The following is a 52,190-nucleotide window of genomic DNA, read 5'->3' as shown; positions in this document are numbered from 1 at the left end:
TTCATTGCCGATCGAGGTCTCGCCGACATCGACTGCGCTGCCGGACGCTTCCAACTCCTTGCGGGTAGTGCCGATGCCGACGCCATTGCCGGTGGTGAACTTGCCGTTCTCGCGCCCGTCCAGATCCCAGCCGGCGAACTTGCCGTCGTCGAAATAGAGCGACAGGCCGTTGCGGAAGGCGGCATAGCCCAGCGCGCCGGCGCCGCAATCCTGGTTGACGGCTTCCTCGATCGGGCTGCCCAGCGCGGCGCTGATCATCTTCACCGCTTCCGCCTTGGCCATGCCGAATCCGACATGGCGCGAAGAGCCATTGGGCAAGACCAGGGTCAGTTCGTCCGGCGCGAGATTGAGGCCCACCCCGGCCGCTTCCTCGCTGGCATTGGCGATATTCACCTCGGGCGGCGCGGAGGGGACGATGATCTCGGCCTCGTTCGCCGCGGCGTTGTTGGCGACGGGCTTCTCCGCCTCGGGCGAGCAGGCGGCGAGCAGCCCCAGCGCGGTGAGCGCGGCCGGCAGCAGCTTGATCGTCATCGTCATTCCCCCATCCCGATACAGGGCCATTGTCCCATTATCGCCGGTCGCCCGCAATGATTTCAGGCAAGCGCGGCGACGGGTTCGCGGCGAAAACAGCCGAGTTGATGATCGTTGACCAGCCCGACTGCCTGCATCCAGGCATAGACGATCGTCGGGCCGACGAACTTGAAGCCGCGGCGCTTCAATTCCTTCGAGATCTCTTCGGACAATGGCGTGGTCGCGACGAAGCCGTGGCCGGGGCGCTGGATCGGCTTGCCGTCCACGAACGCCCAGCAGAACGCGGCGAAATCCTCGCCGCGATCGCGCATCTCGCACCAGATCTGCGCGCCCCGGATCGTCGCCTCGATCTTGGCGCGGGCGCGGACGATGCCGGGATTGGCCATCAACCGCTCGACATCCCCGGGCCCGAAGGCTGCGACCTTCACCGGATCGAAGCCGGCAAAGGCTTCGCGGAATGCCTCACGCTTGCGCAGGATGACGATCCAGGCGAGCCCGGCCTGGAAACCTTCCAGCATCAGCGTTTCCCACAGCTCGCGGGAATCGCGGACGGGCACGCCCCATTCGGCATCGTGATAAATGCGATTGAGCGGATCGCCGGCCGCCCAGGCGCAGCGCTGCGGTTCGTCGGTCATTGGCTTCCCCTGATTGTCTCTCCGATTCGCACCTCGCCGAGCCCGAGCCAGCCGGCCATGCGCGCCAGCTCGACCGCCAGCCGCTCGAGCGTGTCGGCCGGCGCGTCCGGCTCCAGCGTGATCCGATGGGCGAGCAGCCGCCCGGCCTGACGATCGGCCTTGAGGTCGACGCGCGCGGTCAACGCCTCGTCCTGCAGGAAGGGCAGCACGAAATAGCCGTGCGTGCGCTTGTCGGCAGGGACGTAGATCTCGATCCGGTAGCGGAAGCCGAACAGCCTTTCGGTACGGCTTCGTTCCCAGATCAGCGGATCGAAGGGCGCGAGCAGCGCATCGCCGCGCACCCGGCGGGGCAGTTTCGCATCGCGGTGGAGCCAGGCCTTCTGGCTCCAGCCCTGCACCGCCACCGGGACCAGCACGCCTTCCTCCTCCAGCTCTGGGATGGCGTGGTTCGCTTCCTCGGGCTTCAAGCGGAAATAGTCGCGCAGATCGGTCGCGGTGGCGACGCCGAGCGCGCGGGCGCTGCGCTCGATCAGCGCGCGCTGGGCGGTGGCGGCATCGGGCGTAGGCAGATCGAAGACGGCGCGGGGGATCACCCGCTCGCTCAGGTCATAGACGCGCTCGAAACTGCCGCGCCGCGTCGCCGTGGTGATCTGGCCGGACCAGAACAGCCATTCGAGCGCGAGCTTGGCTTCGCTCCACTCCCACCAGCCGCTCTTGCTGCTGCCATTCTCGAAATCGGAAGCGGCCAGCGGCCCTTCCGCGGCGATGCGGTCGAGCACCGCCTTCGCCTCATGATTGCGCTCCTGCGCGAACAGGCGGAGATGACGCCAGCCGATCTCGCCGCGCTCGGCCCGGGCCATGCGCCAGCGGAAATGGGGGTGAAGGTCGATCGGCAGCAGCGAGGCTTCGTGCGCCCAATATTCGAACAGCCGGCGGCTGCGCTTCGGGCCCCAGGCATCGCGCTCGAGCAGCATGCGATCATAGCTGCCGAGCCGGGAGAAGGCGGGCAGATAATGCATCCGCGCCAGCACGTTGACGCTGTCGATCTGGTGGAGCCCCAGCCGCTCGACCGTGCGGCGGAGGTGCGGCGCGCCCACCGTTTCCGGATGGCGCGCGCCGAAACCCTGGGCCGCGAGGAAGATGCGACGCGCCTGCTTCAACGATAGGCTCGTCACTATTCCCCCTCCAGGCACTCGCGGAACATAACGAGTACCTTAGCGGGTTTTTATTCCCACTCAATCGTGCCGGGCGGCTTCGACGTATAGTCGTAGGTTACCCGGTTCACGCCGCGCACTTCGTTGACGATGCGGGTCGAGACGCGGGGCAGGAAGCCGGCAGGGAACTCGAAGGCCTCGGCGGTCATGCCGTCGATCGAAGTGACCGCACGCAGCGCCAGCACCGAATCATAGGTGCGGCCATCGCCCATCACGCCGACCGACCGGACCGGCGTCAGCACCGCGAAGGCCTGCCAGATCGTGTCGTAGAGACCGGCGTTGCGGATCTCCTCGAGATAGATCGCGTCGGCCTTGCGCAGGATGTCGCAGCGCTCCTTGGTGACTTCGCCCGGGATGCGGATGGCGAGGCCCGGCCCCGGAAAGGGGTGACGGCCGACGAACGCCTGGGGCAGGCCCAGCTCGCGGCCGAGCGCACGGACTTCGTCCTTGAACAGCTCGCGCAGCGGCTCGACGAGCTTCATGTTCATCCGCTCGGGCAGGCCGCCGACATTGTGGTGGCTCTTGATCGTCACCGACGGGCCGCCGGTGAAGCTGACGCTCTCGATCACGTCCGGATAGAGCGTGCCCTGGGCAAGGAAATCGGCGCCGCCGATCTTCTTCGCCTCTTCCTCGAACACGTCGATGAAGGTCTTGCCGATGAACTTGCGCTTGGCCTCGGGATCGGTGACCCCGGCCAGGCCGTTCAGGAACAGCGCCTCGGCGTCCACATGGACGAGCGGGATATTGTAGCTGTTGCGGAACAGGCTGACGACCTGCTCGGCCTCGCCCGAGCGCATCAGGCCGTGATCGACGAACACGCAGGTCAGCTGGTCGCCGATCGCCTCGTGGATCAGCACCGCGGCAACCGCGCTGTCGACACCGCCCGACAGGCCGCAGATCACCTTGCCGCTGCCGACCTGGGCGCGGATCTCGTTGATCTTGGTCTGGCGGAACTCGGCCATCGTCCAGTCGCCGGTCAGGCCGCAGACATGGCGGACGAAGTTGGCGAGCAGCTTGGCGCCGTCGGGCGTGTGGACCACTTCGGGGTGGAACTGCATCGCATAGTAGCGACGGTCGTCATCGGCGATCACCGCGAAGGGCGCGCCCGAGCTGTGGGCGACCGGGCGGAAGCCGGGGGCGAGGTTGGTCACCTTGTCGCCATGGCTCATCCACACCTGGTGGGTCTCGCCTTCGTGCCACATGCCGTCGAACAGCACGCAGCCATCGTCGATGTCGATGAAGGCACGGCCGAACTCGCCGCTGTCGCCCAGCTGCACCGTGCCGCCGAGCTGGTGCATCATCACCTGCTGGCCGTAGCAGATACCGAGCACCGGCAGGCCGGAGTCGAAGATCTCCTGCGGCACGCGCGGGCTGCCGTCTTCGAGCACCGAGGCCGGCGATCCCGAGAGGATGATGCCCTTGGGCTTCATCCGGGCGAACGCCTCTCCGGCGGTGGTGAAGGGAGCGATCTCGCTATAGACCCCCGCCTCGCGCACGCGGCGCGCGATCAGCTGGGTTACCTGGCTGCCGAAATCGACGATGAGGATGGAATCTGCATGCTGGTCCATGCCCAGCGCGCTTAGCCAGAAGCAGCGCCGGGGGGAAGGCCGGGCGCGAGATTATTCTTCGCGCCCTCCCCCGTTCCGCTTCAGAGCGACTGCAGCCCCTCGATCGTCACGATCGGATCGCTGCCCCGGCGCAGCGCGCAGCGGAAGCCGTGGCTCTGCTTCGTGGTGTCGCGGTAGCTGGCGGCGAGCTCGACCTGACCCTTGATCACCCAGCTCTTGCCGTTCCACACCGTGCTGGTGACGTTCGAGACGCGGGCGAGCCGGGCATAGCGCTCGCCAAGGCTCTCGGCTTCCATCGCGCAGCGATCCGCCGCGGCGTCTTCGTCGTACAGCCCGTCGAAGCGCGCCGAATCGGGTGCCGGCATCTCGGCGATGGGACCGCTGCCCGGCTGGGGTGCCTCGCCATAGCGGCTGTCGGCGACGGGGCCGGTATCGATCGGCACGCGATCCTCGGGGGGAGGCGCGTCCTCGAGCGCCTCGACCGGGCGCGGCTTCTTCTTGCCGCTGGAGACGAGCGCGAGCAGGCCGCCGACCACGAGCCCGCCGACGATCGCGTCGCCGACATCGAACTTGTCCTCGTGATGCTTGCGCTCGGGGCGCCAGCGCTGGGCCTGGGCGGGCATCGCCATGCCGACGATCGCAACCACGGCGATCGCGCCGCCTCCGAGCTTCAGAACACCCATCGCCGCCTCCGTTACTTTTGTGGAACGAAATCTAAATCCACCAATCTGTCAGGTGGCTGAATGACATCAATTAGGACGCGGGTGGCGCAACACGACCAACCTGGTGATTTCAACATGCAGCGAGCCACCCGAGACTTGCCAGACCCTGGCTTCGACATCGTCCTTGCCGACGAACCTGTAGCAGGTCGCCCCTTCCTCCGTCGCGCAATTCCACATGCTTTCGAGCGGGCGCGCGACGAATGCCGACAATGCTTCGACGCAGGAGCCGGTGGCAGTATCGCAGCGGGGGAGTTTCCCGGCCTGCGCTTCGGCTGCCGCACGCCGGAGCAGGGCATGGCCTTCGCGTGCCGCCTCCTCGCTCACCGCGCGGAAGAAGCGCGGATCGTCCTGCCCAAGCTTCGCGCAGGGGCCGTTCCATTTGTCGTCGAACACGTCTCCCCGCTCTTCCGGCAGCAAGGAGAGCACCAGGAACCGCTTGCTGCTCTCCAGACCATAGGCACGCATTGGCGTGACCGCGTCGGCATCGCGCAGCAGGCCCTGCGTCGGCGCCAGCTTCATCACCACCACATCCATACGACAGAGGCCGGAAGTGCCGAACGCACCGGCGGGATAGGGTGTGGTGACGAGGCGCTCGCCCGTGAGCGGCTGGGTTGGCTGCGTCGGGCTGCGGCGATCGGCCTTGCGGAAGAGGCCCCATAGCTGGTCCCGCAACTGCGCGTCGGTGATCGAGGGATCCTGCTGCCGGACTTTTGCCTTGGAGATAGTCTGCTGGGCACTTGCCGGCACCGGCAACATCAGCGCTGCCAGCACCAACATCGCATAGGCCCGAATACGCATCACCCCTCCCGAACACCGGCTCTGCCCAGACATAGGAGCCGTGCCCATCGGGCGATATCGAATGTTCGGCATTCGCGCCGAATTGGATGCGAACGCGGCGCCATCCCAAAGTCAGGAGGGCGCCGCGTGCCGGTTACCTGCTCTTGATCTCCAGCCCGGTCCACTTGGCCGTGAAGGCATAGAGGTCGGAAGCTTCCTCGATGATCTTGTCGGTCGGCTTGCCGGCGCCGTGGCCGGCGCGCGTCTCGATGCGCACGAGATGCGGCTTGTCACCGATATCCGCATGCTGGATCGCGGCCGTGTACTTGAACGTGTGCCCCGGCACGACGCGGTCGTCGGTATCCGCCGTGGTCGCCAGGATCGCCGGATAGGCTACGCCCGACTTAACATTGTGGTACGGCGAATAGGCATAGAGCGTCTTGAAATCGGCTTCCTTCGACGGATAGCCATAATCATCGACCCAGTAGCGCCCGGCCGTGAACCGGTCGAAGCGCAGCATGTCCATCACGCCCACCGCCGGCAGTGCCGCGGCGAACAGGTCGGGGCGCTGGTTGACCACCGCGCCCACCAGAAGCCCACCGTTCGAGCCGCCCTGGATCGCCAGCTGGTTCTTGCCGGTGATGCCTTCCTTGATGAGATACTCGCCCGCGCCGATGAAATCGTCGAACACGTTCTGCTTGTTCGCCAGGCGCCCGCCGTCATGCCACGCCTTGCCATACTCGCCGCCGCCACGGATGTTGGCGAGGACGAACACGCCGCCCTGCTCCATCCAGGCGATCCGCGAGGCGGAGAAGCTGGGCGTGTACGAGACGTTGAAGCCGCCATAACCCCAGAGCAGGGTAGGCGCCGGGCCGGTGGTGGTCTTCTTGCGGACGATGAACATCGGCACCTTGGTGCCGTCCTTCGACGCGAAGAAGCGCTGCTCTACCTTATAGTCCTCCGGCTTGAACAGCAGCTTGGGCTGGGCCCAGGGCGTGCTGGCGCCGGTCGCCATGTCGTAGCGGTAAATGGTGGTCGGCTCGTTGAAGCTCGTGAAGGCGTAGAAAGTCTCGGGATCGTCCGGCTCGCCGCCAAAGCCCGATGCGGTGCCGACGCCCGGCAGCTTGACCGCGCCCAGCGCCTTGCCGTCCAGGGTGAAACGGCGCACTTCGGTCTTGGCGTCGACCAGATAGCTGGTGACCAGCTTGCCACCGACGATCGCGGCGCCTTCCAGCGTCGCCTTGTCCTCGGGGACCAGATCGGTGGTGGCGAGGTCGGCGGAAGCCACGTCCATCGTCACGATCTTGTGCTTCGGGGCGCCCTTGTTGGTAACCCAGTAGAACTTGCTGCCGATATTGCCGGCCAGACCCCAGCTGTTCTCCAGCGCGGGGATCAGCACCCGCGGCTTCATCGCCGGATCCTTCAGGTCGATCAGCGAGATCCGGTACCGATCATCGGTGCCCTCGCTGGTGGTGACCACCATCCAGCGGCCGTCATCGGTTACCTGGGCATAGTGGCTCCACTTGGGATGGTCCGGCGTCTCGTAGACCAGCCTGTCCTCGCTCTCGGCCGTGCCGAGCTTGTGGAAATAGACCTTGTGGTTCTCGTTCAGCGCCTGGAACTTGGCATCGGCGGCCACATCCGGATAGCGCGAATAATAGAAGCCGCTGCCGTCCTTCGCCCAGGAGGCGCTCAGCGTGAACTTCATGCCATGGACGGTGTCGGGCAGTTCCTTGCCGGTGGCGACATCGAGCACCTTGGCGAAGCGCCAGTCGGTGCCGCCGTCCTGCACGGCGTAGAGCAGATACTTGCCATCGTCCGAAGGCGCCCATTCGGAAAGTGCCGTGGCGCCATCCTTCGACCAGCCATTGGGATCGATCAGCACGCGGCCCTGGCCATCCAGCGTATCGCGCACGAACAGCACCGCCTGGTTCTGCAGGCCGCTATTGTGCATGTAGAAATAGCGGCCGCCCTTCTTCTGCGGCGCGCCGAACCGCTCATAGTCGAACAGCTGCTTGATCCGCGCCTTGAACCAGTCGCGCCCGGGCAGCGTGGCGAGATAGGCGCCCGTCACCTTGTTCTCGGCATCGACCCATGCGGCGACTTCCTTGTCGTTGCGCACGTCATTCTCGAGCCAGCGATACGGATCGGCGACCTTCACCCCGAACTGTTCCTCCACCACATCGACGCGGCGGGTTTCGGGATAGGCAGGCTTGGTCACTTTGGTCTCCGGCTGGGTCTGGGCGAATGCGGGGGTGGCAAGGAGCAACGGCAGGATGAGAGCGCGGCGCAAGGGAACCTCCGATTGGGGGGAATGCGTCCTAGGCTAACGCCCCGCCGCGATCGCTCAAGCGAAACCGACCACCGACGTCTCCGAAACGGCCCAGATCAGCGCGCCCAGCACCGGCGCGAGCGCCATGCCGGCCGAAAGCCAGGCGCTCATGTTGGATTGGGAATGGTTCCTGTTCATTCCCCGGATATGGGGATCGGAACGCCTGCGGAAGGAGTGCAGGAAAACTTGTGGGGCTGAAACGAAAAGGGCGGCCGCACTTGGTGCGACCGCCCTTCCCTATCTCGATATCGAGGCCGATCAGGCGACGGCGTCGAAGTCGTCGTCGACGAGGACCGGACCCGAGTCCTGGCCCTTGGCCGAGACGTCGCGGTCGACGAACTCGATGATCGCCATCGGCGACGCGTCCGAAGCGCGCGGGCCGGTCTTGATGATGCGGGTGTAGCCGCCGTTGCGGTCGGCATAGCGCGACGCCAGGACGTCGAACAGCTTCACCAGCTGCGCATCGTCGAGCAGGCGGGCATGCGCCAGACGACGGTTCGACAGGCCACCCTTCTTGGCGAGGGTGATCAGCTTTTCGACGTAGGGGCGCAGTTCCTTCGCCTTGGCGAGGGTGGTGGTGATCTGCTCGTGCTTGATCAGAGCGGCGCTCTGGTTGCGGAACAGGGCCGCACGATGGGCCGAGGTACGCTGCAGCTTACGGCCGCCAACGCGATGACGCATTGTCTTCTTCCTTCAGTTCGTCTGGGGGCCGTTTCAGGTACCCCAAGCCAGGCGGTGCTAATCGGGCCACCGCCCAAAACCCGTGTGCGAATTTCGCGAAGGGGCGCCCAAAGCGGATTCGGGGCCGAGAGTCAAGGGCGGGGACGAAACTCCGCCCGCAAAAGGCCGTCGCTAGCTCGTCGACTTCGCCGCTCCGACCGGTGCCAGCACCTTAATCTCATATACCCGGTCAATGTAGAGATAGAAGAAGAACATAGAGGCGACGAGAACGAACAGCCCAATGATCGACGAGCTGATCTCGACCCCGTCGAAGCCGAATTTCAGCCTGCTCATTCCAGCCGGGGCCACGGGATTCTCCCCGGAAACTCCGCCAGCTTCGGAGGTACCTCCCCCATCATTGCCGGTTCCAGTCGGCCCGCTCTTTCGGAATTGCAGATAACTCATATAGATACCGCTCAGGACGGTCAGCATCACGAAGATGCCGATGACGATATCGGTCACGCTCTGCTTGTAGAACGAAAACATGCGGTGCTGGTCTTCCTTGACCGCCTGGTCGATCTGCGCCCGGCGATACCGCAAATCCTCCGCATAGAGCGCTGTCGTGATGCGAGCGCGCTCTGCATCCTCCTTCGATACCACTGGCGGCGGTTCGCCCTCTTGCGCACGCACCGGCATCGTGGCGGTACACGATATCGCCAACGCCAGCGCAGGCCCGAGCCACTTCACTCCCGTCAAGGCCGCCTTGGCCTGCAGACTTGTCGATCCGGTAGCCATTCCCCTCCCCTTGCAGCACAAGCGCCAGGCGTGCTCGAATTGCGCAGATCGGCCTGGGTTCCCTGCCCGACCTGCGTGCAGCCGCTGCACGCCAGCAGAAACGGGATGAGCGTTCGGCGCATCACTTTCTGCGGAGCGTCAGGGAGTAGCGCCGGACCTTGCACGTAGCGGTGACGGGATCCCATTCACGGCCCTGCGCCGCACAAAGGCCGGCTGCGGACAATGTCGGCCGCGGCAACGCCGGCAGCGGCGCAGAGCCCTGGGTCCCACCGCCGATGGTGCTGGCGTTGCAGCCCACGCAATTGGGCAGATTCCGCAGACCACGTACAAGATCACCGGGAAGAGCCCGCCCCGTCTCGCCCCGCACCTGCGCAGCCGCGGCACCACTGGACGCCAGCAAGGTGATTGCTGCAATCAGGCGAATGCCCTGACCGAACACGGCTCAGCCCTCCCCCATATTCAGGCACGCATTTCTATCAGAAGCCATGCGCCCGGAACAGCGCCGGGGCGGAGATCCAACGATAATGAAGCAAATAGCAAAAAGGGCCGCCACAAGGGCGACCCTTTCCGATGTCTATTCAGGAAGTAACGGGCCTTAGCCCATGATTTCCTGCTCGAGCTTCTTGGCCATCTCTTCGATGTTCTCAGGCGGCCAGCCCGGGATTTCCATGCCGAGACGGAGACCCATCGACGACAGGACTTCCTTGATCTCGTTGAGCGACTTGCGGCCGAAGTTCGGCGTGCGCAGCATCTCGGCTTCGGTCTTCTGGACCAGATCGCCGATATAGATGATGTTGTCGTTCTTGAGGCAGTTGGCCGAGCGGACCGAAAGCTCCAGCTCGTCGACCTTCTTCAGCAGGTAACGGTTGATCTGCGACGCGTCGCCCGAACCGGTGTCCGCAGCGCCGCCGGCAGCCGGAGCGGCCATGCCGATCGGAGCCGAGCGGGTGATCGCCGAATCGTCGAAGTGGACGAACAGCGCCAGCTGGTCCTGGAGGATGCGCGCGGCATAGGCCACGGCGTCTTCCGGGGTGATCGTGCCATCGGTCTCGATCGACAGCGTGAGCTTGTCGTAGTCGAGCTCCTGGCCGACGCGGGTGTTCTCGACCTTGTACGAAACCTGGCGAACCGGGCTGTACAGCGCGTCGATCGGGATCAGGCCGATCGGAGCATCCGCCGGACGGTTCGACGCGGCGGGGACATAGCCCTTACCGGTGTCGGCGGTCAGCTCCATGTTGAGCGTCGCGCCGTCGTCGAGGTGGCAGATGACGAGATCGGGGTTCATCACCTCGATGTCGCCCGAGACGGCGATGTCGCCGGCCTTCACCTCAGCCGGGCCGGTGGCCGAAAGCTGGAGGCGCTTCGGGCCTTCGCCCTGCATCTTGAGCGCGATCTGCTTCACGTTGAGGACGATGTCCGTCACGTCCTCGCGCACGCCTGCCAGCGAGCTGAACTCGTGGAGGACGTTCTCGATCTTGATCGAGGTGACCGCGGCACCCTGCAGCGAAGAGAGCAGCACGCGGCGCAGCGCGTTGCCGAGCGTCAGGCCGAAACCACGCTCCAGCGGCTCCGCTACGAAGGTCGACTTGCGCTTGGGATCGCCACCGGGCTTCTTCTCGAGGCCGTTGGGCTTCTTGAGTTCCTGCCAGTTCTTAGCGTTGACCGACACGGGCTTTCCTCATGTTGGGCAGGCTGGGGTGTGCCTGCCAGAAATATACTGCAAAGGCCGCGGGCCCACCCCTGGGCCCACGGCGAACGCAGGGTTGCCGCTTAGACGCGACGACGCTTCGACGGACGAACGCCGTTGTGCGGGATCGGCGTCACGTCACGGATCGACGTGATCTGGAAGCCGACCGCCTGCAGCGCACGAAGCGCCGACTCACGGCCCGAACCCGGACCCTTCACTTCCACCTCGAGGGTGCGCACGCCGTGCTCGGCAGCCTTGCGGCCTGCGTCCTCGGCGGCGACCTGGGCAGCGTACGGGGTCGACTTGCGCGAGCCCTTGAAGCCCATCATGCCGGCCGACGACCACGAGATGGCGTTGCCCTGAGCATCCGTGATGGTGATCATGGTGTTGTTGAAGCTGGCGTTCACATGGGCGACGCCGGCGGTGATGTTCTTGCGTTCGCGACGGCGAATGCGCTGCGGTTCACGTGCCATTGTTAGAGCCCTCCCTTACTTCTTCTTGCCGGCGATCGGCTTGGCCTTGCCCTTGCGGGTGCGCGCATTGGTGTGCGTGCGCTGGCCACGGACCGGGAGGCCCTTACGATGACGGAGGCCGCGATAGCAGGCCAGGTCCATCAGACGCTTGATGTTCATCGCGGTCTGGCGACGCAGATCGCCTTCCACGGTGTAGCCGGCGTCGATCGCTTCGCGGATCTGCAGCACTTCCTGGTCCGAAAGGTCCTGGACGCGGCGCTCGGCGGCGATGTTCAGCTTGGCGGTGATCTCCTTGGCCTTGGCCGCGCCAATGCCGTGGATATACTGCAGCGCGATAACGACGCGCTTGTTGGTCGGGATGTTTACACCCGCAATACGTGCCATGGAATTTGTTCTCCCAGCTCCACGGGGTGCCGCATGGCAGCTCACACCCCATCTCGTAGCGTTTACTCCCGAAATGCAGTGGCACGACGAACACGCCTAGGCGCCGCCGTGATACCGATCTTTCGGAAGATGCGCGACATATGCGTCCGCCCACGCTGAGTCAAGCGCTGCGGGAAAGGCTTTCGCCGGAACGCGGTTCATACACCATCCCGCCCCCCTCGCCAAGCAGTCCACTCGATCCCCTCCGGGCCGGTATATTCAACCGGGCGGTTGAACGATTCATTGAATCTCTTGATACTCCACGCATACGCGCAAAGCGCCGCCCCTCTCCTTCCAGAGAGCAGGCGAAATCCTATTTTGCAAGGCGAAGAATCCTCCCCTCCCTTCCAGGGAGGGGGGTCAGGACTCACACCGCGGCGAGCCGATATCCCGCCCCGCGCACCGTGTGGAGGATCGGCGGCTCGCTCTCCTCGAGCTTGCGGCGCAGGCGGCCGATATGGACGTCGACGACGTTCGAGCCCGGATCGAAACGGCAGTTCCACACATGCTCGAGCATCATCGTGCGGGTGACGACCTCGCCGGCGTGGCGGGCGAGATACTCGAGCAGGTGGAATTCGCGCGCGACCAGCGGCACCGGGCGACCGGCGCGGACCACGGTACGACTGAGCAGATCGATATCGAGATCGCCGACGATGATCCGCGTCGCCTTGGCATCCGATTCGGCACGATCGGCGCGGCGCAGCAGCGCGGCGATGCGCGCGCGCAGCTCGGCAAAGGAAAAGGGCTTGGCCAGATAATCGTCGGCGCCGGCGGCCAGGCCGCCGACCTTGTCGTCGACCGTGCCGAGCGCGGAGAGCATGATTGCCGGAGTGCGCAGGCCCTGGCGGCGCAGCGCATCGAGCATTGCCAGCCCGTCGATGCCGGGAAGCATGCGATCGAAGATCCAGAGATCGAAACGCCCCTGCCCGGCGCGGGCAAGGCCGGCATGGCCATCGACGCAGATTTCGATTTCGAAACCAGCCTCGCCGAGGCCCTTGGCAATCAGCTCGGCAGCGGCCGCATCATCCTCGACGATCAGGATCTGGTGGGTCACTTCCATCCTCCGCACCCCCGCAAAGGGCTGCCGGCAAGAGGGTGGCCGGCGAACAAGGGGGTGTCCGCCGGCCGAGACGTCGATGCCAGGGCAGCATCGGCGACTTCAATACGCAGCACGATTTCCGAAAGCTCTTCCCGGCAGGCCCTGGTCCGACAGGGGCAATCGCCGGAGCGGAGCCGCGGCGAAGATCACGGGACGGATCCGCCGGGCCGGGAAGAGCAACCGGGGAAACCGTGTGCGGTTACCTCTGATGCGTGGTCGGCGGGGGCTGCCGGCCATGGGCTCCTGATAGCCGCCGACCCCGCCTCCGGCGGTGACCGGGGCATGACAAAACCGTAATGTTGGGGATCTCGGGAGCACACATGACCAAAGCTGATCCCCGGCGAAGGCCGGCGCCGAGTTGCAATGTCGCTCGAGAGGTTCGCGCGACTCACCGGTCGCGCCGAGACTGGCCCCCGGCCTTCGCCGGGGATCAGCAAGTCGCTTGCACGCCGGGCACCCTATTTTTCCGCCGCAGCCTTCAGCCCGGCGACCTGACCCGCGAGGACGCCGTCCACCGGCGCGGCGATCCGGCCAAGCCCGGGCGCACCGGCCACGGCGTAGGTGAAGACGACCGCCGTCGACTTGCCGTCCGCCCCGGGCGTCAGCGTCACCGTCATCACCGCGCTGGCCGGCATTGCCTGGAGCGGACCGAGACCGCCGCTCAGACGCAGCATCTCGCCGGGCGCCGCATAGACGACCCGCATATGCTCGACCCCACCGCCCTTGGGCAGCTTCTCGCACCAGCAGCCGCCGGGGCGCGGATCGAGCGACAGGTTCGCGGCGCTGCCCGACCAGGTGTGATCCTTGTTCCACCAGAGTGATGGCGCGACCAGCGTCGCCCAGACCTTGGCGGCGGGCGCGGCGACCGTAAGCTTCTCGGTGACGGTGAAGCTGGTTTCGGTGGACGCCGTGACTTCGGCGGCAGCGGGCGACGCAGCAACGAGTGCCAGGGCGACGAGCGAATGAGCCTTCATGTTCCCCTCCCACGATGTGGCGGGGCGATCATAGCGCGCAGAGCAGTATTCCAGAAGCTGCGGCGACACGGCGCGGAATCCCGGTTTCGACCCGGTCCGCAAGCGTTCGCGCCAGCGAGAGATAATGCAGCGTGCCGTCCAGATACGCCTGGAAGCTGGCCATCGGCACATGCTGCGCATCGACGAACCGGCGCAGCGCATAGGGGTTCGCCCCCGGCGCGTTGAGCCCTTCGGAAACCAGCGTGGCCGACCGGACCCCGCTGGCCGCGAGCAGGGCGGGCGCCGAAGGGTGAAAAGTGCCGCTGGGATAGCAGAAATGCTCGGCGGCCGCCCCGCCGGTGGCGGCGCCCAACGCGGCGCGGTTCGCCTCGATCTCGGGCACCAGCTGCCCGATACGCCCGGCGACATCGATATGGCGGTGGGTGTGGAGCTGGATGTCGAGCCCGCGGGCATGCGCGTCGGCCAGCGCGTCCTGTCCCATCAGGTGGAACTGGCGGCAGGCGAGCCAAGCCTCCCCTACCCCCAGCGCCCGGCCAAAGGCACGCAGCGCATCGAGCCGATCGGCCTCGGGCAGCGCCTCGATCCGACGGATCGTCGCGGCACGGTTCTGGTCCGTCCGGCCCGAGGCGGCGACCAGATAGTCGACCGCGACATTCACCACCGGCAGGTCGCGCTCGGCATACCAGGTAGTGGCGTAGAGCGTTGCCGGCAGGCGGTGCGCCTCGAGCACCGGCAGCATGTGACTGTGGGTGGAGGCCCAGCCATCGTCGATCGTGAGGACCACCGCGCCGGGCGGCAAGCGATTGGCCGCAAGCCGCTCGACCGCCTCGCCGAGCGGCAACACCGGGCGCCCCGAGCGGGCGAGCCGGGCCATGCGATCGGCGAACAGCGCGGGCGTCATGAACAGGCAATTGCCATGCGGGGCGCCGGGAGCCAGCCACAGGCCGTGATAGCAGAGGATGCGCAGCTGCGACGCGGTGGCGCGGCGGGCGAGCGCGGACAGTCCGGCAAGGCCGGCGAGCTTCAATGCGGCGCGCTTGGGCATGATTACGATCCCCCACCCGGCGGGCCGCCGGAGCAGGGGAAGCGTGTCACTGCAGGTTTAAGCAGGGGTTAGGGCAACAATATATTACAATGGGTTGGACTTCAGTTCCCCGGCGAAGGCCGGGGCCCAGTTGCAATGTCGGCCGAGAGCTCCGACCGCCCTAACCAACTGCGCCGAGACTGGGCCCCGGCCTTCGCCGGGGAACTGCCAGTAGTTAGGCCGAAACGGAAAAAGGCCGGGCATCATGCCCGGCCTTTTCCAATTCCCGGCCCCTCACACGGAGGGGTACTCAGGCCTTGGCGTCGAGGATCGCGTCGATCTGCGCGCCGACCTCGGCGATGTCGGCCATGCCGTCGACCTTCCGCACCAGGCCCTTGGCCTCGTAGAAGGGCAGGATCGGCGCGGTCTTGGCGCGATACTCGGCCATGCGGGTGCGCACGGTCTCGGCATTGTCGTCCGGACGGCGCTTGAACTCGTGATGACCGCACACGTCGCAAGTGCCCTCGACCTTGGGCAGCTTGAACTTGTCGTGATAGCCCTCACCGCAGTTCGCGCAGGTGAAGCGCCCCTCGACACGCTCGACCAGCGCATCCTCGTTCACTTCGAGCTCGATCACGAAATCGAGCTTGCGGCCACGCTCCGAAAGCAGCGCGTCGAGCGATTCCGCCTGGGCGGCGGTGCGCGGATAGCCATCGAAGATCGCGCCGTTCAGCGTGTCTTCCATGTCGAGGCGCTCGCCGATGATCCCCGAGACGATCGCGTCCGACACCAGTTCGCCGGCATCCATCACGGCCTTGGCCTGGAGCCCGACGGGCGAACCCGCCTTGACCGCGGCGCGCAGCATGTCCCCAGTGGAAAGCTGCACCATGCCGCGCTCTTGCTCGAGCCGCTTCGCCTGGGTGCCCTTGCCGGCTCCCGGCGGGCCCAACAGGATGATATTCACTAAGCCTATCCCCTCAGTATCGGCCAGTATGGGTCGCGCTTAACGCGCGCGACCCTTGAGCTTCGCCTTCTTGATCAGATCGCCATACTGGTGCGCCAGCAGGTGCGACTGGATCTGCGTCACCGTGTCCATCGTCACGTTGACGACGATGAGCAGGCTGGTGCCGCCCATCAGGAACGGAATGCTCATCGACGAGAACACCGCTTCAGGAACGAGGCAGATGATCGTCAGATAGGCAGCGCCGATCACGGTGATGCGGGTGAGCACGTAATCGAAGTACAGCTCGGTGTTCTTGCCGGGGCGGATGCCCGGGATGAACCCGCCATAGCGCTTCAGGTTCTCGGCGGTCTCCTCCGGATTGAACACCACGGCGGTGTAGAAGAAGGAGAAGAAGACGATGCCGAGGCCGTAGAGCGTCATGTACACCGGCGAGCCGTGGCGCAGCCAGGTGTTCAGGTTGATGATCAGGTCGCTCCACCAGTTCTCGCCCGCGGTCATGTTGCCGGCGAACTGGGTGACGGTCAGCGGCAGCAGCAGCAGCGACGAGGCGAAGATCGGCGGGATCACGCCGGCGGTGTTCAGCTTGAGCGGCAGGTGGCTGCGCTCGGCCTGGACGCCGCGCGCGGTCTGGCGCTTCGGATACTGGATCAGGATGCGGCGCTGGGCACGCTCCATGAAGCAGATGAACAGCACCAGCGCGGCAACGCCGACGATGATGAAGATCAGGCGCAGCGGATCGATCGAGCCGGTGCGGCCGCTCTCGAACAGCTGGACAAGCGTGGTGGGCAGGCGGGCAACGATGCCGGCCATGATGATCAGCGAGATGCCGTTGCCGATGCCACGATTGGTGATCTGCTCACCGATCCACATCAGGAACATGGTGCCGCCGATCAGCGAGACCACCGCGCCGATGCGGAAGATGAAGCCCGGTTCGACGACCGGCTGCAGCCCCTGGCTTGCACCGAAGGTCTCGAGGCCGACGGCGATGAAATAGCCCTGCACCGCGGTCAGCGCCACCGTGCCGTAGCGGGTGTACTGGTTGAGGCGCTTGCGGCCGCTCTCGCCTTCCTTCTTGATCGCGTTGAGCTGCGGCGACAGCGACGTCGCCAGCTGCACCACGATCGAGGCGGTGATGTAGGGCATCACGCCGAGCGCGACGATCGACATGCGGTTGAGCGCGCCGCCGGTGAAGTTGTTGAAGAAGTCGAGCACGCCGCCCTGGGTCTGCTGCGCGAGCAGGTTGAGCTGGGTGGGGTCGACGCCCGGCAGGGGCACGTAGCTCAGCATGCGGAAGACGATCAGCGCGCCGAGGGTGAACCACAGACGCTTCTTGAGATCGGTCGCCTTGGCGAACTTCGCCAGGTTGATGCTGGAAGCAAGTTGATCGGAGGCGGAGGCCATAATGTATTAGGTCCCGGAAACAGAAACGGCGGATGAGCGTTTCCGCCCTCCGCCGCTCATATAGGGTGTCCAACCCTTTGGGCAATCTGTCCCTGCCCACAGGCTGGGGACAAGTTGCGGAACGGCGTATGCTGGGCCCCGGCGCGACGGCCGGGGAGCAGCAGTTTTACGCCTTGGCGGCAGCCTTCTTGGCTTCCTTGTCCGCGGCGCGCGTCTTCTGCACGACGCGATACTTGGCCTTGGCCTTCTCGGCGGCCGGCACGATCTCGGGGATCGTCACGGTGCCACCGGCCTTCTGGACCGCCTCGATCGCGCCCTTCGACGCGCCGGCAACGGTGAAGTTCAGCTTGGCCTTGAGCTCGCCCTTGCCGAGCAGGCGCACGCCGTCCTTGCCGCCACGGGTCAGGCCCGCCGCGTTCAGCTCGGCCTGGGTCAGGTCGGTCGCGGTCAGCTTGCCCGAGTCGATCGCCTTCTGGATCGCGCCCAGGTTCACCTCGGCATAGTCCTTGGCGAAGATATTGTTGAAGCCGCGCTTCGGGATGCGCATGTGGAGCGGCATCTGACCGCCCTCGAACCCGTTGATCGAGACACCCTCACGGCTTTTCTGACCCTTGACGCCGCGGCCGCCGGTCTTGCCCTTGCCCGAGCCGATGCCGCGGCCGACGCGGATCTTGCGGTGGCGGGCGCCCTGGTTGTCGGTGAGTTCGTTAAGCTTCATGATATGCACTCGCTTTCGCTTTTGTCGCGCGTTGAAAGGAAGCGGGGCCCATAGCGGCGCAGGCCGGACTTGTCACCCCTGTTTTCACCGGACTAGCCAGCATCGGGGCCGGGCCGTAGGAAATCGGGCTTGCCGCCCATCCGGCCGGCAGATCACGGTGCAGGCGATGAAGAGTTTCTGGGCCATTTTGCGTCAGCCCGCCGCACGGATCGTGGTGGCGGCCGCCCTGTCCTTCGTCATCATCTCGTGGATCGCGGTCATCTGGCAGATTCGCGAGGACGCGGCCACCGCCATCCAGTCCGCCTCCCGGGAGAATCGCAGCCGCGTCGTCGCATTCGAGCAATATGTTCGGCGCACGCTCGAACTGGCGGACCTGGCCACCGAGTATCTCGGCGAGCGCTATGGCGGCCGGATCGACCAGGGCGACAGCACCCGGCCCAACCTGATCACCCTGCCCAGCTATTTCCGCCCGATGATCACCGGCGCGGAGATCGCCGATCGCGACGGCAATATCCGCTTCACCACCAAGCCTACCGGCCCGATCAACGTGAAGGACAAGCGGGTGTTTCGCGAGTTGCTGGCGGCCCCAGGCATCGCCCGCGCGATCTCCAATCCCAGCGAAGCGCTCAATTCCAAGGGGGCCGTGCTGCTGATCGCCCGTTCGTGGCGCGATGCGAAGGGGGCGTTCGCCGGCGCCGTGGCGGTCGATATCCCGACGGACCGGTTCGTCGATTTCAACGCCGGCCTGCGCTACCGGCCCGACGACCTGATCTCGATCATCTCGCTGCGCGGCATGACGCTGGCACGCCGTGAGGGCGAAACCGTCAGCTGGGGCCAGGACCTCAAGGGCAAGGAGGTGATGCGGCAGCAGATGGCCCACCCCGATGGCGAATATTGGGGTCCAAGCGCGATCGACGGCAAGCGCCGGCTGTTCAGCCACCAGCGGCTGGCCAGCTACCCGATCTTCGTCACCTCGGGCATTGGCGAGCATGATATCCTCGGCCCGGCACAGCAGCGCGCCCGCTGGTTCCTGGTGCTGGTCAGCGCGCTGACCCTGGTCGTCGGGGCGCTGCTCGCGCTCTATTTCCGCCACGTCCTCAAGCAGCAGCAGGCGCGACGCCGTTTCGACGTGATCCGCGACGAGTTCGCCCACAGCGCGCGGGTCTCGTCGCTGAGCGAGATGGCCGGCGGGCTGGCGCATGAGCTCAACCAGCCCCTGGCCGCCGCATCGAACTTCCTCTCGGTCGGCGAGCTGATGCTGAAGGGCGACGGCAGCCGCGAGGCGGCGCTGCTCCAGGTCCGCCAGGCACGCAGCCAGATCACCCGCGCCGGGGACATCATCCGCCGCATCCGCGACTATCTGGCCAAGGGCAGCGCCGACCTGCGCATCGAAGCGATCGACGATGTGATCAACGATGCCATCGAGCTGGCACGCGGGGCCAAGGTCGCCCCTTCGGCGCGGATCACCTACTCCAGCGCCCAGCCCGCCGCGCGGGCGCTGATCGACCGGGTCCAGATCCAGCAGGTCCTGGTCAACCTGATCCGCAATGCCGAGGAAGCCATGGCCTCGCTTCCGCCCGAGCAGCGCGCGATCCGGATCAGCTGCGCGGTCGCCTCGGACGAATTCCTGCGCATCTGCGTGGAGGATACCGGCCCCGGCATCCCCGACGCGGTGTTCGGCAAGTTCAACATGCCTTTCATCTCGACCAAGGCCGACAAGGGCCTGGGCATCGGCCTGTCGATCTGCCGCAGCATCATCGAAGTGCATGGCGGCGAGTTCAAGGCGGAGAACCTGACCCGCGGCGCGATGATCTGCTTCACGGTACCGAGGGATCCGACGCTGATGGCGGTTGCCTGAGGCCTAATCATGCCCCGCGTAAGAGGGCACTCAGGCAAAGCATGAACCCAAAGGCAGCGACCAGGGTCGAGGCCAAGATCACGCGCGCCGGAACATTGCCCCTGATCGCACGATGCCCGAGGGCAACGGTGCCCGCGATCAGTAACAGGGGAACAACCAGCAGCGCGACCACGCCCTGGTCCAATACCGCACGGACGTAGAGGCCGTAGCTGAACAACTCGCGCATCCCCGCTGCGAGGAAGATCAGCCACAACAGGCTTCCCAGAGCCGCCAGCAGAAAGGGCTTCATCCGACAACCCTAACCCGCCCCTCCGAGGCGGCAAGCCGTGCCCTTGGGCACACAAAGGAAAAGGGGCGGTAGTTGCCTACCGCCCCTTCCCGATTTTGCTGCGAGATGCGCGAAGGGCTTAGCCCTCGAGCACCTTCACCATGTGCGGCAGCTTGCGGATCATGCCACGGACTTCCGGGCTGTCCTCGAGCTCGCTGACCTTGTGCATCTTGTTGAGGCCCAGGCCGATCAGCGTCGCGCGCTGATCCTTGGTGCGGCGGATCGGCGAACCGATCTGCTGGATCTTGATCTTCGCCATGATCGATTACTCCGCGATAGCCGCAGCGTCCGCCTCGGCGGTCTGCGAACCGCCGCGGCCGAGCAGGTCGGCGATCTTCTTGCCGCGGCGCTGCGCAACGCTCTTCGGCGAGGTCTGCTCGCCGAGCGCTTCGAAGGTGGCGCGGATCATGTTGTAGGGATTCGAAGTGCCGACCGACTTGGTCACCACATCGGCAACACCCAGCGATTCGAACACGGCGCGCATCGGACCGCCGGCGATGATGCCGGTACCCTGCGGCGCCGAGCGCACATAGACGCGGCCGGCACCGAAGTGGCCAGCACCGTCATGGTGCAGCGTGCGGCCTTCCTTGAGCGGAACGCGCAGCATCTTCTTCTTCGCCGAAGCGGTCGCCTTCGAGATGGCTTCCGGCACTTCGCGCGCCTTGCCATGACCGAAGCCGACACGGCCCTTGCCGTCGCCCACGACGACCAGCGCCGCGAAGCCGAAGCGCTTGCCGCCCTTGACGGTCTTCGAGACGCGGTTGATGTGAACCAGCTTCTCGATCAGCTCCTCGCCACCGTCCTCGGCGTTCTGGCCACGACGGTCGTCGCGACGACCGCGGTTGCCGTCACGACCGCCACGGCCACGATCACCACCGCCACCGGGGCCGCCACGGCCACGGCCGCGGCCACGGCCCTGCTGCTCCTGGGGAGCACCGGCACCGGCGTCCTGGGCTTCGAAGCCCGCGCCCTCTGCGGGCGCCTGGTTGTTTTCGTCAGCCATTCTCAGAACTCCAGCCCGCTCTCACGAGCGGCATCGGCCAGCGCCTTGACGCGGCCATGATAGAGGAAGCCACCACGGTCGAACACGACCTGGGTGATGCCGGCTGCCTTGGCAGCCTCGGCAACACGCTTGCCGACGTCCTGCGCGGCCTCGATGGTCGCGCCGGTCTTGCCGCGCACGTCCTTGTCGAGGGTGGAGGCAGCCGCGACGGTCTTGCCGGCGGCATCGTCGATCACCTGGGCATAGATATGCTTGCCCGAGCGATGGATCGAAAGACGCGGACGACCACCGGCACGCGCACGAAGCGCAGTACGGTTGCGGCGACGACGCTTCGCGAAAAGCGAGAGACCCTTGGTGCTGATCACTTCTTCTTCCCTTCCTTACGGAAGATGAACTCGCCGTCGTACTTGATGCCCTTGCCCTTGTACGGCTCAGGCTTCCGCCAGCGGCGAATCTCGGCCGCAATCTGGCCGACCTTCTGCTTGTCGATGCCCGAGATCTCGACCGTGGTCTGGTCCGGGGTCTTGATCTCGATGCCTTCCGGCACGTCGATGTTCACGTCGTGCGAATAGCCGAGCTGGAGCTTGAGCACCTTGCCCTGCGCAGCCGCACGGTAACCGACGCCGGTGATCAGCAGCTTCTTCGAGAAGCCGGTGGTCACGCCGGTGACGAGGTTCTGCACCAGGGTACGCTGCATGCCCCAGAAGGCACGGGCGCGCTTGGTGTCGTTCGCCGGCTGCACCGAGATGCCGCCTTCGACGAGCTCATAGCTGATCAGATCAGCCTTCGGGATCGACAGAGTGCCCTTGGGGCCCTTCACCGAGACCTGGTCGCCGTCCAGCGTGGCGGTGACGCCAGCGGGGATGGTGACCGGCTTCTTACCGATGCGGCTCATTAGAACACCTCCGCCAGCACTTCGCCGCCGACATTCTGCTCGCGCGCTTCCGCGTCCGAGAGAACGCCGCGAGGCGTCGAGACGATCGTGATGCCCAGGCCGTTGCGAACGCGGGGAAGCTCCTGGCTGCCCGAGTAGACGCGGCGGCCCGGCTTCGAGATGCGCGCGACGTGCTTGATCGCCGGCTGGCCCTCGAAATACTTCAGCTCGATGCGGATGCCCGCTGCGGGGCCCATCTGCTCTTCGCTGTAGCCACGGATGTAGCCTTCGCGCTGGAGCACATCGAGAACGCGCGCACGCAGCTTGCTCGCCGGCGTAAGGACAGAGTCCTTGCGGGCGCGCTGGCCGTTGCGGATGCGGGTGAGCATATCACCCAGGGGATCGGTCACTGCCATCTTCGTGATCCTTACCAGCTCGACTTGGTAACGCCGGGGATGAGGCCCTTGTTGGCCAGATCACGCAGCATCACACGAGCGAGACGGAACTTGCGGTAGTAACCGCGGGGGCGACCGGTGAGCTCGCACCGGTTGCGAATGCGGGTCGGGTTGCCGTTGCGCGGCAGCTCGGCCATCTTGAGACGCGCGATGAGACGCTCGGTCTCATCGAGGCTCTCGTCATTCGCGATCGCCTTCAGCTTCGCATACTTGCCGGCGTACTTCTTCACCAGCAGCTTGCGACGCTCGTTCTTATTCACGGAACTCAGTTTCGCCATGACTTAAGTTCTCTTTCCTTTACGCGGCCTTGGCTTCGCCGTCCGCATCCTGCGGGAACGGGAAACCGAAGAGACGGAGAAGCTCGCGAGCTTCCTCGTCGGTCTTCGCGGTGGTGGTCACGATCACGTCCATGCCGCGGATCTTGTCGACCTTATCGTAGCTGATTTCCGGGAAGATCAGCTGCTCCTTGAGACCGCAGGCATAGTTGCCACGGCCGTCGAACGACTTCGGGTTGAGGCCACGGAAGTCGCGAACGCGCGGCAGCGCGATCGTGATGAAGCGGTCGAGGAACTCGTACATGCGCTCGCGGCGAAGGGTGACCTTCGCGCCGATCGGCATGCCCTCGCGCAGCTTGAACTGCGCGATCGACTTCTTCGCCTTGGTGATCACCGGCTTCTGGCCCGCGATCAGCTCCATTTCAGAAGCGGCCTGATCGACCTTCTTCTTGTCCTGGGTGGCTTCGCCGACGCCCATGTTGAGCACGATCTTCTCGATCTTCGGCACTTCCATGACGTTCTTGTAACCGAACTTCTCGGTCATCGCCTTGGCGATGGTCTCGTCATAGAGCTTGCGCATGCGCGGCGTGTAGGAATCAGCCATTGATGACCTCCCCGGTCTTGACGGCGACGCGAACCTTCTTGCCGTCACGCTCCTCGAAGCGGACGCGCGTCGGCTTGCCGTCCTTGGTCACGTGCGCGACCTTGGAGACCGCCAGCGGCGCTTCCGAACGCTCCAGGCCACCCTGCGGGTTGGTCTGGCTCGGCTTGCGGTGACGCACGGCGACGTTCACGCCCGACACGACAACCTTGCCCTCCTTGGGGAGAGCCTTGACGACTTCGCCGGTACGGCCCTTGTCCTTGCCGGACAGTACGACGACCTGGTCGCCCTTCTTGATCTTGGCAGCAGCCATCACAGCACCTCGGGGGCGAGCGAAATGATCTTCATGAAGCCCTTCGAGCGCAGCTCGCGGACCACCGGGCCAAAGATACGGGTGCCGATCGGCTCCTCGTTCTTGTTGACCAGGACGGCAGCATTGCCGTCGAAGCGAATGACCGAGCCATCGGCGCGGCGGACGTCCTTGGCGGTGCGGACGATGACGGCGCGGTGCACGTCACCCTTCTTCACCTTACCGCGGGGAGCAGCTTCCTTGATGCTGACGACGATGACGTCGCCCACGGAGGCGAAGCGACGCTTCGATCCGCCCAGCACCTTGATGCACTGCACCCGCTTCGCGCCGCTGTTGTCAGCGACGTCGAGATTGGACTGCATCTGGATCATCGATCCGGTTCCTTCTCGTTTGGCCTTCCGGGACCTGCCCGGGGGTTCCAGTTAAAAAGATTAGGCGGCGGCGTCCGACTTGGTCGGGGTCGCGTGGGTGTTCACCCGCTCGATCACCTTCCAGGTCTTCAGCTTGGAGATCGGCGCAGTCTCTTCGATGCGCACGGTCTCGCCGGCCTTGTACTCGTTGCCCTCGTCATGGGCATGATACTTCTTCGAGCGACGGATGATCTTGCCGTAGAGCGGGTGCTTCACCTTACGCTCCACGAGCACGACGACCGTCTTGTCGCCCTTGTCGGAAACCACGTTCCCGGTCAGCACGCGCTTCGGCATGGTCTCGTTCCTTACTTCGCAGCCGAGCGCGAGCGCTCGTTCTGCAGCGTCTTGATGCGGGCGATGTCACGACGGACCTCGCGAACGCGGCTCGGCTTCTCGAGCTGGCTGGTCGCGGCCTGGAAGCGGAGGTTGAACGCCTCGCGCTTCAGGTTGCCGAGCTCTTCGCTCAGCTGGTCTTCGGTCTTCGCACGAAGATCGGTAGCCTTGGTCATTCTATCAACCCTCCAGGTGCGAGGTATCGCCGAGGCGAGCCACGACCTTGACCTTGATCGGCAGCTTCATCGCCGCGCGCTCGAAAGCTTCAGCAGCGAGCGGACCCGGCACGCCGTCCAGCTCGAACAGGATGCGGCCCGGCTTGACGCGGGCGACCCAGAACTCCGGCGAACCCTTGCCCGAGCCCATGCGGACTTCGGCGGGCTTGGACGACACGGGGACGTCCGGGAAGATGCGGATCCAGAGACGGCCCTGGCGCTTGATGTGACGGGTGATCGCGCGGCGAGCCGCTTCGATCTGGCGGGCGGTGATCCGCTCCGGCTCCATCGCCTTCAGGCCATACGACCCGAAGTTCAGCGCAGTGCCACCCTTGGCGTCGCCATGGATGCGGCCCTTGAAGGCCTTGCGGAACTTGGTGCGCTTCGGTTGCAGCATTGTTCTGTCCTACCCTTAGCGACGGTGGTCGTCGCGCGCCGGGCGAACGCCCGTCGTCTGCGACTCCAGGTTGAGGCGATCGGTCGCCATCGGATCGTGGCCGAGGATCTCGCCCTTGAAGATCCACACCTTCACGCCGCAGACGCCATAGGCGGTGTGCGCTTCGGCAGTGGCGTGATCGATGTTCGCGCGCAGCGTGTGCAGCGGAACGCGACCTTCGCGATACCATTCCGAACGGGCGATCTCGGCGCCGCCGAGACGGCCACCGCAGTTGATCCGGATGCCTTCGGCACCGAGGCGCATGGCCGACTGCACCGCACGCTTCATGGCGCGGCGGAAGGCGATACGACGCTCGAGCTGGTCAGCGATGCCCTGGGCGACGAGCTTGGCGTCGACTTCCGGCTTGCGGATCTCGACGATGTTCAGGCTCACGTCGCTCGAGGTCATCGAGGACAGCGTCTTGCGCAGCTTCTCGATGTCCGAGCCCTTCTTGCCGATGATGACACCGGGACGGGCAGCGTAGATCGAAACGCGGCACAGCTTGGCCGGACGCTCGATCACCACCTTCGAGATTGCGGCCTGGGGCAGCGTCTCGAGGATGTACTTGCGGATCTTGAGGTCCTCCATGAGAAGGCGGCCGTAATCGGCGCCTTCGGCGAACCAGCGGCTGTCCCAGGTACGGTTGACCTGGAGGCGGAGGCCGATCGGGTTGCTCTTGTGACCCATTATGCTTCTTCCTGCTCGCGGACGACGATGCGAAGACGGCTGAACGGCTTCAGGATGCGGGTGGACTTGCCACGGCCGCGGGTCGCGAAGCGCTTCATCGTGATCGACTTGCCGACCGAAGCCTCGGCGACGACGAGCGCGTCGACGTCGAGGTTATGGTTGTTTTCCGCGTTGGCGATCGCCGAGGCGAGAACCTTGCGGGCGTCCACTGCCATCGCCTTGGTCGAGAACTGAAGGATGTTCAGCGCGTCCTCGGCCTTCTTGCCGCGGATGAGACCGGCGACGAGGTTCAGCTTCTGGGCCGAACCGCGGATCTGCGTGGCGACGGCAAGGGCTTCCTTGTCACCGACCTTGCGGGGAGCCTGGGGCTTCGACATTAGCGCTTACCCTTCTTGTCGGCGGCGTGGCCCGGGAAGTACCGGGTCGGCGCGAACTCGCCGAGCTTCATGCCAACCATGTCCTCGTTGACCGAGACCGGCACGAACTTGCGGCCATTGTAGACGTTGAACGTCAGGCCGACGAAATCCGGCAGGATCGTCGAGCGGCGCGACCAGGTCTTGATCGGACCGGCGCGGGTGCCCTGCTCCTGCGCGGTCTGCGCCTTCTTGAGCAGGTGGAGGTCCACGAACGGACCCTTCCAAACGGAGCGAGCCATGGGTTAGCCCTTCTTCTTCGCGTGACGGCTGCGGATGATCATCTTGTCCGTCGCCTTGTTGTGGCGGGTGCGCGCACCCTTGGTCGGCTTGCCCCACGGGGTGACCGGATGACGGCCGCCCGAGGTCCGGCCTTCACCACCGCCGTGCGGGTGGTCGACCGGGTTCTTCGCAACACCGCGGGTCAGCGGGCGGATGCCCTTCCAGCGGTTACGGCCAGCCTTGCCGAGGTTGGTGTTCTGGTTGTCCGGGTTGGACACCGCACCAACGGTCGCCATGCAGTTGCCGTGGATGTAGCGCTGCTCGCCCGAGTTCAGGCGAACGATGACCATGCCGCGGTCACGACCGACGACCTGGACATAGGTGCCTGCCGAACGGGCGATCTGGCCACCCTTGCCCGGCTTCATCTCCACGTTGTGGACGATGGTGCCGACCGGCATCTGGCCCAGCTCCATGGCGTTGCCCGGCTTCACGTCGGTCTTCTTGCCGGCGATCACCTTGTCGCCAACGGCGAGGCGCTGCGGCGCGATGATGTAGGCGACGCGATCCTTGCCGGCTTCGTCGGCGCCGTAGTTCACGAGCGCGATGAAGGCGGTGCGGTTCGGGTCATACTCGATCCGCTCGACAGTGCCCTCGACGTCCCACAGGCGGCGCTTGAAATCGATGATACGATAGCGCTGCTTGTGGCCGCCCGCGATGCCGCGCGAGGTCACATGGCCCTTGTTGTTGCGGCCGCCGGTCTTGGTCTTGCCCTCGGTCAGAGCCTTGACCGGACGACCCTTGTACAGGGCCGAACGGTCGATCAGGATCAGGCCGCGGACGCCAGGCGACGTCGGATTGTAATTCTTGAGTGCCATTACGAATTGACCCCCGAGGTCACGTCGATCTGCTCACCGTCGGCGAGGGTCACGATAGCCTTCTTGATGTCCGAGCGCTGGTAGGGCGCACCCTTCCACTTCTTGGTCTTGCCCTTCTGGACGATCGTGTTGACGCCAGTCACCTTGACCTTCCAGATCGCCTCGACGGCGGCCTTGATCTCGGGCTTGGTGGCGTCGCCGGCGACCTTGAACACAACGGCGTTGTGCTCGGAGACCAGGGTCGACTTCTCGGTGATGTGCGGCGCGACAATCACGTCATAGTGACGGTTGTCGATCGCGGCTGCCTGCTTCTTAGCCATTGAAGCGCGCCTCCAGCTTCTCGACGGCAGCGCGGGTCAGGACCAGCGTGTCGTGCTTCAGGATGTCATAGACGTTGGCGCCGACCGCCGGGAGGACGTTGACGCCCACCAGGTTGCGGGCGGCGAGGAAGCCGTTGCCGGCCTCGCCGTCGATCACCAGCGCGGTCTTGCCGGTGCCGAGCTTGGCGAACTGCGCCTTGAGCTCTGCGGTCTTGGCGGTGCCGAAGGCGTCGAGGACGACCAGCGAACCTGCCTTGGCATGGCTGCTGAGCGCCATCTTCAGACCGAGCGCGCGGATCTTCTTGTTCAGCGACGGATTGAAGTCGCGAACGCGGGCGCCGTGCGCCTTACCACCGCCGATGAACACCGGAGCGCGGCGATCGCCGTGACGGGCGGTACCGCCGCCCTTCTGGCGACCGAACTTCTTGCCCGAGCGGGCGACGTCAGCACGCTCGCGAGTGCCGCGCGCGGTGGCGCGACGCTTCTCGAGCTGCCAGGTGACGACGCGGTGCAGGATGTCGGCGCGCGGCTCGACACCGAAAACGGTGTCGTTGAGCTCGATGTCGCCCGATGCCTTGGCGTCGAGGGTTTGAACCTTGACCTTCACTTAGCCCTCCTGGCCTTCGGTCGCCTCAGGAGCCTCGGTCACTTCGGCCGGAGTCTCCGCGGGGGCGGTGTCGTTGTTGTTGGCGACCGACTTGATGCCGGCCGGGAACGGCGCTTCGGCAGGACGGGCGACCTTGACGGCGTCCTTGACGAACAGCCAGCCACCCTTCGAGCCAGGGACCGAGCCCTTGACGAAGATCAGGCCGCGCTCGACGTCGGTGCCGACGATCTCGAGATTCTGCTGGGTGCGGAACTTGTCACCCATGTGGCCAGCCATCTTCTTGTTCTTGAAGACCTTGCCCGGATCCTGGCGCTGACCGGTCGAACCGAGCGAGCGGTGCGAGACCGAGACGCCGTGGGTGGCGCGCAGACCGCCGAAGCCCCAACGCTTCATGCCGCCGGCGAAGCCCTTGCCCTGGGTCTTGCCCTGGATGTCGACGAACTGGCCGGCGACATAGTGGTCGGCCGAGATCTCGGCGCCCACTTCGAGCAGGCCGTCCGCGTCGACGCGGAACTCATGGACGACAGCCTTGGGCTCGACTTCGGCCTTGCCGAAGTGGCCGCGCTGCGGCTTGGCGACATTCTTGCTCTTCGCCGTGCCGGCGCCGAGCTGGACGGCAGTGTAACCGTCACGATCCTTTTCGCGGACGGAGACGACCTGAACGCCTTCGAGGGCCAGGACGGTGACGGGCACGTGGCGGCCGTCGTCCTGGAACAGGCGGGTCATCCCCAACTTCTTCGCGATCACGCCAGTGCGCATGACCAGTTGCTCCTATGCATAGGCACCCGAGGGGGAATTCCCACGGGTGCGTGCTTCAGCCCGAAAATATGATGCGAGCCCCCGTCCGGGCTGAACCCCCTCCCGAAGGAAGAGGCGACGGGGGACGCAGGCCCGGTTCTCCGAAGAGGCCGGCGGTATCCCTATCGCGATGCGAGTGCGCCCGTGGCGCCCTCCGGTTCCTTGCGTTGGATCAGATCGACCCGGTGGAGGAACCTGGCGAATCCCCCTCAGGGGAATCGCGAATCTCGTGTGGAGGCGCGCCTTTACGTCAGCAGCGCTTCCCTGTCCACCCCCTCACCTGCATTCCTGCGAAGGATGCGGCGGGACGTGAAAAGACCCCCGCTTTCGCAGGGGTCTCTGACTGGCTCAGGCCAGCTTGATCTCGACGTCGACGCCGGCGGCGAGGTCGAGCTTCATCAGCGCGTCCACGGTCTGCGGGGTCGGCTGCACGATGTCGAGCATGCGCTTGTAGGTGCGCACTTCGAACTGCTCGCGCGACTTCTTGTCGATGTGCGGGCCACGGTTGACCGTGAACTTCTCGATCTTCGTCGGAAGCGGGATCGGGCCACGGATGAGAGCGCCGGTACGGCGGGCAGTGTCGGCGATGTCGCCGGTCGCCTGGTCGAGCACTCGATGATCGAACGCCTTCAGGCGAATACGGATATTCTGCGTTTCCATGTCCCTACCAATGCGAAAGAGCGGGCCCCGCTGAACGAGGCTCTTGCTGTATGTGTGAACCGAAGGCGCGGCCCCTACAGGCAGAGGCGATTCGGGTCAAGGGGCGCGGCGGATTTTGATCGCCTGCGATGCCCCGCCCTCGCCGGCCAGGCCCGCGTCATGCCCCGGTAACGCAGCTCGGCAACAAGCCCGGATGGGCGCGCGTGCCCTGCGCCTTTGTGTCGTAGGGGAAAGAGATGCTTAGGGGAACCTCTGCCGTCACGCTGGCAGCCCTGCTGCTCGCTTCGTGCAACACCAGCCCATCGGCGATCACCGCTACCGGCTCCGCCACCGTATTCCCGTTCACCAGGGCCGTCGGCGAGGCGTTCGTCAAGAAGGACAAGAAGCAGCCGATGCCGGAGATCGCCGCGGTGGGCACCGGCGAGGGCGCGCGGGCCTTCTGCAAGCCGGTGAACGGCAAGGCGCCCGACCTGCTCGACGCGTCGCGCCGCATGACCCGCGTCGAATTCAACGCCTGCAACGCGGCCGGCGCCGGCGACATCCTCGAGATCCGGATCGGCCTCGACGGCCTCGCGCTGGCGGGGTCGGTGCAGGGGCCGAAGCTGAAGCTGACCAGCCAGGACATCTATCTGGCGCTTGCGGCCAATCCGCGCGGCAAGCCCAATACCGCCAGGACCTGGCACGATGTGAATGCCACGCTGCCCGCCATTCCGATCCTGGTACTGGGCCACCCGAAGGGCAGCGGCACGCGCGAGATGTTCGAGGCATTGATCCTGCGCGTCGGCTGCCTGGCGGCGATGCCCCAGGCGAGCGAGCTGCTGAAGAGCCCCGACCCTTCGCAGTTCGACGTCGCCTGCCAGCGCGTGCGCACCGATGGCGCCTATGTCGAGAAGGGCGAGGACGACGCCGAGATCGTCTCCGCGCTCAAGCAGAACCCGAAGGCCCTCGGCCTGTTCGGCTATGCCCGGCTGGAGCAGAACGCCGCCGCGCTGCGCGGCGTGCCGATCGACGGGATCACACCGGGCGCCAAGACCATCTCCGGCGGCCAGTACCCCGGCGCCCGCACGTTGTTCCTCTATGTCCGCAAGGCGCGCCTCAAGGAACTGCCGGCACTCAAGGACTTCCTGAAGCTCTATCTGCAGATGGCGGCGCCGGGCGGCCCGCTGACCGCGATCGGTCTGGTCGCCCTGCCCGACGGCACGCGGAAGAAGGCAGCCGAAGCGCTGGAGAACGAGTATCCGCTGGAGGCTAGCGAGCTCTCCTGAGGCAGGTTGGTGCGCCCCTTCCTGCGCGGGAGGGGTGCACAAAGGGCCGGTATGCAGGAGGCAACCTACGCGGAGCGCCCCACCCTTTCTGCTCCGTCATCCCTGCGAAGGCGGGGATGACGCCGGACCGTAGCATCAGCTCGCCGGCGTCTCGCCATCCAACCTCCAGTTCCCCGGCGAAGGCCAGGGCCCAGCTGCAATGTCGATCGTGAGGCTCCCGCGCCATCGATAGTGCGCCGATCCTGGGGCCCGGCCTTCGCCGGGGAACTGCCGGGCTTAAGGCACCCACCAGCCTTTCCTTGCACGCGATATCCAAACGAAAAGGCCCGGCCTCCTTTCGGAGACCGGGCCCTTCGAACTCTACCCTAAAGGGTGAAGCTTACTTCTGGATCTCGGCAACGACGCCTGCACCCACGGTGCGGCCGCCTTCGCGGATCGTGAAGCGCTGGCCGACGTCCATAGCGATCGGAGCGATCAGCTTGATGCCGAGAGCGACGTTGTCGCCCGGCATCACCATCTCGGTGCCTTCCGGCAGCTCGATCGTGCCGGTCACGTCCGTGGTACGGAAGTAGAACTGCGGACGATAGTTGGCGAAGAACGGCGTGTGACGGCCACCTTCGTCCTTCGACAGCACGTACACTTCCGACTTGAAGTCGGTGTGCGGCTTGATCGAACCCGGCTTGGCCAGAACCTGGCCACGCTCGACTTCGTCACGGCCGACGCCGCGGATCAGCGCGCCGATGTTGTCGCCTGCACGACCTTCGTCGAGCAGCTTGCGGAACATTTCCACGCCGGTGACGGTGGTCTTGCGGACCGACTCCTGGATGCCGACGATCTCGACTTCCTCACCAACCTTGACGATGCCGGTCTCGACGCGACCGGTCACCACGGTGCCGCGGCCCGAGATCGAGAACACGTCTTCGATCGGCATCATGAACGGCTGATCGACCGGACGCTCCGGCTGCGGGATCGACTCGTCGACGGCGGCCATGAGAGCCAGGATCGCGTCCTTGCCGAGCTTGTCGTCCGAGCCCGAGAGAGCGGCGGTAGCCGAACCACGGATGATCGGAATGTTGTCGCCGTCGAACTCACGACGCGACAGCTCTTCGCGGATTTCCATCTCGACGAGCTCGAGGATTTCCTCGTCCTCGACCAGGTCGACCTTGTTCAGGAAGACGACCATGGTCGGCACGCCGACCTGGCGAGCGAGCAGGATGTGCTCCTTGGTCTGCGGCATCGGGCCGTCGGTGGCGGCGACCACGAGGATCGCACCGTCCATCTGCGCGGCGCCGGTGATCATGTTCTTCACATAGTCGGCGTGGCCCGGGCAATCGACGTGCGCATAGTGACGCTTGTCGGTCTCGTACTCGACGTGCGCGGTCGAGATGGTGATGCCGCGCTCGCGCTCTTCCGGAGCCTTGTCGATGTTGGCGAAGTCGACGGCGGCGTTACCCGCAACGTTCTCTGCCAGGACCTTGGTGATAGCGGCCGTCAGCGAGGTCTTGCCGTGGTCGACGTGACCGATGGTGCCGATGTTGAGGTGCGGCTTGTTCCGCTCAAACTTTGCCTTCGCCATTGTTTTCCTACCTTCTGATCTCTGATTCCGCGCCGCCAGGGGATTCGCCGGAAGGCGGCCCCATAGCGGCTGTTTTCAAGTTACGCCAGCCCAAGCGCTAAGCGCGTCAGGCGAGCTTCGCCTTCACTTCGTCTGCCACGTTCGGCGGCACTTCGTCATAGTGCGAGAACTGCATCGAGTACTGCGCACGACCCTGGGTGAACGAGCGGAGCTGGTTCACGTAACCGAACATGTTCGCCAGCGGCACCATGGCATCGACGGTCTGCGCGTTGCCGCGGCTGTCGGTGCCCTGGATCTGACCACGGCGGCTGTTGATGTCGCCGATGACGTCGCCGAGATAGTCCTCGGGGGTCACGACTTCCACCTTCATCACCGGCTCGAGCAGCTTGATGCCGGACTTCTGGGCCGCTTCGCGCATTGCGGCGCGGGCGGTGATTTCGAAGGCCAGCGCCGACGAGTCGACGTCGTGGTACGCACCGTCATAGAGCAGCACTTCGAAGTCGATGATCGGGAAGCCGACCAGCGAACCCGTCTCGGCGGTCTCGCGGAAGCCCTTCTCGATCGCCGGGATATACTCCTTCGGGATGTTGCCGCCCTTGACTTCGTCCTTGAAGACGAAGCCCGAACCGCGCTCGCCCGGAGTCAGCTTGACCTTGACGCGGCCGAACTGACCGGTGCCGCCCGACTGCTTCTTGTGCGTGTAGTCGATGTCCACCGGCTTCGCGAGATACTCGCGATACGCCACCTGCGGCGCGCCGACATTCGCCTCGACCTTGAACTCGCGCTTCATGCGGTCGACCAGGATCTCGAGATGGAGCTCGCCCATGCCCTTGATGATGGTCTGGCCCGACTCGTGGTCGGTCGAAACGCGGAACGAGGGATCCTCGGCGGCCAGACGGTTCAGGGCGAGGCCCATCTTCTCCTGGTCGGCCTTGGTCTTCGGCTCCACCGACAGCTCGATAACCGGCTCCGGGAACTCCATGCGCTCCAGGATGATCGGGTTCGCGGTGTCGCACAGCGTATCGCCGGTCGTGGTCTCCTTGAGGCCCGCGATCGCGACGATGTCGCCAGCGCGTGCTTCATCGATGTCCTCACGCGAGTTCGCGTGCATCAGGAGCATACGGCCGATCTTCTCCTTCTTGTCCTTCACCGAGTTCAGATACTGACCCTTGGTGAGGGTGCCCGAGTAGATGCGGGCGAAGGTGAGCGAGCCGACGAACGGATCGTTCATGATCTTGAACGCGAGCAGCGAAAGCGGCGCGGTGTCCGAGGCCGGACGCGAATCCGGGGTCTCGCCGTCGAGCTTCACGCCCTGCACGTCGGGAATGTCCAGCGGCGAAGGCAGATAGTCGACAACGGCGTCGAGCAGGGGCTGCACGCCCTTGTTCTTGAACGCCGAACCGCAGACGATCGGCACGAACGACATGGCAAGCGTACCCTTGCGGATCAGCTTCTTCAGGTCGGCGACCGAAGGCTCGTTGCCCTCGAGATACGCTTCCATCAGGGCGTCGTCCTGCTCGACGGCCATCTCGATCAGGTCGCTGCGATACTTGGCGGCCTTTTCCTTCAGGTCATCGGGGATGTCCTGATATTCGAACTTCGCGCCCAGGCTCTCTTCGAGCCAGATGATCGCGCGGTTCTCGACCAGGTCCACCAGGCCCTTGAAGCCGCCCTCGATGCCGATCGGCAGATAAAGCACGGCCGGACGCGCGCCCAGGCGCTCGACGATCGAGTCGACGCAGAAATAGAAGTTCGCACCGGTGCGATCGAGCTTGTTGACGAAGCACATGCGCGGCACGCCGTACTTGTCGGCCTGGCGCCACACGGTTTCCGACTGCGGCTCAACGCCGGCAACGCCGTCGAAGCACGCCACGGCACCGTCGAGCACGCGGAGCGAACGCTCGACTTCGATGGTGAAGTCGACGTGGCCCGGGGTGTCGATGATGTTGATCAGGTGCTCTTCACCCTTGCCCTCTTCCGCGCGCCACTTGCAGGTGGTCGCAGCCGAGGTGATCGTGATGCCACGCTCCTGCTCCTGCTCCATCCAGTCCATCGTCGCGGTGCCTTCGTGCACTTCGCCGATCTTGTAGGACTTGCCGGTGTAGTAGAGGATGCGCTCGGTCGTCGTCGTCTTGCCGGCGTCGATGTGCGCCATGATGCCGATATTGCGGTAACGCTCGAGCGGATGGCTGCGGGCCATGACCTGGTTTCCTTAAGGATGTGGGGAGCCGGACGATCCAGCTCCCCGATATGTAGGAACGAAAATTTCCAACGCCAGACGTGCCGGCGCTGGAGAAAGACTTACCAGCGGTAGTGGCTGAAGGCGCGGTTCGCCTCGGCCATACGGTGGGTGTCTTCGCGCTTCTTCACCGCGTTGCCGCGGTTGTTCGAGGCGTCCAGCAGCTCGCCCGAAAGGCGTGCCGACATGGTGTTCTCGCTGCGATTGCGGGCCGAGGTGATCAGCCAGCGGATCGCGAGGGCCTGCGCACGCTCCGGACGAACTTCAACCGGCACCTGGTAGGTCGCACCGCCGACGCGGCGGCTGCGGACTTCGATGCCCGGCTTGATGTTGTTCAGCGCGTCATGGAACACGCCGATCGGATCGCGCTTGGCGCGAGTCTCGACGGTTTCCAGGGCCGAATAGACGATGCCCTCGGCAACGGACTTCTTACCGTCCAGCATGACCGAGTTCATGAACTTCGAGAGAACGATATCACCGAACTTGGGATCCGGCAGGATTTCGCGCTTCTCTGGGCGACGACGACGAGCCATCTTGAATTTCCTTCTAAAACTTCAGCCGATCCGGAACCTGTCCGGGGCTTACTATGGCTGTGATTACTTGGGACGCTTGGCGCCGTACTTCGAACGCGACTGGCGACGATCCTTGACGCCCTGCGTATCGAGCACGCCGCGCAGGACGTGGTAGCGCACGCCGGGAAGATCGCGGACACGGCCGCCGCGGATCAGAACAACCGAGTGCTCCTGAAGGTTGTGACCTTCGCCCGGGATGTAGCTGATGACTTCGCGCTGGTTGGTCAGGCGGACCTTGGCAACCTTGCGGAGCGCCGAGTTCGGCTTCTTCGGGGTCGTCGTATAGACGCGGGTGCAGACGCCGCGCTTCTGCGGGTTCTGCTCCATCGCAGGGACCTTCGACTTGGTCTTCTGCAGTTCGCGGCCCTTGCGGACCAGCTGGTTAATCGTCGGCATGAAGCCCTTCACCTTATGTTACCGGCCGTGGCCGGCGGTTACTTTGCTGGAACCCTGTGTTTGAGAATACGAAAAGGCCCCGGGTGTACTCGACCCCCCGGGCCATTGCGTCTCCAGCAACGTTCAGCTCTTGCCCCGCAAGGAATCGCGACCGGACGTGCCGGTCCCTTGTGGGACGGGGGCGCCTATAGCGATGGGGGGCTGACGGGTCAACTGAGTCGGCCGGCGGGATAACAGAGCGTCAACCAGTGCCGGGCTAGAGCCCAGAAGATGGTTCGTTACGCATCCCGATTCAACCCCTTGGTGGCAGCTCTTGCCGCGCTGATCGCGACTCTGCTGCTCGGCGGGGTCGGGCCGGTGCTGTCGGGCCCTGCCTCGCTGCTTTCCTGGGAGCTGTTCGGGCTGGCGATCACCGGGGGAACCGGGTTCCTGGCCTGGCATCTGGCACAGCTGACCGCCCTGCCCCCGGGCTCGCGGGTGAAGGCCGCCCTGCCCGCCACGCTGCTGCCGCTGGTCGTGCTGCCGCAGGTTGGCGCCGCCGCGCTGCTGGTGCCCGCCGCGCTCGGCTTCGCATTGCTGCCTCGCGAGCGATTCGCCGGGCCGCTGGCGCTTGCGGGAACGCTCGCGGCCCTGGGCGCGGGGCCCATCCCGCAGCTCGTCGCCGGCGTAACGATGCTCGGCGCAGCGTGGCTTTGCCGCGCCCGTTGCCCGGCCGCGAACGACAATCCCTCTCTGGAACGCTCGCCGCGCTTTCGCCCCCGCTTTTGGCCGATGTCGGCTTCCCTGCGTTATGCTAGAGGTATCGCAAGGGATTCGGGTTCCGAATTTGGGGAGTAGCGTGGATGTTCAACAGCAATAATCGTGGTCGCGATCGGGATGAGCGTCCGGCAATGCCGCCGGCCCCGCCGCAGCAGAGCAGCGGAAACGGCAAGCGCGGCATGTTCTCGGTAATCGGTCCGGACGTGACGGTGACCGGCAATGTCTCCGCCACCGCCGACCTGCATATCGACGGCCGCATCGAGGGCGATGTCCATTGCGGCAGCCTGGCCCAGGGCGCCGAGAGCCAGATCTTCGGCAACGTCACTGCCGAGACCGCCCGCCTTGCCGGCGCGATCGAAGGCACGGTGCGCGTGCGCCAGCTCACCATCGAGCGTTCGGCCAAGATCACCGGCGATGTCGAATATGAGAACATCACGATCGAGAATGGCGGCCATATCGACGGTCGCCTGAAGCATATGAGCACCGTCCAGGCAGCGGCTCCGGCAGCGCCGGCGGGGCCCCGCCCGGTCGAGGCTGCGCCCTCGCCCTTCGCGGCGGCGGCGAACGAATAAGCCCACCGGCTTTTCGCGGGACATAAGGGGCGCGCTTCCCGGGGGGAGCGCGCCCCTTTCGCGTTCTAGAGCCCGCGTATCTTGTCGAGATGCTGCTGGACGACCGGCGCGATCTCGGCGGCGAAGGCCTTGAGCTGCGGCACCGTGCCGTTCTTCGCATAGTCCTGCACCGCCGCCAGCGTCTTCTCGTGCGCGACGACCTGCTGCGCCTTGTAGGCAGTGTCGAAATCCGCGCCGGTGGTGTCGCGCAGCGTGGCGAGATTGGCTTCCTGCTCGGCGCTGAGCTTCGCGTTCGGCACGATCGCCGGCGTCGCCTTCGCCCCGGCGGCCTTGAGCTTAGCGGTGGACCCGGTGTGGGCGGTGACCATCATCCCGCCGAAATCCTTGAGCGCCTGCGTGCTCGCCTTCTGCGCCGCAAGCTTGCCCGCCGCGACTTCATAGGCATCGCTGGCACCGGCGGTGTCGGCGAAGGTCTGACCGGTCATCACCGCAGCGCCGCTTGCCTCGTTGAGCGTACCGGTGGCGGCATTGGCATCGATGCTGTTCTCGGGGATGATCGTGTCGGTCGCGACGATATTGTCCACCGTGGTCACCGGTTCGCTGCCGCCACAGGCGCCCAACGCGAACGCCGGCCCCAGGCCGAGCGCGAAGAAGTATCTGTTCATGCAGGCATCCTCCTGTTCTTTTGGAGGAAAGTAACGCGGGCCTGAGGGCGCCGTTCCGGCTAGGACGGCGCAATGCGGCGAATCGACACAGGAGCAGGGGAATGACCGACTGGACCCAGGCACACGAGGGGGGATGCCGTTGTGGCCAGCTGCGCTTCCAAGTGACGGCCGCCCCCTTCCTCACCAGCGCCTGCCACTGCACCGGCTGCCAGAAGATGACCGGCAGCGCCTTCTCGCTCACCCTGACCGTGCCGGCGGACGCCTTTGAAGTAACGCGGGGCGTGCCGGTGATCGGCGGCCTGCACGGCCCGGTCGCGCATCACTTCCATTGCGACCATTGCAAGAGCTGGGTGTTCACCCGCGCCGAGGGTGTCGACTGGTTCGTCAATGTCCGCACGACGATGCTCGACACGCCGGACGACGCGCGGCCGTTCCTCGAGACCTGGACCGACGAGAAGCTCCCCTGGGTCGAGACCGGCGCGAAGCGCAGCTATGCAGGCAACCCGGACTGGAATGACTGGGATGCGCTGACGAAGGAGTATGCGGCGGGGCTGTAGCGCCCCGTGCTCGCGCCATGTCAGACCTTGTAGTTCCGCCGCGAAAGCCGGGGCCCGGGGTAACGAGCGAGACGGAAGAGAAACCCTGGGCCCCGGCTTTCGCCGGGGAGCAGCTACATCAGCCACCACCAGGCAGCCTCACCCCAGCTTGAGCATCGCCGTTGCCGCCGAAGTCAGGTCCGCCCGCTCCCGCATAGACTGCTCGATCGCCAGCCCGGTCCGCGCGACCTTGCCCGAATAGGCGGTGCGCCCGTTGACGATCACCTTCACCGGGCGATCGAGATTGAGCAGATGGTCGGACAGGCGCAGCGTCGTGCCCGCCGGCACGGTGCCGGTGAGCGTGATGGTCTGGCCCTCGACGGACGCGGTGATCGTGTCGCCGGCCTTGGCCGCCGCCGCATCGGGAATGTGCAGCCAGTAGAAGCGGTCATGCGTGACATCGTCCTGCAGCCACACGATGCGCTTCGGCCAGGGATCGCGGGTGAAGCCGGCCATCCAGGGCAGCGCCTCGGCGTCCTTGCGGTTCATCCAGTGCGGCAGCCCCGGATAGATGCGCGACATATGGACATAGCCGGCCGGATCGGCGGCATGCAGCCGGTCGAGCTCGGCGGTCTTGTCGGCGGCGATCTTGTTGCGGTCATAGGCGGCATCGGCGCCGCCCATGAAGATCGCGAAGGGCAGGTTGCGCAGGCCGAGCACCGAGGATTCATTCGGGTGGCCCGCCATCATCGCGGCGGCGGCGAAGCGGTCCGCCATCCGCGGGGCAAGCTGCCACACGCCGTCGCCGCCCGCCGAATAGCCCATCAGATAGACGCGGTTGGGATCGACGCCGTTGATCGCGACCTGCGCGTCGATCAGCTGCTGGAACAGCGGATCGATATGCCCTTCGTGCCAGAGGTTCCAGGTATCGGTCGGCGCGCGCGGGGCAAGATAGATGCCCTCGGCCGGCTCATAGAGGCGGATCTGGTTGCGCCATTGCTGGTCGTTCACCGCCGGCTCGGCATTGCCGCCGCCATGCATCGAGATCCACAGGCTGCGCTTGCCCGGCGCGGCATTGCCGAAGGTCTTGCTTTCCCATTTCAGCGTCTTGTCACCGATGGTGATCTGCTTGGCGGCAACCGCTTCGGCGGCACTGGCCGAGACGGCGCGCATGCGCTCGGCACCCAGCAGGGCAAGCGCCCGATCGGCATCGACACGGTTCAGCGGACGGGCCAGCGCGGGATCGTTCAGCGAGCGCTCGACTTCCGGCTTCGCCAGCCAGGCCTCGATGCCCGCGACCGGCGCTGCCGCGGGGAAATTGCGCGCCACGACCGGCGCCATGGGAACAACGAGCGCTGGGGTCAGCGCAGTGGCGGCGAGGAGGATGCGGATCGCGATGCTGGACATGCCGCCACCCTAATCGCGGGACAGCACATGTCTATACCATAAATATGACCACGTTAGTACCAAAGCACGTGGCTTGCGCGCGCCCTATTGCTCGATCGGCCTATTCCTTCATGGGGTCGTGCCCCCAGTTCATCAGCGAATAGCGCCAGCGCGAGGTGGGGATGCGATAATCCTCATGCGGGCCCTGGGCGCGGTGGCGGGCGACGAAGCCGATCACCTTGCGCATATGGGCATAGTCGCCGCCGTCGAGGTCTTCCTTGTCGGTCCGCAGGATACCGACGATGCGCCGCCCCGAAGCATGGCCGATGCTCTCCGCGCCATCGCGCTTCTGACCAACCTTTCGACTCTCCGCCGTCTCGAGCCATTCCTCTATTTCGGCCGGGGCCATGTTCACCACTTCATGGAATTTGCGCCACACTGTCTCGTGGTCGTCGCGTTCTGCCAACCCGCTTCTCCGTTATCGTCATGTTACCCATGCGTAACGGTTAGCCCTATCGCGGAGTTTCCTCGGGCGGGGATTTTATCCAGCCGCATCGGTGTAAGTTTCCCCCACTGGCGGCAGCATAAGCCGCGCCGCAAGCCCGCTCCCGCCGACCAGCAGCATCACAGCCAGCGCAATGCCCAGCCCGCGTCGCGGCAGCCCGGCACCCGCCACCAGTGCGATCGCCAGCCCGGTCGCGAGCATCGCCCAGAGGTGATAGCGATAATCGGCCGCGACGCTGATCACCAGGAAGGCGAGCTCGGTCAGCACCGCGGACAGGGCCAGCGTCGTGGCCAGCCGGCTGCGCGCATCGTCGCGGCGCCAGGCCAGCGCGACCACCGCCAGCGCCCCCACCAGCCAGAGGATCGGCGCGCCGAGCGGGCTTTCGGCCAGCCCGCCCGCCAGCCGCTGGAAGGGCTCGATCCGCGGGGAAGGCGAACCGAGGCCCAGCGTGTTCGGCTCGCTGCCCGCCTGCGGCTCGGCGAGCGGGTAGCGCCACGGCACCAGCCAGCGCATCGTCGCGTTCCAATGCGCCAGCCGATGCGCGGCATAGGCCAGCGGGTGGCGGGCGATCGTGCCGACCCAGACGCCGGTCAGCTTGCCGCCCGGCGCCGCCCGTGCCAGCCCGTCCGCGACGAAATCGCAGCGATCGCCCAGCGGATCCCAGAGCAGCGGCCGGATGCAGCCTTGCGCCTCGGCCCTTTGCCATGTCGATGCCGGCAGCACCGGCACCGCCCCGGCTCCGGCATGATGCGCGATACCCGCCAGGTCGTAGATCGGCAGCGAACGCCCGACATCGCTGGGCTGCGCGCGCAGCAGGCCGTGGTTGACCAGGGGCATCGCGGCCAGCACGGCGATCATCGCCACCAGCATCAGCGCCCCGTGCCGCACCGGCCGCCACGCGCCGGTACCCAGCAGCCCGAAGGCAAGCGGCACCGTGGCGAACACCGCGTTGATCCGCACCAGCGTGGCGTAGAGCAGGAGCAATATGACCAGCGCGGTCGCCCAGCGCGGCATGGGCCGATCCCGCAACTGCCACCAGCAGGCGATCCCGACCGCGGCGAGCAGCGCCCCCGCCATCTGGCCGTCCTTGAGCACCGCGACCTGCCAGCCCGCGATCGGTGGCCAGATGCCGAGCAGCAGCACCGCCCCCGCGGCAATCCGGGCGCCCTGCCGGGCCAGTGCGGCGGCGACCAGCCCGAGCCCGGTCCAGTAGAGCAGCATCTGCAGCAGGAACATCGGCGCCTGGCCGGCCCAGCCCAGTCCGTGGAACAGGGACCAGAGCCGGACCATCGCCGGCGGGTGCCAGTCGTCATAGCGCTCCGAGAGCAGCTGCTGATACTGGTTGAGGCTGTCGAACATCGCGACGCCCGGCCAGAACAGCGCGAGCATGACAAGGCAGAGAAGAAGCGCGGCGAGCGCCGCCCGGATCGCGGGCGACACGCGCATCAAACCAGTGCCCCTAGCTGATCTTGCGGCCGAACACCGGGCGCGGCGCATCCTCGGCGTGCGGGATCTCGGCGCTGCCCTGCCCGGCAGCCTTGCGGGCCAGATAGCGAGCGAGCGCGGCATCGGCGTCGAAGGCCGGCTCCTCCGGCAGATCGATGCCCTTGCCCGGGTTGGGGCCGCGCGGCGTGATGGTCAGCTTGAGCAGGCGGATGACCAGCGGGATGCAGAACAGCAACCCGATCGCGCCGAGCCCGAGCACGGTCGGCCCCAGGCCGGAGGCCAGCGGTCCCTCGCTCCAGCCGCTGAAGCCGGTGAAATAGAAGAGCAGCCCGCCGATATAGACGAGGGGCAGCAGCGAAAGGATCAGCTTGAAGGCACGCATGCCGAATCTCCCACCAGTTCCGGGGAACATGGCAGGAGATCTCCAACAAAGCGTGAAGGCCGCTTAGATGTGCAGCGCGCGGCCGTAGGCGCCGAGGACCGCCTCGTGCATCGTCTCGCTGATCGTCGGGTGCGGGAACACCGTCTCCATCAGCTCGGCCTCGGTGGTCTCCAGCGTCTTGCCGATCGTGTAGCCCTGGATCATCTCGGTCACTTCCGCGCCGATCATGTGCGCACCGAGCAGCTCGCCGGTCTTGGCGTCGAACACCGTCTTCACGAAGCCCTCGGCCTCGCCCAGCGCGATCGCCTTGCCGTTGCCGATGAAGGGGAAGTTGCCGACCTTCACTTCATAGCCGGCTTCCTTGGCCTTCGCCTCGGTAAGGCCGACCGACGCGATCTGCGGGTGGCAATAGGTGCAGCCCGGGATGTTGCGGACGTCCATCGCGTGCGGATGCTTGCCGGCAATCGCCTCGACCGCGATCACGCCCTCATGGCTTGCCTTGTGGGCGAGGAACGGCGGCGCGGTGACGTCGCCGATCGCATAGAGGCCGGCGACATTGGTCTTGCATGCCGCGTCGGTGATGATGTGGCCACGCTCGGTCTTCACGCCCAGCGTCTCGAGGCCGATATTCTCGGTGTTCGGCACGATGCCGACCGCGACGATGACGTGGCTGAATTCCTCGACGGTGACCTTGCCGTCCTTGCCCTTGATCGAAGCCTTCACGCCCGAGCCGGTCACGTCGATCTTCTCGACGCCGGTCGCGGTACGGATGTCCATGCCCTGCTTCTTGAACTGCTTCTCGAGATGCGCGGAGACGTCCTTGTCTTCCACCGGCACGATCCGGTCGAGCATCTCGACGATGGTCACCTTGGCGCCCATGTCGTTGTAGAAGCTGGCGAACTCGACACCGATCGCGCCCGAGCCGATCACGAGCAGCTTGGTCGGCATCTCGGGCGGGGTCATCGCGGTGCGATACGTCCAGATGCGCTTGCCGTCGGCCTTGGCGAACGGAAGATCACGCGCACGAGCACCGGTGGCGACGATGATGTTCTTCGCCTCGATGTCGGTCTTCTTGCCGTCCTCGGCGGTCACGGTCAGCTTGCCCGGCGCGGTCAGCACGCCGGTGCCGAAGTGCACCGCGATCTTGTTCTTCTTCATCAGGTGCGTGACGCCCTGGTTGAGTTGCTTGGCGACGCCGCGCGAGCGCTTCACCACCGCTTCCAGGTCGGCGCTGATCTTCTCGGCGGCCAGCCCGTAATCCTTGGCGTGCTGCATGTAATGGAAGATCTCGGACGAGCGGAGCAGCGCCTTGGTGGGGATGCAGCCCCAGTTGAGGCAGATGCCGCCCAGCAGCTCGCGCTCGACGATCGCCGTCTTGAGGCCCAGCTGCGCGGCGCGGATCGCCGCCACATAACCGCCGGGGCCCGAACCGAGCACGATCACGTCATAGGTGTCAGCCAAGGGAGGAATCCTTCAATTGGGTTTGTGTGGATATAGGGGCCTCAGCCCGCATTTTCATCGAGCGGCCGGGGCCGCTTGTTCGCGTCCACCGCGACGAAGACGAACTGCGCCTGGGTGACCAGGCAGCTCTCTTCCGAATGCCGGGCACGGCGCCAGGACTGGACTTCGATCGTCATCGAGGTGCGGCCGACCTTGACGATCTCGGCATAGACCGAGACTTCGTCGCCGACCGATACCGGCGCGTGGAACTTCATGCCCTCGACCGCGACGGTCACGGCCCGCCCGCGCGAATGGCGCGCGGCGACCAGCCCGGCGGCCAGATCCATCTGGCCCATCAGCCAGCCGCCAAAGATGTCGCCATAGGCATTGGCGTCGGCCGGCATGGTGCTGACGCGAATCGCCGGCTGGGTCTTCGGCTGCTCGGCGCCCTGCTCAACCATCGACGCGCGGCTCCGTGCCCGCCAGCTTCGCCTTGTCGGCCGCGAACGCCTTGCGCACCGGGCCGATGCCCATCAGCACCACCGCGATCATGCAGGCATAGCCGACCAGCCAGATGTCCCCGGTCGCGCGCGGATAGGACCAGGCCGCCGCCGCGGAAATCAACGCCGCGGCGATCAGCCCGATCACGATATGCACCACTTCGATCAGCACGCGCATCGGCGCAGCCCTCCGGTTCAGGCGATCATCCCGAAGGGATTCTCGACCAGCTCCTTGAAGATCTTCATCATCTCGGCACCGTCGGCACCGTCGATGGCGCGGTGATCGAAGCTGCCGGTCGCCGACATCACGGTGGCCACGCCCAGCGCGTCATCGACGATGTACGGACGCTTCTCGCCCGCGCCGATCGCCATGATCATGCCCTGCGGCGGATTGATCACCGCTTCGAACTGCTTGATGCCGAACATGCCCATGTTCGAGAGCGACGCGGTGCCGCCCTGATATTCTTCCGGCTTCAGCTTGCCTTCGCGGGCACGGCCGGCAAGATCCTTCATCTCCGCCGAGATCGCCGAGACCGCCTTGTTGGCGGCGTCGCGGATGATCGGGGTGATGAGGCCGGTCGGAGTCGAGACCGCGACCGACACGTCCGCGCGGCTGTACTTGATCAGCTGCTCGCCGGTGTAGGTGACGTTGCACTTCGGTGCCTGGGCCAGCGCCACGCCGAGCGCCTTGATCAGCAGGTCGTTGACCGACAGCTTCACGCCGCGGGCATCGAGCGCCTTGTTCAGGTCGCCGCGCAGCTTGAGCAGCGCATCGAGGCGGATATCGACCGTGAGGTAGATGTGCGGGACGGTCTGCTTCGACTCGGTGAGACGGCGCGCGATCGTCTTGCGGATGTTCGAGAGCTTCTCGGCCTCGTGCGGGATCGATTCGTCCCACCAGACCGGCTTGTGCTCGGCCGGGGCGGCAGCGGCAGCCGGAGCAGCCGAGGGAGCAGCCGAAGCGGCCGGTGCAGCGGCAGCCGGCGCGGCGCCGGGCTTGGCGCCCTCGACGTCCGCCTTGACGATTCGGCCGTTCGGCCCCGAACCGGCGACACCCGACAGGTCGACGCCCTTCTCGGCGGCGATACGCTTGGCGAGCGGGCTGGCCTTCACGCGGTCGCCCGAAGCGGCCTGGGCCTGGGCGGGAGCCGGAGTCGGCGCGGGCGCGGGCGCGGCGGCCGGAGTCGGAGCGGCGGCAGCGGCTGGAGCCGGGGCAGCTGCCGGGGCCGGCGCAGCCGCGGCGGTCGAGGCGTCCTCGCCCTCACCGGCGATGATCGCGATCACGGTGCCGACCTTCACATTGTCGGTACCCTCGGCGACGAGGATCTTGGCGATCACGCCCTCGTCCACCGCTTCGAATTCCATGGTGGCCTTGTCGGTCTCGATCTCGGCCATGAGGTCGCCGGACTTCACCGTATCGCCCTCCTTCACGAGCCACTTGGCGAGGGTACCCTCTTCCATGGTGGGGGAAAGCGCAGGCATCTTGATTTCGATCGACATGAAGGTTCCCGTCGTTGGAGCCCTGAACAGGTTCGGGCCCTCTTTGCGCCGCCCCCGCCCCGGGTCAAGAGACGCGCTTGCAGGAAATGACGCTACGGGGCACGTAACGCACGACCAAGAGGAACCTTCCATGCGTACCTATCTGGTGGTGATCGACGAGAGCCCGGAGGCGGAAATCGCCCTGCGCTTCGCCGCACGCCGCGCCGTGAAGACGAACGGCAACGTCGAAATTCTCGCGCTGATTCCCAAGCCCGACTTCGTCCAATGGGGCGGCGTGATGGCCACGATCGAGGAAGAAGCCCGCGAACGCGCCGAGGCACTGGTCGCCCGCGCGGCCGGAACCCTGTTCGCCGAATCGGGGCTCCAGCCCTCGATCACGGTGCGCGAAGGCGACGGACCGAAGATCGTCCACGAGATGATCGCCGCCAATCGCGACATCGCCGCGCTGGTGCTCGGTGCCGCGGCGAGTGGCCCGCCGGGACCTATGGTGACGCACTTTTCCGGCTCGGACGCCGGCAAGCTGCCGGTGCCGCTGATGGTGATTCCGGGCGGGCTCGACATGGACGCGATCGACCGGCTGAGTTGAATACTGATCGGAGCGATGCCCTCTAATTCGTCACCCCGGCCTTGCGCCGGGGTCCACCGAGAGGCGAACCACGGACAAGGGGCTCAAGTGCATCCGGTGCGGCGCAGTGGACCCCGGCACAAGGCTGGGGTGACGGGGTGATTGACCACCCCCAAATCCCCCGCCACTCTCCACGGCCATGCGCATCCTCGCCCTCGCTCCGCTCACCCTGATCGCCCTCCCCGCCCAGGCCCAGGAAAAGCCGGACCCGGCAAAACTCAAGGCGTCGGTCGAGAAGCTGGTGAGCTTCGGCACCCGCCACACGCTCTCGGATCCCGACAATCCCACGCGTGGCATCGGCGCCGCCCGGCGCTGGTTCGCCACCGAGCTCGCGCGCCTCGGCGACCAGTGCAATTGCATCGAGGTGGCGAACATCGCCCGTGGCTTCACCGGCGATCGCGCGCCGAACGGCGTTCAGATCGTCGATGTGCTCGGCTTCCAGGCCGGCACCGATCCCAAGCGAGTCGTCATCGTGATGGGCCATATCGACAGCCGCGTCACCGACGTGATGAACGCCACCGCCGACGCGCCCGGCGCCAATGACGACGCCTCGGGCGTCGCGCTGGTGCTGGAGGCCGCACGCATCCTGTCGAAGCAGAAATTCCGCGCGACCATCGTCTATGCCGCGCTCTCCGGCGAGGAACAGGGCCTGTTCGGCGGGCAGCTGCTCGCCGAGACGGCGAAGGAGCGCGGCTGGACGGTCACCGCGGTGCTCAACAACGACATCGTCGGCAACACCGTCGGCACCGACGGCCGCAAGGTCGCGGACCGGGTGCGCGTCTTCTCCGAGACGTTCGGCGAGAATGACGAATCCAAGACACTGAAAGGCCTGCGCGCGGATGGCGGCGAGGATGACGGCCCCTCGCGCGCGCTCGCCAAGGCGGTCGACCAGGTTGCCGGCACCATCCCGGGCGGGCTCGACGCCTTCCTGGTCCGCCGCCCGGACCGGTTCGGGCGCGGCGGCGACCATACGCCGTTCAACAAGCTCGGCTATCCGGCAATCCGCTTCTCGGTAGGCATCGAGAATTACGACGCCCAGCATCAGGACCTCGTCCCCGGCAAGGGCGACACGGTCGACAAGATGGACTTCCCCTATCTCGCCAAGGTCACCGCGGTGAACGTCGCGACGATCCGCCGCCTCGCCGCGGCACCGGCCGCGCCGGACAAGGTGACGATCGGCGGCGCGCTCGCGTCGGATACTTCGGTGAAATGGGCAGCGGTGCCCGGCGCGGTGAAGTACCGCATCCACTGGCGCCGCGCCGATGCGCGTGACTGGACCGACCATCTCGACGTGACCGGCACCGAGGCGAGCCTGAAGGGCGTGATCGTCGACGACAGCTTTGTCGGCGTGTCGTCGATCGGCGCGGACGGGGCGGAGAGCCTGGTGACCTTCGGGGGACGCGGACGCTAAATCCCTTCCCACCGTCACCCTGAACTTGTTTCAGGGTCCAAGGTTGGGCCGGGCGACAGCCTCTTCCATCGAGCGATGTCGCCCGCCGCACCTTGGATGCTGAAACGAGTTCAGCATGACGGAGGTAGAGGTACGGCCTTGCAATGTAGGATTTCGCCTGCTGGGCTGGCGCAGCCGGATCACCGCCCGGCCGCTCTTTGATCCGGCAGGAAGAATAGGATCACGCCCGCGCAACTATGTTGCGAGATGCGGCGCATTCCCGTGGAGAAGGTCAAAATTGCGGGCCCGAAAACCCGCTCTTGGCCTGTACTTCGTGTACTTTGGCGAGTCGCGCCCGATGCGCTGCTGGAGCCTCAGCGGCAGCCGCAGACGCAGCACTTCACCGGCGCGCGGTAGCGCCGCACCGGCGCCTTGCGCACCACACGGCGCGCGGCCGAGCGGACATAGGTCGCGCGGCTCTCGATCACTTCCTCGGTCACCGTGGTGGTGGTCGTGGTCGCGCCCGGGATGACGATCACGGTCGTGCCGACCGGCGCGCCATAATAGGCCGCGCCGGCCTGGTAGCCGCCGCCATAATAGGCCTGGCCCGAGCCGTAATAGCCCTGGACCTGTGCCGCCGGCGGTGCACCGATCGCACCAGCCGGCGGCAGACTCCCCCTGGAGTAACCGTCATAATAATCGTTCGGATCGACGGGCTGGATCGGCTCGCGATAGCCGGCGCCCGTGCTCGAATAGCTGTAGGAACTGGAATAGCTGCCGCCCGAATCGGCCCAGGCGCCGGCGTCATAACCGTCGTCCCAGCCGATGCCGCTCACCGAATCCCAAACGTCGCCGCGGCCGTCGACCAGCACGGCGTCGTCATAATAGCGCACCCAGAAATAGCCGTAGGGCGGCGCGGCCAGGCCCCAGCTCAGATAGTCCGGGATGCGGAAGCCGCTGCCCATCCAGTAATTGGGCAGGTGATGGCCACGGCCCATGCGCCGATAGGCGTTCCAGCCGCCGGGCGCCTGCGCACCGGCATACCAGCGGCCGTCGATCCGGTTGCCCCAGCGATTGCCGGCATGCTGGCTGTTCTTGACCGGGCCCCGCGCCGGCAATGCCATCCAGCGGCCATTCTGCCAGACGCGCGGTCCCGCAGTCGGCACGCCGGGGCCGCCATGCACGACCGGCGGCGTATTCGGCATGTGCGGCGTATTGGGCGAGACGCGCGGGGGCGGCGGCATCGGCACGTTGCGGCCATAGCTGCCGCCGGGTGCCGGGATCGGCCCGCCGCTGCCACCCCAGCTCGGTCCGGGGGACGTCACCTGCGCGGCCGCCGGCAGGGTTGCCAGCAGCGCCGTGGCCATCAGGGCCGGCTTGATCAGGTGACGCATATTGAACTCCTTCGCCATGCCGGAGCCCGCGTTGCTCCCATGGTTGACGAAGAATTAAACCCCGCGCGGGGGCGGCGCCACTTTTGCCTATGCTTAACGGAGTCCCAATCCGGGTCAGCCGACCAGGCGGGGACCGAGAATCCGCATCAGCGCCTCGCAACCCGCCGCGTCGCCGGCATCGAACCGTGCCGGATTGGGGCTGTCGAGGTCGAGCACGCCGATCAGTTCGCCTTGCACGACGATCGGCACCACCAGCTCGGAACGGCTCGCCGCGTCGCAGGCGATATGGCCGGGAAAGGCATGGACATCCTCGACCAGCTGGGTCTCGCGCGTCGTGGCGGCGGCACCGCACACGCCCTTGCCGAACGGAATGCGGATGCAGGCCGCCTTGCCCTGGAACGGCCCGAGCACCAGCTCGTCGTTGACGTTGCGATAGAAGCCCGCCCAGTTGAGGTCGGGCAGATACTGCCAGATCAGCGCCGAGACATTCGCCATGTTGGCGATCGCATCGGGCTCGTCGGCGGTCAGCGAATCGAGCGCCGCGGCGAGGTCGCGGTAGAGCTCGGTCTTGTCGGTGGTTTCAATGTCGAAGGCGTACATGGCGGGCCATATAGCAAGCCCCTCCCCTTCAGGGGAGGGGTTGGGGGTGGGGGATTTCTCGAAGAGACATCGCTTGCGGCACCGCCCCGCCCCAACCCCTCCCCCGAGGAGGAGGGGCTAGAGTTAGTCCAGCCGGACCTTGCCCCGCCCGGCCTTGACCTGGCTCCGCCCCTTCTTCTCGTCCACCCGCCGGGCCTTGGCCGCCTTGCTCGGCTTGGTCTTGATCCGCTTCGCGTCGCGCTCATGCGCCTTCTGGATCAGCTCCAGCACCCGCTCGCGGGCATCGGCGCGATTGGCTTCCTGGGTACGGAACTTGCGGGCGGTGATCACCAGCTCGCCGCCGCTGGTCAGCTTGGTGCCGGCGAGCACCTTGAGCTTCTGATAGGCATAGGGCGCCAGCCCAAGCCGGAACACGTCGATCCGCAGCTGCACCGCGGTCGCCACCTTGTTGACGTTCTGCCCGCCCGGCCCGGTCGAGGCGAGGAACTTCTCTTCGACGATCGCCTCGTCGGGGATCTCAGCCACGGCCGAAGCCGAGATTGTGGAAGCGCACCGGCAGCGGCGCGGTGGCGTGGATATCGTCCTTGCCCTCGCGCGGCACGGTGAGCTCGATCGCATGGAGCATCATCGCCGGCCCGCCCCGGCCATAGACCGGATCGCCAAGCACCGGCACGCCCAGCCCCTCGGCGGCATGCACGCGGATCTGATGGGTGCGGCCGGTCTCGGGATAGAAGGCGACCAGGCTCTTGCCGCCCTTGCGCTCCATCACCTTGTAGCGGGTGATCGAGGGCTTGCCCTTGGGATCGCCGACCATCCGCCAGCCTTCCTCGCGGGTGGAGACCTTGGACAGCGCCAGGTCGATCGTGCCGCTGTCCTCCTTGGGCTCGCCGTCGAGGATGGCGAGATAGCGCTTTGCCACTGCCCCGGCCTCGAAGGCCTGGGAGAAGCGCTTCATCGCCTTGGGGTTGCGGGCGAGCAACAGGCAGCCACTGGTGTCGCGGTCCAGCCGATGGACCGGGACCGGCAGGCGCTGGAAGCCGAAGGTGAGCTGGTCGAGCAGGTCCTCGAGGCTCTCGCTCCGGTCCCGTGGGCGATCTACCGGCAAGCCGGCGGGCTTGTCGATCACCAGAGCTTCGCCATCGATGAAGAGCACGCGATCCTTGAACATCGCCCGCCCATGCCACCGCCAGCGCCGAAGCGCCAGCGGTGGTGCAGGCTTCGATCAGCGCTGGAAGCGGATCGAGCAGACCGACTGGCGGCCCTGGACAGTGGTGCGCCAGTTGCCGGTCCACTCGCCGCGCATGTTACGGGCGGTGTCGCGGCACTTGGTCTCGGCGTCGCGCTGGTTCCAGATCGGGCCGACTTCGATGTCGCGGATCACGCCGCCAGAACCCCAGCCGCCGCCATTGCCGCCGCCCGGACGATCCCAGTTACCGCCACCGCCGCCGGGGCGATCCCAGTTGCCACCGCCCCCCGGGCGACCGCCACCGGGACGGCCCCATCCGCCTTCACCCCAGCCGCCACTGTCGCCCCAGCCATTGGAGCGGCGCGGATCGAGATCGGTGATGCGATAGAGCAGGCGCGGGCCGCCGGAGCGCGGAATGCCCGAGATCACGCCACCGCGCAGGTCGAGCCGGACGCGGGCGCCGCGCGAGGGATCGTAGAGGTTGACCGCGTCGCGGTTGCGGTTGGTCTCGTCGAAGCGGTGGATCAGCGTGCCGTCATCGGCGAACTCGACCCAGCGGCCAGGACGCGTCTCGACAAAGGCGCCGCCGCCGCTGTGGCGGACACGGCCGACATTGTTGCCGTCAACCCGCTGCATCGCGGCGGGCGCGGCCGGCTTGGACGCCGGAGCAGCCGATGCGGCGGTGCCGGCCAGCAACGCGGCGGACAAGGCGAGGCAGGAAATTCTTGCGAGCATGGTTCATTCTCCCCTGGCTGCAACTTAGGGTCGATATTTGACCCGATCGAGACAGCTGCGCAACGATTCAGAAATGCGCTTGGTTGCGTGACCCTTTTCGCTTGAACGGCGTTTGAACGACGATGCCCTTTTCCGGCAGCGTCGTGAGGTTGCTTATGCGTCTTTCGGCCCTGATCCTGCTCTCGCTCGCGCCCCTGGCGGCGCACGCCGAGGAAGACGTGGCGGCGCCGCCAGCCACCGCATCGGCAACCCGGCTGTTCAACCATCTTCCCTATGGCGAGCTGGAAGCCGGGGCGCTGCTGCCCGTCCCCAGCCTGCCGGGATGCATGATGGCGCGCGATGCGGTGTTCGATGTCGAGCGGCTGCTTTCCGCCGCTCGCACCGAAGGGATAGAGCTTGGCGCGATCTCGTGCTTCCGTTCGATCCAGCACCAGCGCCGGGTGTTCTGCGCCGGCGCGGGCAATTGCGACGCTGTGGCGGCGCTGCGGGCGCGCTTCGTCGCCCCGCCGGGCTATAGCGAGCATGCCACCGGCTACGCGATCGACTTCGTCCAGAGGGGCGGCGATTGCCGGGCGGTCGAGCAATGCTTTGCGCTTACGCCGGGCGGGCAATGGCTGATGCGCCGCGCGCCCGAATTCGGCTTCGAGCTATCCTTTCCGGCCGGCAACAAGCAGGGCGTGGGCTGGGAGCCCTGGCACTGGCGCTGGGTCGGCGCATCCGCCGCCCGCGCCCGCTTCGCACCGGCCCGGGCGAGCTTTCCCGCTTTGCCCGCCGTGCCGCGCGCAGATACGAAAACGGGGGGGGGGGCCATAGTGCCGCCGCCCGGCCGCGGAAACCCGCCCCG

General features: G+C 66.1%; 65 protein-coding genes (1 of these 65 running past the window's edge). 8 read left to right on the top strand and 57 right to left on the bottom strand.

Translation table 11 applies throughout. The features are described 5' to 3' along the window. The 18 genes from AAHM44_RS11895 to rplO form a co-directional block, all read right to left on the bottom strand. Positions 1-537: the 5' portion of a hypothetical protein gene (locus AAHM44_RS11895; protein ID WP_269574442.1), read on the bottom strand. Its footprint begins 96 nt before the window's first position; 537 of the gene's 633 nt are visible here — the first part of the coding sequence; the start codon lies at positions 535-537; its stop codon lies beyond the left edge, outside the window. Positions 538-593: 56 nt separating this feature from the next. Continuing rightward, positions 594-1,166: a DNA-3-methyladenine glycosylase I gene (locus AAHM44_RS11890; protein WP_269574441.1), complete on the bottom strand. Its 573-nt coding sequence runs from the start codon at positions 1,164-1,166 to the stop codon at positions 594-596. Beyond that, a complete protein-coding gene (locus AAHM44_RS11885) occupies positions 1,163-2,341 on the bottom strand; it encodes a winged helix-turn-helix domain-containing protein (RefSeq protein WP_269574440.1) in 1,179 nt (392 codons plus the stop codon). The genes AAHM44_RS11890 and AAHM44_RS11885 overlap by 4 nt, the downstream gene beginning before the upstream one ends. Positions 2,342-2,391: 50 nt before the next feature. Further along, positions 2,392-3,948, bottom strand: a complete 1,557-nt coding sequence (guaA, locus tag AAHM44_RS11880; RefSeq protein WP_269574439.1) for a glutamine-hydrolyzing GMP synthase — start codon at positions 3,946-3,948, stop codon at positions 2,392-2,394. A gap of 80 nt (positions 3,949-4,028) precedes the next feature. Beyond that, the gene (locus AAHM44_RS11875; protein WP_269574438.1) at positions 4,029-4,631 is read right to left on the bottom strand and encodes a hypothetical protein; all 603 of its coding nucleotides are present in this window, start codon (positions 4,629-4,631) and stop codon (positions 4,029-4,031) included. Between the two features lie 66 nt (positions 4,632-4,697). Beyond that, positions 4,698-5,468 carry a hypothetical protein gene (locus AAHM44_RS11870; RefSeq protein ID WP_342250091.1) on the bottom strand — a complete coding sequence of 257 codons (771 nt, stop codon included), beginning with the start codon at positions 5,466-5,468 and terminating at the stop codon, positions 4,698-4,700. 133 nt (positions 5,469-5,601) lie between these two features. Then, positions 5,602-7,740, bottom strand: coding sequence for a prolyl oligopeptidase family serine peptidase (locus tag AAHM44_RS11865; protein ID WP_342250090.1), 2,139 nt, complete (start codon positions 7,738-7,740; stop codon positions 5,602-5,604). A 297-nt stretch (positions 7,741-8,037) separates the two neighbouring features. Further along, positions 8,038-8,460 carry a 50S ribosomal protein L17 gene (gene rplQ, locus AAHM44_RS11860; RefSeq protein ID WP_184169824.1) on the bottom strand — a complete coding sequence of 141 codons (423 nt, stop codon included), beginning with the start codon at positions 8,458-8,460 and terminating at the stop codon, positions 8,038-8,040. Between the two features lie 171 nt (positions 8,461-8,631). Then, positions 8,632-9,234 carry a hypothetical protein gene (locus tag AAHM44_RS11855; RefSeq protein WP_342250089.1) on the bottom strand — a complete coding sequence of 201 codons (603 nt, stop codon included), beginning with the start codon at positions 9,232-9,234 and terminating at the stop codon, positions 8,632-8,634. Between the two features lie 595 nt (positions 9,235-9,829). Beyond that, positions 9,830-10,903: a DNA-directed RNA polymerase subunit alpha gene (locus AAHM44_RS11850; RefSeq protein WP_184169829.1), complete on the bottom strand. Its 1,074-nt coding sequence runs from the start codon at positions 10,901-10,903 to the stop codon at positions 9,830-9,832. A gap of 101 nt (positions 10,904-11,004) precedes the next feature. After that, a complete protein-coding gene (gene rpsK / locus AAHM44_RS11845; RefSeq protein WP_010545745.1) occupies positions 11,005-11,394 on the bottom strand; it encodes a 30S ribosomal protein S11 in 390 nt (129 codons plus the stop codon). Positions 11,395-11,409: 15 nt separating this feature from the next. Next, positions 11,410-11,778 carry a 30S ribosomal protein S13 gene (gene rpsM, locus AAHM44_RS11840; RefSeq protein WP_184169832.1) on the bottom strand — a complete coding sequence of 123 codons (369 nt, stop codon included), beginning with the start codon at positions 11,776-11,778 and terminating at the stop codon, positions 11,410-11,412. Positions 11,779-12,184: 406 nt separating this feature from the next. Beyond that, positions 12,185-12,871, bottom strand: a complete 687-nt coding sequence (locus AAHM44_RS11835) for a response regulator transcription factor (protein WP_342250088.1) — start codon at positions 12,869-12,871, stop codon at positions 12,185-12,187. 503 nt (positions 12,872-13,374) lie between these two features. After that, positions 13,375-13,890 carry an SRPBCC family protein gene (locus AAHM44_RS11830; RefSeq protein WP_342250087.1) on the bottom strand — a complete coding sequence of 172 codons (516 nt, stop codon included), beginning with the start codon at positions 13,888-13,890 and terminating at the stop codon, positions 13,375-13,377. Positions 13,891-13,918: 28 nt separating this feature from the next. After that, positions 13,919-14,935 (bottom strand): polysaccharide deacetylase family protein, encoded by a 1,017-nt coding sequence (locus AAHM44_RS11825; RefSeq protein WP_342250086.1) that lies wholly within the window; start codon positions 14,933-14,935, stop codon positions 13,919-13,921. A gap of 289 nt (positions 14,936-15,224) precedes the next feature. Further along, positions 15,225-15,878: an adenylate kinase gene (locus AAHM44_RS11820; RefSeq protein ID WP_269574431.1), complete on the bottom strand. Its 654-nt coding sequence runs from the start codon at positions 15,876-15,878 to the stop codon at positions 15,225-15,227. A gap of 39 nt (positions 15,879-15,917) precedes the next feature. Continuing rightward, entirely contained in the window at positions 15,918-17,279 is a 1,362-nt protein-coding gene (secY, locus tag AAHM44_RS11815) for a preprotein translocase subunit SecY (protein WP_184169846.1), read from the bottom strand. Between the two features lie 166 nt (positions 17,280-17,445). After that, positions 17,446-17,997 (bottom strand): 50S ribosomal protein L15, encoded by a 552-nt coding sequence (gene rplO / locus AAHM44_RS11810; protein ID WP_184169849.1) that lies wholly within the window; start codon positions 17,995-17,997, stop codon positions 17,446-17,448. A 166-nt stretch (positions 17,998-18,163) separates the two neighbouring features. On the opposite strand from rplO, the gene AAHM44_RS11805 reads away from it, so the two are divergent. After that, positions 18,164-19,855, top strand: a complete 1,692-nt coding sequence (locus AAHM44_RS11805) for an ATP-binding protein (RefSeq protein ID WP_269574430.1) — start codon at positions 18,164-18,166, stop codon at positions 19,853-19,855. 7 nt (positions 19,856-19,862) lie between these two features. On the opposite strand, the gene AAHM44_RS11800 is transcribed toward AAHM44_RS11805, so the two are convergent. The 21 genes from AAHM44_RS11800 to rpsJ all read right to left on the bottom strand — a co-directional run bounded on the left by AAHM44_RS11800 (position 19,863) and on the right by rpsJ (position 29,677). Further along, entirely contained in the window at positions 19,863-20,144 is a 282-nt protein-coding gene (locus tag AAHM44_RS11800; protein ID WP_342250085.1) for a hypothetical protein, read from the bottom strand. Positions 20,145-20,262: 118 nt separating this feature from the next. Beyond that, on the bottom strand, positions 20,263-20,442 hold the full coding sequence (gene rpmD, locus AAHM44_RS11795; protein WP_044333362.1) for a 50S ribosomal protein L30: 180 nt from the start codon (positions 20,440-20,442) through the stop codon (positions 20,263-20,265). A 6-nt stretch (positions 20,443-20,448) separates the two neighbouring features. Further along, positions 20,449-21,186 (bottom strand): 30S ribosomal protein S5, encoded by a 738-nt coding sequence (rpsE, locus tag AAHM44_RS11790; RefSeq protein ID WP_269574428.1) that lies wholly within the window; start codon positions 21,184-21,186, stop codon positions 20,449-20,451. A gap of 2 nt (positions 21,187-21,188) precedes the next feature. Further along, on the bottom strand, positions 21,189-21,548 hold the full coding sequence (rplR, locus tag AAHM44_RS11785) for a 50S ribosomal protein L18 (protein ID WP_184170695.1): 360 nt from the start codon (positions 21,546-21,548) through the stop codon (positions 21,189-21,191). Then, positions 21,548-22,081 (bottom strand): 50S ribosomal protein L6, encoded by a 534-nt coding sequence (gene rplF, locus AAHM44_RS11780; RefSeq protein WP_184169861.1) that lies wholly within the window; start codon positions 22,079-22,081, stop codon positions 21,548-21,550. Before rplF ends, rplR begins: the two co-directional genes overlap by 1 nt. After that, a complete protein-coding gene (gene rpsH, locus AAHM44_RS11775; protein WP_086128654.1) occupies positions 22,081-22,476 on the bottom strand; it encodes a 30S ribosomal protein S8 in 396 nt (131 codons plus the stop codon). Before rpsH ends, rplF begins: the two co-directional genes overlap by 1 nt. An 11-nt stretch (positions 22,477-22,487) precedes the next feature. Continuing rightward, positions 22,488-22,793, bottom strand: coding sequence for a 30S ribosomal protein S14 (gene rpsN / locus AAHM44_RS11770; RefSeq protein WP_137861460.1), 306 nt, complete (start codon positions 22,791-22,793; stop codon positions 22,488-22,490). Positions 22,794-22,812: 19 nt separating this feature from the next. After that, positions 22,813-23,394, bottom strand: coding sequence for a 50S ribosomal protein L5 (rplE, locus tag AAHM44_RS11765; RefSeq protein WP_184169864.1), 582 nt, complete (start codon positions 23,392-23,394; stop codon positions 22,813-22,815). Continuing rightward, the gene (gene rplX, locus AAHM44_RS11760) at positions 23,387-23,704 is read right to left on the bottom strand and encodes a 50S ribosomal protein L24 (RefSeq protein ID WP_269574427.1); all 318 of its coding nucleotides are present in this window, start codon (positions 23,702-23,704) and stop codon (positions 23,387-23,389) included. The genes rplE and rplX overlap by 8 nt, the downstream gene beginning before the upstream one ends. Beyond that, positions 23,704-24,072, bottom strand: coding sequence for a 50S ribosomal protein L14 (rplN, locus tag AAHM44_RS11755; RefSeq protein ID WP_086128650.1), 369 nt, complete (start codon positions 24,070-24,072; stop codon positions 23,704-23,706). Before rplN ends, rplX begins: the two co-directional genes overlap by 1 nt. A gap of 60 nt (positions 24,073-24,132) precedes the next feature. Then, positions 24,133-24,405 (bottom strand): 30S ribosomal protein S17, encoded by a 273-nt coding sequence (gene rpsQ / locus AAHM44_RS11750; protein ID WP_086128649.1) that lies wholly within the window; start codon positions 24,403-24,405, stop codon positions 24,133-24,135. 11 nt (positions 24,406-24,416) lie between these two features. Beyond that, entirely contained in the window at positions 24,417-24,620 is a 204-nt protein-coding gene (gene rpmC / locus AAHM44_RS11745; RefSeq protein WP_086128648.1) for a 50S ribosomal protein L29, read from the bottom strand. A 4-nt stretch (positions 24,621-24,624) separates the two neighbouring features. Further along, positions 24,625-25,056, bottom strand: a complete 432-nt coding sequence (rplP, locus tag AAHM44_RS11740; RefSeq protein ID WP_086128647.1) for a 50S ribosomal protein L16 — start codon at positions 25,054-25,056, stop codon at positions 24,625-24,627. 15 nt (positions 25,057-25,071) lie between these two features. Continuing rightward, a complete protein-coding gene (rpsC, locus tag AAHM44_RS11735; protein WP_269574426.1) occupies positions 25,072-25,782 on the bottom strand; it encodes a 30S ribosomal protein S3 in 711 nt (236 codons plus the stop codon). After that, positions 25,782-26,159 carry a 50S ribosomal protein L22 gene (gene rplV / locus AAHM44_RS11730; RefSeq protein WP_184169872.1) on the bottom strand — a complete coding sequence of 126 codons (378 nt, stop codon included), beginning with the start codon at positions 26,157-26,159 and terminating at the stop codon, positions 25,782-25,784. The genes rpsC and rplV overlap by 1 nt, the downstream gene beginning before the upstream one ends. Continuing rightward, a complete protein-coding gene (gene rpsS / locus AAHM44_RS11725) occupies positions 26,159-26,437 on the bottom strand; it encodes a 30S ribosomal protein S19 (protein WP_269574425.1) in 279 nt (92 codons plus the stop codon). Before rpsS ends, rplV begins: the two co-directional genes overlap by 1 nt. A gap of 3 nt (positions 26,438-26,440) precedes the next feature. Then, positions 26,441-27,292 carry a 50S ribosomal protein L2 gene (gene rplB / locus AAHM44_RS11720; protein ID WP_269574424.1) on the bottom strand — a complete coding sequence of 284 codons (852 nt, stop codon included), beginning with the start codon at positions 27,290-27,292 and terminating at the stop codon, positions 26,441-26,443. Further along, the gene (locus AAHM44_RS11715; RefSeq protein WP_184169878.1) at positions 27,292-27,612 is read right to left on the bottom strand and encodes a 50S ribosomal protein L23; all 321 of its coding nucleotides are present in this window, start codon (positions 27,610-27,612) and stop codon (positions 27,292-27,294) included. The genes rplB and AAHM44_RS11715 overlap by 1 nt, the downstream gene beginning before the upstream one ends. Further along, positions 27,605-28,219, bottom strand: coding sequence for a 50S ribosomal protein L4 (gene rplD / locus AAHM44_RS11710; RefSeq protein ID WP_184169881.1), 615 nt, complete (start codon positions 28,217-28,219; stop codon positions 27,605-27,607). The genes AAHM44_RS11715 and rplD overlap by 8 nt, the downstream gene beginning before the upstream one ends. Continuing rightward, positions 28,220-28,978: a 50S ribosomal protein L3 gene (gene rplC / locus AAHM44_RS11705; RefSeq protein WP_184169884.1), complete on the bottom strand. Its 759-nt coding sequence runs from the start codon at positions 28,976-28,978 to the stop codon at positions 28,220-28,222. It abuts the gene before it with no gap. Between the two features lie 387 nt (positions 28,979-29,365). Continuing rightward, entirely contained in the window at positions 29,366-29,677 is a 312-nt protein-coding gene (gene rpsJ, locus AAHM44_RS11700) for a 30S ribosomal protein S10 (protein ID WP_029936463.1), read from the bottom strand. Between the two features lie 236 nt (positions 29,678-29,913). Here rpsJ and AAHM44_RS11695 point away from each other — a divergent pair, with 236 nt between their 5' ends. Further along, complete coding sequence (locus AAHM44_RS11695; protein WP_342250084.1) at positions 29,914-30,942, top strand: substrate-binding domain-containing protein; 1,029 nt, start codon at positions 29,914-29,916, stop codon at positions 30,940-30,942. Positions 30,943-31,321: 379 nt separating this feature from the next. Here AAHM44_RS11695 and tuf read toward each other — a convergent pair whose 3' ends face one another. The 4 genes from tuf to rpsL all read right to left on the bottom strand — a co-directional run bounded on the left by tuf (position 31,322) and on the right by rpsL (position 35,725). Continuing rightward, entirely contained in the window at positions 31,322-32,518 is a 1,197-nt protein-coding gene (gene tuf, locus AAHM44_RS11690; RefSeq protein WP_269574422.1) for an elongation factor Tu, read from the bottom strand. 106 nt (positions 32,519-32,624) lie between these two features. Continuing rightward, positions 32,625-34,718 carry an elongation factor G gene (fusA, locus tag AAHM44_RS11685; protein ID WP_269574421.1) on the bottom strand — a complete coding sequence of 698 codons (2,094 nt, stop codon included), beginning with the start codon at positions 34,716-34,718 and terminating at the stop codon, positions 32,625-32,627. A 101-nt stretch (positions 34,719-34,819) separates the two neighbouring features. Continuing rightward, positions 34,820-35,290, bottom strand: coding sequence for a 30S ribosomal protein S7 (gene rpsG / locus AAHM44_RS11680; protein WP_184169897.1), 471 nt, complete (start codon positions 35,288-35,290; stop codon positions 34,820-34,822). Positions 35,291-35,353: 63 nt separating this feature from the next. After that, positions 35,354-35,725, bottom strand: a complete 372-nt coding sequence (gene rpsL, locus AAHM44_RS11675; RefSeq protein WP_086129340.1) for a 30S ribosomal protein S12 — start codon at positions 35,723-35,725, stop codon at positions 35,354-35,356. A 270-nt stretch (positions 35,726-35,995) separates the two neighbouring features. Between rpsL and AAHM44_RS11670 the strand changes: the two genes are divergently transcribed. Further along, the gene (locus AAHM44_RS11670; RefSeq protein ID WP_342250083.1) at positions 35,996-36,562 is read left to right on the top strand and encodes a hypothetical protein; all 567 of its coding nucleotides are present in this window, start codon (positions 35,996-35,998) and stop codon (positions 36,560-36,562) included. Between the two features lie 5 nt (positions 36,563-36,567). Further along, the gene (locus tag AAHM44_RS11665) at positions 36,568-37,056 is read left to right on the top strand and encodes a bactofilin family protein (protein WP_184169905.1); all 489 of its coding nucleotides are present in this window, start codon (positions 36,568-36,570) and stop codon (positions 37,054-37,056) included. A 65-nt stretch (positions 37,057-37,121) separates the two neighbouring features. Here the strand turns inward: AAHM44_RS11665 and AAHM44_RS11660 are convergent, their stop codons facing one another. Beyond that, positions 37,122-37,721, bottom strand: a complete 600-nt coding sequence (locus AAHM44_RS11660) for a DUF4142 domain-containing protein (RefSeq protein ID WP_342250082.1) — start codon at positions 37,719-37,721, stop codon at positions 37,122-37,124. A gap of 101 nt (positions 37,722-37,822) precedes the next feature. On the opposite strand from AAHM44_RS11660, the gene AAHM44_RS11655 reads away from it, so the two are divergent. Continuing rightward, positions 37,823-38,278: a GFA family protein gene (locus AAHM44_RS11655; RefSeq protein WP_342250081.1), complete on the top strand. Its 456-nt coding sequence runs from the start codon at positions 37,823-37,825 to the stop codon at positions 38,276-38,278. 138 nt (positions 38,279-38,416) lie between these two features. Here AAHM44_RS11655 and AAHM44_RS11650 read toward each other — a convergent pair whose 3' ends face one another. The 8 genes from AAHM44_RS11650 to AAHM44_RS11615 form a co-directional block, all read right to left on the bottom strand. Further along, the gene (locus AAHM44_RS11650) at positions 38,417-39,664 is read right to left on the bottom strand and encodes a dienelactone hydrolase family protein (RefSeq protein WP_342250080.1); all 1,248 of its coding nucleotides are present in this window, start codon (positions 39,662-39,664) and stop codon (positions 38,417-38,419) included. Between the two features lie 100 nt (positions 39,665-39,764). Beyond that, positions 39,765-40,109 (bottom strand): DUF3140 domain-containing protein, encoded by a 345-nt coding sequence (locus tag AAHM44_RS11645; protein ID WP_184169916.1) that lies wholly within the window; start codon positions 40,107-40,109, stop codon positions 39,765-39,767. A 75-nt stretch (positions 40,110-40,184) separates the two neighbouring features. Continuing rightward, positions 40,185-41,594, bottom strand: coding sequence for a hypothetical protein (locus AAHM44_RS11640; RefSeq protein ID WP_342250079.1), 1,410 nt, complete (start codon positions 41,592-41,594; stop codon positions 40,185-40,187). Between the two features lie 13 nt (positions 41,595-41,607). Then, positions 41,608-41,976: a hypothetical protein gene (locus AAHM44_RS11635; RefSeq protein ID WP_269574415.1), complete on the bottom strand. Its 369-nt coding sequence runs from the start codon at positions 41,974-41,976 to the stop codon at positions 41,608-41,610. Positions 41,977-42,039: 63 nt separating this feature from the next. Then, on the bottom strand, positions 42,040-43,437 hold the full coding sequence (lpdA, locus tag AAHM44_RS11630; RefSeq protein ID WP_342250078.1) for a dihydrolipoyl dehydrogenase: 1,398 nt from the start codon (positions 43,435-43,437) through the stop codon (positions 42,040-42,042). A 41-nt stretch (positions 43,438-43,478) separates the two neighbouring features. After that, positions 43,479-43,877 (bottom strand): acyl-CoA thioesterase, encoded by a 399-nt coding sequence (locus AAHM44_RS11625; RefSeq protein ID WP_184169929.1) that lies wholly within the window; start codon positions 43,875-43,877, stop codon positions 43,479-43,481. Continuing rightward, the gene (locus tag AAHM44_RS11620; protein WP_269574413.1) at positions 43,870-44,094 is read right to left on the bottom strand and encodes a hypothetical protein; all 225 of its coding nucleotides are present in this window, start codon (positions 44,092-44,094) and stop codon (positions 43,870-43,872) included. Before AAHM44_RS11620 ends, AAHM44_RS11625 begins: the two co-directional genes overlap by 8 nt. Before the next feature lie 17 nt (positions 44,095-44,111). Continuing rightward, positions 44,112-45,416: a pyruvate dehydrogenase complex dihydrolipoamide acetyltransferase gene (locus AAHM44_RS11615; protein ID WP_269574412.1), complete on the bottom strand. Its 1,305-nt coding sequence runs from the start codon at positions 45,414-45,416 to the stop codon at positions 44,112-44,114. A gap of 130 nt (positions 45,417-45,546) precedes the next feature. Here AAHM44_RS11615 and AAHM44_RS11610 point away from each other — a divergent pair, with 130 nt between their 5' ends. Both AAHM44_RS11610 and AAHM44_RS11605 read left to right on the top strand, forming a co-directional pair. Continuing rightward, positions 45,547-46,002 (top strand): universal stress protein, encoded by a 456-nt coding sequence (locus AAHM44_RS11610; RefSeq protein ID WP_269574411.1) that lies wholly within the window; start codon positions 45,547-45,549, stop codon positions 46,000-46,002. 178 nt (positions 46,003-46,180) lie between these two features. Further along, positions 46,181-47,452, top strand: a complete 1,272-nt coding sequence (locus AAHM44_RS11605) for a M20/M25/M40 family metallo-hydrolase (RefSeq protein WP_342250077.1) — start codon at positions 46,181-46,183, stop codon at positions 47,450-47,452. Positions 47,453-47,805: 353 nt separating this feature from the next. Here the strand turns inward: AAHM44_RS11605 and AAHM44_RS11600 are convergent, their stop codons facing one another. The 5 genes from AAHM44_RS11600 to AAHM44_RS11580 form a co-directional block, all read right to left on the bottom strand. After that, positions 47,806-48,825: an RcnB family protein gene (locus AAHM44_RS11600; RefSeq protein WP_269574409.1), complete on the bottom strand. Its 1,020-nt coding sequence runs from the start codon at positions 48,823-48,825 to the stop codon at positions 47,806-47,808. 114 nt (positions 48,826-48,939) lie between these two features. Further along, positions 48,940-49,425, bottom strand: coding sequence for a GAF domain-containing protein (locus AAHM44_RS11595; protein WP_269574408.1), 486 nt, complete (start codon positions 49,423-49,425; stop codon positions 48,940-48,942). Positions 49,426-49,548: 123 nt separating this feature from the next. Further along, complete coding sequence (arfB, locus tag AAHM44_RS11590; protein WP_184169950.1) at positions 49,549-49,950, bottom strand: alternative ribosome rescue aminoacyl-tRNA hydrolase ArfB; 402 nt, start codon at positions 49,948-49,950, stop codon at positions 49,549-49,551. Next, positions 49,943-50,593 carry an RluA family pseudouridine synthase gene (locus AAHM44_RS11585; protein WP_184169952.1) on the bottom strand — a complete coding sequence of 217 codons (651 nt, stop codon included), beginning with the start codon at positions 50,591-50,593 and terminating at the stop codon, positions 49,943-49,945. The genes arfB and AAHM44_RS11585 overlap by 8 nt, the downstream gene beginning before the upstream one ends. Before the next feature lie 54 nt (positions 50,594-50,647). Then, positions 50,648-51,346: a mannan-binding lectin gene (locus AAHM44_RS11580; protein ID WP_269574407.1), complete on the bottom strand. Its 699-nt coding sequence runs from the start codon at positions 51,344-51,346 to the stop codon at positions 50,648-50,650. 155 nt (positions 51,347-51,501) lie between these two features. Between AAHM44_RS11580 and AAHM44_RS11575 the strand changes: the two genes are divergently transcribed. Continuing rightward, positions 51,502-52,190: M15 family metallopeptidase (locus AAHM44_RS11575; protein WP_342250076.1), on the top strand; the 689-nt coding region annotated here is incomplete at its 3' end.

Source organism: Sphingomonas sp. OTU376, assembly GCF_038440415.1.
Classification (GTDB): Bacteria; Pseudomonadota; Alphaproteobacteria; order Sphingomonadales; family Sphingomonadaceae; genus Sphingomonas; species Sphingomonas kyeonggiensis_A.
The sequence above is the reverse complement of the archived record's forward strand: the minus strand, read 5'-3'. Positions and strand labels throughout refer to the sequence as shown.

Bases quoted from the DNA above. Each gene is read 5' to 3' on its own strand.
- fusA (WP_269574421.1), bottom strand. From the start codon at position 34,718: ATGGCCCGCAGCCATCCGCTCGAGCGTTACCGCAATATCGGCATCATG.
- AAHM44_RS11625 (WP_184169929.1), bottom strand. From the start codon at position 43,877: ATGGTTGAGCAGGGCGCCGAGCAGCCGAAGACCCAGCCGGCGATTCGC.
- rpsE (WP_269574428.1), bottom strand. From the start codon at position 21,186: ATGGCTGACGAAAACAACCAGGCGCCCGCAGAGGGCGCGGGCTTCGAA.
- rplV (WP_184169872.1), bottom strand. From the start codon at position 26,159: ATGTCGAAGCCCCAGGCTCCCCGCAAGGTCGGTGACAAGGAAGCCCTT.
- rpsQ (WP_086128649.1), bottom strand. From the start codon at position 24,405: ATGCCGAAGCGCGTGCTGACCGGGAACGTGGTTTCCGACAAGGGCGAC.
- rplN (WP_086128650.1), bottom strand. From the start codon at position 24,072: ATGATCCAGATGCAGTCCAATCTCGACGTCGCTGACAACAGCGGCGCG.
- rplB (WP_269574424.1), bottom strand. From the start codon at position 27,292: ATGGCACTCAAGAATTACAATCCGACGTCGCCTGGCGTCCGCGGCCTG.
- tuf (WP_269574422.1), bottom strand. From the start codon at position 32,518: ATGGCGAAGGCAAAGTTTGAGCGGAACAAGCCGCACCTCAACATCGGC.
- AAHM44_RS11620 (WP_269574413.1), bottom strand. From the start codon at position 44,094: ATGCGCGTGCTGATCGAAGTGGTGCATATCGTGATCGGGCTGATCGCC.
- rpsC (WP_269574426.1), bottom strand. From the start codon at position 25,782: ATGGGTCACAAGAGCAACCCGATCGGCCTCCGCCTCCAGGTCAACCGT.
- AAHM44_RS11635 (WP_269574415.1), bottom strand. From the start codon at position 41,976: ATGCGTGCCTTCAAGCTGATCCTTTCGCTGCTGCCCCTCGTCTATATC.
- rplE (WP_184169864.1), bottom strand. From the start codon at position 23,394: ATGGCTGATTCCTACACGCCGCGCATGCGCAAGCTCTATGACGAGACC.
- rpmC (WP_086128648.1), bottom strand. From the start codon at position 24,620: ATGACCAAGGCTACCGATCTTCGTGCGAAGACCGAAGACCAGCTGAGC.
- AAHM44_RS11615 (WP_269574412.1), bottom strand. From the start codon at position 45,416: ATGTCGATCGAAATCAAGATGCCTGCGCTTTCCCCCACCATGGAAGAG.
- AAHM44_RS11610 (WP_269574411.1), top strand. From the start codon at position 45,547: ATGCGTACCTATCTGGTGGTGATCGACGAGAGCCCGGAGGCGGAAATC.
- AAHM44_RS11715 (WP_184169878.1), bottom strand. From the start codon at position 27,612: ATGGCTAAGAAGCAGGCAGCCGCGATCGACAACCGTCACTATGACGTG.
- AAHM44_RS11585 (WP_184169952.1), bottom strand. From the start codon at position 50,593: ATGTTCAAGGATCGCGTGCTCTTCATCGATGGCGAAGCTCTGGTGATC.
- AAHM44_RS11665 (WP_184169905.1), top strand. From the start codon at position 36,568: ATGTTCAACAGCAATAATCGTGGTCGCGATCGGGATGAGCGTCCGGCA.
- rpsN (WP_137861460.1), bottom strand. From the start codon at position 22,793: ATGGCGAAACTGAGTTCCGTGAATAAGAACGAGCGTCGCAAGCTGCTG.
- rpsG (WP_184169897.1), bottom strand. From the start codon at position 35,290: ATGGCTCGTCGTCGTCGCCCAGAGAAGCGCGAAATCCTGCCGGATCCC.
- AAHM44_RS11800 (WP_342250085.1), bottom strand. From the start codon at position 20,144: ATGAAGCCCTTTCTGCTGGCGGCTCTGGGAAGCCTGTTGTGGCTGATC.
- rplF (WP_184169861.1), bottom strand. From the start codon at position 22,081: ATGAGCCGCATCGGTAAGAAGCCGGTCACCATCCCCGCTGGCGTCACC.
- AAHM44_RS11855 (WP_342250089.1), bottom strand. From the start codon at position 9,234: ATGGCTACCGGATCGACAAGTCTGCAGGCCAAGGCGGCCTTGACGGGA.
- rplX (WP_269574427.1), bottom strand. From the start codon at position 23,704: ATGGCTGCTGCCAAGATCAAGAAGGGCGACCAGGTCGTCGTACTGTCC.
- AAHM44_RS11600 (WP_269574409.1), bottom strand. From the start codon at position 48,825: ATGCGTCACCTGATCAAGCCGGCCCTGATGGCCACGGCGCTGCTGGCA.
- rpsM (WP_184169832.1), bottom strand. From the start codon at position 11,778: ATGGCACGTATTGCGGGTGTAAACATCCCGACCAACAAGCGCGTCGTT.
- rplP (WP_086128647.1), bottom strand. From the start codon at position 25,056: ATGCTGCAACCGAAGCGCACCAAGTTCCGCAAGGCCTTCAAGGGCCGC.
- AAHM44_RS11605 (WP_342250077.1), top strand. From the start codon at position 46,181: ATGCGCATCCTCGCCCTCGCTCCGCTCACCCTGATCGCCCTCCCCGCC.
- rpsS (WP_269574425.1), bottom strand. From the start codon at position 26,437: ATGGCTCGCTCCGTTTGGAAGGGTCCGTTCGTGGACCTCCACCTGCTC.
- secY (WP_184169846.1), bottom strand. From the start codon at position 17,279: ATGGCCTCCGCCTCCGATCAACTTGCTTCCAGCATCAACCTGGCGAAG.
- AAHM44_RS11695 (WP_342250084.1), top strand. From the start codon at position 29,914: ATGCTTAGGGGAACCTCTGCCGTCACGCTGGCAGCCCTGCTGCTCGCT.
- AAHM44_RS11875 (WP_269574438.1), bottom strand. From the start codon at position 4,631: ATGGGTGTTCTGAAGCTCGGAGGCGGCGCGATCGCCGTGGTTGCGATC.
- rpsJ (WP_029936463.1), bottom strand. From the start codon at position 29,677: ATGGAAACGCAGAATATCCGTATTCGCCTGAAGGCGTTCGATCATCGA.
- rplQ (WP_184169824.1), bottom strand. From the start codon at position 8,460: ATGCGTCATCGCGTTGGCGGCCGTAAGCTGCAGCGTACCTCGGCCCAT.
- guaA (WP_269574439.1), bottom strand. From the start codon at position 3,948: ATGGACCAGCATGCAGATTCCATCCTCATCGTCGATTTCGGCAGCCAG.
- AAHM44_RS11870 (WP_342250091.1), bottom strand. From the start codon at position 5,468: ATGCGTATTCGGGCCTATGCGATGTTGGTGCTGGCAGCGCTGATGTTG.
- rplC (WP_184169884.1), bottom strand. From the start codon at position 28,978: ATGCGCACTGGCGTGATCGCGAAGAAGTTGGGGATGACCCGCCTGTTC.
- rpsH (WP_086128654.1), bottom strand. From the start codon at position 22,476: ATGGCAGTGACCGATCCCCTGGGTGATATGCTCACCCGCATCCGCAAC.
- rplO (WP_184169849.1), bottom strand. From the start codon at position 17,997: ATGAAGCTTAACGAACTCACCGACAACCAGGGCGCCCGCCACCGCAAG.
- AAHM44_RS11890 (WP_269574441.1), bottom strand. From the start codon at position 1,166: ATGACCGACGAACCGCAGCGCTGCGCCTGGGCGGCCGGCGATCCGCTC.
- AAHM44_RS11670 (WP_342250083.1), top strand. From the start codon at position 35,996: ATGGTTCGTTACGCATCCCGATTCAACCCCTTGGTGGCAGCTCTTGCC.
- AAHM44_RS11655 (WP_342250081.1), top strand. From the start codon at position 37,823: ATGACCGACTGGACCCAGGCACACGAGGGGGGATGCCGTTGTGGCCAG.
- AAHM44_RS11660 (WP_342250082.1), bottom strand. From the start codon at position 37,721: ATGAACAGATACTTCTTCGCGCTCGGCCTGGGGCCGGCGTTCGCGTTG.
- AAHM44_RS11830 (WP_342250087.1), bottom strand. From the start codon at position 13,890: ATGAAGGCTCATTCGCTCGTCGCCCTGGCACTCGTTGCTGCGTCGCCC.
- AAHM44_RS11640 (WP_342250079.1), bottom strand. From the start codon at position 41,594: ATGCGCGTGTCGCCCGCGATCCGGGCGGCGCTCGCCGCGCTTCTTCTC.
- AAHM44_RS11825 (WP_342250086.1), bottom strand. From the start codon at position 14,935: ATGCCCAAGCGCGCCGCATTGAAGCTCGCCGGCCTTGCCGGACTGTCC.
- AAHM44_RS11580 (WP_269574407.1), bottom strand. From the start codon at position 51,346: ATGCTCGCAAGAATTTCCTGCCTCGCCTTGTCCGCCGCGTTGCTGGCC.
- rpsK (WP_010545745.1), bottom strand. From the start codon at position 11,394: ATGGCACGTGAACCGCAGCGCATTCGCCGTCGCGAACGCAAGAACATC.
- rpmD (WP_044333362.1), bottom strand. From the start codon at position 20,442: ATGGCGAAGATCAAGATCCAGCAGATCGGTTCGCCGATCCGCCGCACC.
- AAHM44_RS11650 (WP_342250080.1), bottom strand. From the start codon at position 39,664: ATGTCCAGCATCGCGATCCGCATCCTCCTCGCCGCCACTGCGCTGACC.
- rpsL (WP_086129340.1), bottom strand. From the start codon at position 35,725: ATGCCGACGATTAACCAGCTGGTCCGCAAGGGCCGCGAACTGCAGAAG.
- AAHM44_RS11595 (WP_269574408.1), bottom strand. From the start codon at position 49,425: ATGTACGCCTTCGACATTGAAACCACCGACAAGACCGAGCTCTACCGC.
- AAHM44_RS11805 (WP_269574430.1), top strand. From the start codon at position 18,164: ATGAAGAGTTTCTGGGCCATTTTGCGTCAGCCCGCCGCACGGATCGTG.